Below are 57671 nucleotides of genomic sequence, written 5' to 3'. Positions count from 1 at the left end.
ACCTTGTCTGACGACTTTTCAGTATTCGTAAGATTCACCCCGAGCACCACAATATCATCCTGTTGATACTCCTTATAAAACTTCTCCATATGAGGCATCTCGGCCTTACAAGGAGGACACCAAGTGGCCCAAAAGTTCAACAGCACACGTTTACCCCGATAATCAGACAAGCTTACTTCTTTTCCATCAATCGTTGTCAAAGTAAAGTCCGCAGCCTTATTGCCAATTCGTATTCCCGTCTCTGTATTTACTTCGGTGCCTGCAGCAGATAAAGTAGCAGCTTCTTTGTAGACACTCTCGTATAGTACCCAACCCATCATACCAATTATTATAATTGCTGTAATAAGGTTGCCCCGTTTAGTCATCATCCGGCCGATCGACTCTATACTGCCAAGTGGTCGTCGACCCCGAAGTTGAAGATAATAAAAAACAATAGTCACGGGAACGAGGAGTAAGATCAACGGACCTTTATCCATAAAGACAAATAGAAGCAGTGAATACATGCCTGCACCTGCAATAAAAACAGTCGAAACCGCGTCAGGATATAACAAGACAGGAAATTTTTCTTTTATCGTACGATAACTGAGCACTGCAACCGAATAAAGAATAGCAAGAACAAGTCCCGTAGTTCCTCCTGAAAAGTAAAGAAGCGACATGGGGTTTTGTATAACGAATGTGGTGTCATAAATAATTGGACTGAATTTCCAAACTAGCAATCCAACTATAAAGGTATTGAACAGTTCATTCAGTATTGCTTTAGAATGGGTCAAACCGTCGAGAGCCTTTAGCCGATAGGATAGTGCAAAATATCCCGTGATGCCCGACAAAATCAAAAGAAGTAATTGCACAGGAATAATCAGTGAACCCCAGACGATAACATTATTCAAGTTAATTTCTCCCTTTACGGCTAATTGATAATGTGGATACGGTAAAAGTGGAATAAGAAGAAAGGGGACTGCTCAAAAGTTTATCACTTTTGAGCAGTCCCCTCAACTTAAGGATATGATGCTTGATTATCAGCTTTGATTGCGATTTATCCAAGCTGCATTGTTGATGCCTTCCGAAGCGAAAAGCTCCTGATCCTCGCCGTAAAACTCCCGATCCATCTGTTTATTCGCGAATTCAGCCTCAGTGTTTTTATCCATCTCATTTTGTTCGCTCATTTCATTTTGTTCGTTCTCGGTCATATTTGCACCTCCGTAGTGTCTTAACTCTTATTTTCATCATTGCCTATTTTCCTGATTCCCAATCGTATTTAGAGCCAAATCACTCGCGTCGGGATCGTTGGTACGGGTAGCATTTACTGCATTATTCGTACTTATTAAGTCTCCAGTAATAAATGATCCTGCTCCAGCAGATTGTTTAGATGAATTCAATGGAGAAAGTTGAATGGCGTCCCCATAATGTACTACCGACTCAATTTCCACTATTTTTACGTTTCTTATAATTGATGGCATTAAGTTTCACCCTTTGTATTTAGAGTCATTCTTTACTGGTTACGATATGCCCATATCTCCTGACTTGTTCCTATAAACCCTAGTAACGCAATATATGCAAATAAGACAAAATAAGCCCGCCAAATCGCGGACTTATTTTGTGCATATAAAAATTTAACGAAGAGGTGCAAACCCTTCGACTTGTTTCAATATCCGCTGGATTTCATCCAATACATCGGCACTTAATTCGACTTCGACGGCTTTAACGTTTTCCGCGATTTGAGACGGACGGCTCGCACCAATCAAAGCGGAGCTGACGCCTGGCTGACGCAGGATCCATGCAAGAGATAGCTGTGCCAATGAGATGCCAGACTCTTTCGCTAAACGGTCTAACTCTCCTACGCATTGGAGAACATCATCCCTCAGATAACTCTTGACTACCCCGTTGACCGCCCCGTTCGCCGCGCGGCTATCTTCGGGAAGCTCCATCCCCTGCTTGTATTTGCCCGTTAAGATGCCTTGCGCGAGAGGAGAGAATACGATTTGTCCAATACCCTCTCTCACGCTTACCGGGAGTACTTCCTCCTCGATATAGCGTTCGAACATATTATAAATGGGTTGATTTGAAACGAGCGGTCGAAGGTTTAGCCTTCTGGAGATGCCGACGGCGTCGGTAATCTGAGCGGCACTCCACTCGCTTACGGCTGAATATAGGATTTTCCCCTGCGCCGTAAGGTCGTCCAGCGCCCGAAGCGTCTCTTCAACCGGAGTATTACGGTCGTAACGGTGGCAGAAATAAATATCAATGTACTCAACGCCAAGCCGCTTCAGACTGGCATCGCATTGCTCCATAATATGCTTTCGGGAAAGTCCACCGTCGTTGGGGCCAGGCCCCATATTGAAAAACACTTTGGTTGACAGCACATAACTCGAACGGGTGTACGGCTTTAACGCAGCCCCCATCGCTTGTTCGCCGGCTCCTGTGTTGTAGGCGTTAGCGGTATCGAAGAAATTGATTCCGCTCTCGAAAGCTTGACGGATGCACGAGTCGGCCGCCTCCTGCTCGGATGCCGTTCCATAAGTAAGCCAACTGCCGAGACCTATCTCACTTACCTTTACTCCACTATTTCCTACACGTCTGTATTTCATCGTTACTATTCTCCTATTCTACATTGCAATTATAATTAATGACCTGTGTTGAATCATAACGGAAAGCAAGGAAAGTAAAAAGTACGCACTTTTTCTTCACTTAGTAACCTGAAGGTTATTAGCAAGGTCATAAGGTACACTCTCAAGCTGATCTTCATGCAGGAACGTTATCCCCTTTGCAAGGACCAGAGTTCCGATTTCTTTATCGTTCCTCTTCGGTAAGATACCTAGGGCAGCCTCTTAGCTATTGTTGCGACCTGTATTGGCTAGGCCTGACGCCTACGAAGCGTTTAAACTGGCGCATAAAGTGGGTGTCGTTATCATAACCGCACATCTTCGAAATGGCGGCTACGGGTAACGAGCTGTTCCCCAAAAGATACTTGGCATATTCCAACCTGCTGTTGATGATATCGGAAACCACAGAACACCCGAATAGTTCTTTGTAGAGATGCTGGAAATACGACTTGCTCATATTGACGCGAGCAGCAATCTTCTCTACCGGCTGGTGTGTTTGAGGCGAACTGTACAGCTCGCCCCGCAGCTCGGAAAACTGGCAGAAATATCGGCTCGATTTATCGGGCAGGTCGGCTCTCTCACGAAGATTGCTCAGCTTCATAAATAGAGTTCTGATATCGGAGTCCACAATCTGATCGCGCAGCGGGCCGCCTAGCCTGCTAATGCTGTGCAATTCCTGGATGCATCTTGTAATCAATAGTGGATCTACAGCCTTTATGAGCGTGTCCAATGGATGATTCAACTGCGCAAGGAATTCAGAGATATCGTTGCCGTCACAATGGAACCAGTCGTTGACGAACGGTTTCTCTACTTCCCGATAAAGATGGCTGGTTGCAGGGCCGAATATGATGTAGGAATTTTTTTCTGCTGCGAGCATCCTTCCGCCCAGAACAACCTCCGAATGGCTTCTAAAAAAAACAAAGGCATAATTCCCCGCCCCTGCTGGACGATCCATTGTGATCCCGTCCCTATGAATAAAATGAGCTCCGCAACTAATCAGTTGAATCATTTGTATCACCCCAAAAGCACGATAGGTCAGTTTTTAGCCATTATAAATGATTGTTTCCGAATGTACAAACGCTTAAAATTTAATATAGTAGAAAATGATATAAGGAGACGAAAAATCGATGAAAACACAAGCGACGTTAAGTATATTTACACAAGAGCGGGGCGCACAATTAGGCGACTTGTTTGGCATTTTTTTCGAGGACTTGAATCATGCAGCTGACGGTGGGCTTTATGCAGAGCTAATTCAAAACCGTTCCTTTGAATTTGATCCGATCGATCGTGCAGAGTACCATGCTTTAACAGCTTGGGAGAAGATCGAAAGAGGCAGCGGAAAAGCAGAAATCACCGTAGAAGACAGCCACCCTCTTAACTCTCGAAACCTTCACTATGTTGCCATTGACATCCTATCCGAGGGTGATGGCGTCGGGATTATGAACCTGGGCTTTAACAGCGGCATTCCTGTGAAGCAGGGAGAAAATTATCTGTTTTCGGTTTATGCCAGACGGGATACAAACTTTAGTGAGCCGGTTATAGTTACGATTGAAGGGTTGGACGGAACCGTTCATGGTGAAGCAACGATCACGGTGCATTCATCCGAATGGACTAAATACGAAATAACAATAACGGCAAATGCCACCGATTACAGCTCCCGTCTTGTCATTGTTGCGAAAGGAAAAGGAAAGCTTTATCTCGATATGGTATCCCTTTTTCCGGAACGGACATTTCGTAACCGGCCAAACGGCATGCGGGAAGATATTGCAGCTTTGCTCGCTGATCTCAAACCGAAGTTTATGCGTTTTCCGGGCGGCTGCCTGATCCATGACGGTTCTTTGAACCCCGATGACAGAAACTCCATGTACCGATGGAAAAATACTTTAGGCGATATCGCACAAAGGCCGGCCAGACGGAATAATTGGAGCTATAATCAGACGTTGGGGCTCGGTTATTATGAATACTTTCTATTGTGCGAGGATATTGGCGCCAAGCCGATTCCGATCTTGCCTGGCGGAGTTGACCCGCATCATAAACGAATGGTTCCGCTTGAGGAGCTGTCGCCCTGGATTGATGACGCGCTTGATTTAATTGAATTTGCTAATGGTGATCCTTCAACCAAATGGGGAGCAATACGGGCAGAACTGGGTCACCCGGAGCCATTCTGCCTTGAGTATATCGGCATCGGAAACGAAGAAGTCGGAGAGCCGTTTTTTGAACGTTATCCGTATTTCCACAAGGCAATCAAAGAGAAATATCCGGACATCAAGGTCATCAACTCGAGCGGTCCGTTCGCGGCTGGCAGTGAATATGAACGCGGCTGGAATTCGGCCAAAGAAAATCAATCGGATCTTGTGGACGAGCACTACTATCAGTCTCCGGAATGGTTTCTGGCAAATTATAACCGCTATGATGCTTTCAAGGCTGATGAACCGAAAGTATTTCTGGGCGAGTATGCTACATGGGGAAACACGTATTATAACGCTCTTGTAGAAGCTGCTTTTATGACCGGACTGGAGAAGAACGCTCATGCGGTGGAACTGGCCTGCTATGCGCCTATGCTTTGCAATGTCGATTATGTCAATTGGAAGCCGGACATGATTTGGTTCAACAATCATGAAGTATTCGGATCCGCTAACTATTATGTGCAGAAGCTGTTTATGCACCACCAGGGAGATCAACTGCTAAAAGTTGAAGCCAACGGATTGGGTGAAAAACAAGATCAAACCGTGAAGCCGATTATCGGAGCGTTTGCACTCGAAACAGACCATTGCTCCATCCGGTTTAGGGACTTTAAACTGGTGAACAACGATACCGGTGAAACGAAAGATTTTAACGGCTTGTCTACAGAGCTTACTCATACTAAGGAAGACCGACTGGCTGGAACATTAAAACAAACTCTGGATCTGGGAGAAACGGATTGGGAGAACTATACACTTAGTCTGAAAGCAACAAAAATCAGCGGACCCAAAGGCTTCAATATTTATTTTGGAAAACAGGGAGATACTAATCAGCTATTCTGGGATATTGGCGGTTGGCAGAATCAGGATTCCGCGCTGTGTTCCAGCGTGAATGGCAGAACCTCTTGTCTGACCCAAAGTATATATACTATGGAAACTGATATTGAACATGAGTTTACGTTAGAAGTGTCAGGAAGACAAATCCGTACCTATATTGACAAAGTACTATTCAATGAAACGGAAGACAAGCTGCCAGTGATCGAACCTCTGTATTATTCAGCTAGCTTCGAACATGCCACAGGGGATGTCATCATTAAGGTTGTAAATGTGCAGGAGAATAGCGTTCATGCGCAAGTCGTATTGGAGGATTTGCAAAAAACGTCTTTAACCGTTGATGTGTTCGAGATGTCAGGTCATGCGCTTGATGACGAGAATAGTTTTTCGTCGCCCGAGCGGGTGTTACCGAAACAGAAGAAATTTAGTACGGAAGGCCGCAGTTTTTCTTACGATTTCCCTAAGCATTCGATCACCATATTTAGAGTAAAATGATGCGGTTCCCGGTGGGCAGTTGATTTAGGTTCAGTTACTAAGACTTCATTTAAATAAGGGATAGTCTGACTGTCAGCAGCCGGACTATCCCTCTTTCAGCGATATTAGATTGTGTGAAGTAGAGTGTCACTCCATAATCATTAAGTGTACTGCCGTAATTTCTACTCGATAAATGATATGCCGTTCGCGTAATCGTTGATGTCGAAGTTCCCCTGCTCCGAATTCAAAATTAATTCCCCATTGATGCGAAGATTGATGAAGCGAACGCCTTCCACGATCCGCTCGGCATCAAAGCCGTGTATGCGGTTCGGGTTCGTATTCGCGCCGTTATACGTGATGTTTCGGAATGTAATGTTTTCGATCCGATTGCCTGCCACTGGATTATAATCTTTATTCCAAACTACGCGAATATCCAGCAGCTGGCCCAGTTCGAATTCCTCCACCTGGATGTTATCGTAGGTCACGTTCCGGATCGTGTTTTTGTCTCCTGCGTTAATCGACATGGCTCCCCAATAGTTAACCTGAGGCTCATGATGCTCCAGGATGTCGATGTTCTCGAACACGATATCTTCAATGACATCTCCGTCTCGATGATGGTCGCCGTGGATTCCCATATTCAAAGCATGCGCGACATCGGCCCATAACACCGAATTTCGTACGCGAACGTTCCGTGTATCGCCTTGATATTCGCCTCGTGTGCCATAAATCGCGATGCAGTCATCTGAGGTGCGGAGAAAGACATCGTCAATATCGATGTGCGAGCTGGCCATCATGTCGATGCCGTCGCACCACCCGCGCGTGCTGAACGACTTGAAATTACGAATGCGGATGTGCTCAGATTTACCGATGTAAATGCTATAATGCGGCGGGTCCAGAAGAATGATGCCTTCGACTGAAATGTTCTTGGAAAACCGGATCTGAACGCCGCGGAGATAGGTCGTTTTGAGAAAATCGGACATGTATAGGATCCCTCTGCCCCGAATGATGACATTCTCGACACTCTCGCATACGAGCGACCCAACAACGATGGCGCCGCCGGCGATATAAACCGTTGTATTGGACGGTATGCACAGTGTGTTCTCCTCCAAAACGTGCATCCCTGGCGCAAAGTAAATGATGTCCGGATCGTCAGGCTGCGGAGCATTCTCCTCCATAGGATTGGCGAATAGATGCAGGTTGCTGAATCGCTCGCCGTTGATTTCGATCGACAGCTTGCGCGGACGATCCAGCGTGAAGAGAATGACGTCACCGTGCCGTTCAAACGGAATGTTCGCCGATAACGGTCGGATGACCGCTTGTTCCACCGATCGGTTGCGGCTGACAATCATCACCTCGACCGTTCCCTCCATGTCGAAATAGACCATGGATGTTTGGCGTACTTGATGCATGTCTACCTTCGCTTCATACACGAATAGCTCTTCCCACGATCCTCCGAGCGTACGTACGCTAACCGAAAAGTCTTCCCGACCGATTGCGCCTATTGGTGCTTTGTATACGACTAAACGATTCATGATGTCCTCTGCCCCACCTTAATTTCGGATTTTCCGCCTCGTTTTACCTTCGCGGTTTATAGGAGAGGAAGGCTCTATATCTATTAATATAGAGCCTTCCTGCGCATCTTGTACTTTACCAGGCTTTACGTAGCGACTTCAGTAAAAGTCGCATCGGCGTTAAACGTCGATCCTGATCCAGCCTGAGCATACATCAGATAATTGTAGTGGCGCAGATATTTAGTTGAATCCGTCCACATTTGGTAGGACGATTTTTGGGCATCCGCTAATCCTGCTACGCGGCGGAAGGTTGCCTCATTTTTGAAAGTTGTCGTGCTATCGTTCTGATCCAGCCATACCTCTCCATTGGATCGGACACGCAGGTAGCGCCCGGGGAAGTTGACGGACTCGAACGAAACTCCGCTAGAATCGGCCAAACCGGCAACCATCTTGAACTGTGAGTCTTGAACCGGAGAAACATTGGCGTCGATCCGTGCACGATAGTCAAAGTGCCGTACGTAACGTTCCGGATTGTTATACGATTGCAAGCGAACGTTTACCGATATCGGTTCGAGCCTCCACTGCTGATTATTGCCAAGAACATATCGCCATTGCTGTAAAAGGGCTCCATCTGCGTTGGAGACACCTTCCACGTCAGCCGGTTTGTTACTGTGCACAGGGGTAATGCGGTGATAACCGCTGCCTACAGGGATAAAAGCAAATTTCTGATTGTCTCCGCCATTACTGCTCCACAACTGAAATTTGGCGCTATGATCTAAAGAGACACCTGCTATATCCAAAGACTTTCCGCTCCTAACATCCTTAACGCTATATTGGCCGCCGCCAAGATGAGTCACCGTCCATTGCTGATTCGTTCCCCCATTAGATGTCCATTGCTGTACACTTGAACCGTTGGATGTTCCGGCTGCATCCATCGCCTTGCCGCTATGGCGCACAATGAAACGATAAGTGCCGTCGGGAATATTTCCGCCAGGAAGAGTTGCAGTTCCACCGCTGCCGGCCGGCCGGGTATAGAGAAGCGTTCCGTATCCGGGCTGGTCGAATGCTGAACCATGATTCGTGTTAGAGTTCGGACCGCCTTCAGGCCTCAATAACTGGGCGCGTGCGGCAATATTGGGTACCGACAACCCCTTGCGGTTTGCGTAATGGTTGTAAATCATTTCCCAGACCGGACGTGGTTCATTGCGGCTCGCGCTGGAAATCTCCGTTTCTGTGTGAACGGCGCCGTTCGTGCCGGTGCCCCTTTCGTACGTCGCAAAAGGTACGTTATCGTCCCCGTTGTTATATTTGGCAACGTATTCGGCGGCGCGAAGGAAACGGTTATTGGCCCAGCCATACAAGTCGTCGCCTTGATTCCAGGCCATCTCAACCGTTGCGGCCATTAATCCGATGCCCATCTGCGTGTGCGCCTGGTCGCGCCCGGACTCCTCCCACTGTGCGAGCCCGTTCGGGTGCAGGAACGGAATCGCATTATAGATGGAACCGTTTCCGGCGCCGTGCTTGAAGTATTCGATTCCAATGTCGTAGATATCCCGGCGGTCGGTAAAAATGCCGATCGCAACCGTCGCCGCCATATTGCACAGATCCCAGTTCGCCCTGTAATTTTGGATATGTGCGTCATTGTGATCATCGCCGTATTCATTACCGATCAGGAAGCGCTCGTTAAGAGGCTTGTAAAATACATTAATTAACATGTCTTGCATTTGGGTCACATTGAAACCGGGATAGTCCCGCATAATCTCCGACACGTTGGCCAACTGATATCCGTATAATCCGGCAGCCAAATAGCGGTCGGCGTTACCGCTAATCTCCAGAAGTGTGGACGACCAGGCGTTCAGAATGTTGCGCGCCGTGTCGCCGTTTGCCGTGTTGCCGGTGATTTTCCATAATATGGCATTCTGGAAAGCGCGGGCAACATCGATGTACAACAAAGCTACATTGTCGCCATCGCCGCCGCGAATGATCGTATCCGTAGCGCGCGGGGTCCAACCGGATGCTGAAAGCGAGCTATTAGCCAGTTGATTAAACCCGTCCAGATACGGCTGTGTGCCCGCGTTAACCATCTGTGTCATGCGGTCGAAATCTGCCTGTGTGTGCAGAATGCCAGGATGTACAAAGGGGCCGGTTGTAGCTGCTTCCCCTTCATTAACATACACTGCCATGCTCATCAGAAGGCTTAAAATAATAGAAATCGTTAAAATCTTCTTCATGTCAAATCATCTCCTTTTTTATTGAATGTTCATACGACGGGTTTCACGTCGGCATTCACTCATTTAAAATTCATCATGTAATATTGATAGATTTGGGCTTTCACCTCCATTATATTTGGTTACAAAACGTCGTGATTATTTTCGCTTGCATCACCTCCTTTGTTGCACTTGTCAGGGGCTATGATATTGAAACTTCAAATAAGTGAAGGCCGACTAGTTTTCCACATCGTCGGCCTTCAATCATGCTGTTAATTTTTAGTTAGATCACGATTTGCGCCCAATCAATGTATCCGCTTTCAATTCTTATGTAAGATAATTTGAAATACGAGAGGGTTAGCTCCTTGACGGTCCCTCGAGACCCGTGAAATAAACGAGCAGCATGAATCGGCAAGCCGGCTCTCACCAAACGAATGTAAGAATGGAGCCGGATTGTCGATCGACATGTTGCTGTTCATTCGTCACTCTTTTACAGAACCGAGCAGCACGCCTTTAATAAAAAACTTTTGCGCAAACGGATATATAATAATCATCGGAATCGACGCTATGACCATAGCCGCCAGCTGAAGGGTTCGGGCAGTAACGATTCCCTGGCCTTGAGCCTTGGAGTAAAGTTCTGCAACAGCGGGATTGTTGACACCCACTATGCTAGCCATCTGTTCAATCGCATCAGTGGACTGAATCAGCTTTAAGATCAGATACTGAAGCGTCTGCAAATCCGTGGATTGTGTGAAATATAGCGTCGCTCCGTAATCGTTCCATATCCCAACAGCCGTGAAAACCGATAGAGCAGCCAAGACCGGCTTCGATAACGGGATGACAATGCGGAAGAATATCGTATACTCATTCGCTCCGTCCATTTTTGCCGATTCAAACAGAGCCTCGGGAATCGCCTTGAAATTCGCATTGAAAATAATGACGTTCCAAAATCCGAGAAAAAGACCGGGGATGATATAAACCCAATAGCTATCATACAACCCGAGCCAATTCAACAACATAAAGGAAGGAATCAGCCCACCGTAAAAATACATGCTCGTAAAGCCTATTGCCGCATACCACATCTTTCCTTTCAAATAAGGACGGGAAAAGGCGTAAGAAAACATCGCCGTATACAGAATCGAGACGACTGTTGCAAGCACAGTCCGCGACCCGCTTATCCAGGCAGCCTTAAGTATCCCGGGATCCAACAAAACCGTCTGCCAGCTCGCCCATGTAAATTCCCTTGGCCATACGAATATGGGCCCGCGCATAAGATTGTCGCCTGTATTCAAAGAGTTTACAACAGAAAACCAAAACGGATACACCGTCAAGATCATTATAATCAGCATGAAGACCACATTCGTCACAGTAAAACCGCGGTCTACCAAGCTCTTGCCTCCGACCATACCGGATGCCCCCTTAAAACAAACCTGATTTTGTCAGCTTCTTAGATAGATAGTTGGCTCCAAGCAGCAGCGCAAGCGCAAAGACCGATTTCATCAACCCGATCGCCGTTGCGGAAGCGAACTGGAACTGTTTCAGCCCTGTTTGATATACATAAGTATCAATAACCTGACTGGACGGGATGTTTAATGTGTTCTGCAAGACGTAAATCTGCGTAAAGTTATTGTTCAGCATGCCGCTCACCGCGAATATGATCAGAATCATCAAGGTAGGCACAATGCCGGGCAACGTGATATGCAGCATCCGTTTGAACCGGCCCGCGCCGTCAATAGCGGCAGCCTCATATAAAGACTGATCGATTCCTGCAATGGCAGCCAAATACAAAATGGCTCCCCAGCCTAGTTCTTTCAATAAATTTGTCCCGATTGCGATGCCCCAGAAATAATCGGGATCTCCCATAAATAAAATTGGTTTATCGATCAAGCCCAATTTCAAGAGCAGAAAATTCACAATACCGCCATCCGGATTGAGCAGCGTAATAAACAATCCGCCAAAGATAACCCAGGACAGAAAGTGCGGCAGGTACGTAACGGTCTGAACAATTGATCTGAACTTGGCATTCTTGATCTCATTTAACAGTAGGGCGAATAGGACGGTTAGCGGAATCCCGAAGAGCGACCCCAGCAGATTGATACCAAGTGTGTTTTTGACCATAGGCCAAAACTCAAAATGCCTGAATATCGTCATAAAGTTCTCGAAATTGTTCCATGGACTATTAAAAATGCCTTTGACGCCGGAGAGGGGGTCGTAGGCCTTAAATGCCATGAGCAGCCCGTACATTGGGGCAAAGTCGAATATAGCAATAAGAAGAATTGCAGGCCAAAGCATGGTCTTAAGCTCAAATTGGGTGCGAAAATCGTGCCCCAGCTTGTATGATTTTTTAATCTTCGCCATCATTGGTCCCTCCCTTGGCAAACAATGATAATGCCAAAGTGCAGCATGCTCAGGCACATGCACTTTGGCACTATTCATTGCTCAAATCGTACGATTATGAATTAACGCCTTTAACCGTTACACCTATTTCCTGTGTCCTCTTCTGAAGTTCCACATCTCTTGCTGCATCAAGCTCATCGACCTTCAATTTCTTCAGCTGAGCGACATACTCGTCGTAAAGCTTGTTGAAGTGTGCCTCGTCCTTCGCCAAAAGCATCTTGGAAACCTGAGCTTCCATGTATAGCTTTATTTGTTCTCTTAACGCTACATTTTTACCTCCAGGCGCATAGAAACTTCCTGGCAAATCCAGCACTGAAGAATCATATCTGACGATTTCCGGCGATCTCCCGTAAGCGGTCTTCGCTTCCATTTCGATCAATCCGCCGGCGCCTTCCCTTTTTGTTGGAGCAGGCTGCACATTTTCAAGGAATGCGATATTGGCGAATTGCCAGAAGATATCAAGTCCCGTTTTGATGCTGTCCTTCTGGTCTTGAATCCCTTTCTCCGTCCTTACTATGAGTCCTTTGTCGTCTTTCGTGTATTCAACGCCTTCAATGCCAAAATGATTGAGCGTCATCCCTTCAGGGCTGGTCATAAAGCTAAGCCATTTCGCCAATTTTTCCGGTTCCTTGGTCGACTTGGAAATAAACGTTTGCATCCAGCCTGAAGATGGTTGAGACCAGAAAGGGAAAACAGGTTTTGTGCCTTGGTTCGACAAGATCGCGCCGGGAGAAACCCAGAAATCAAGCTTGTCAAATTTGGCGCTGGCCAAATTCCCCATGAAAGCGAACACGCGTCCGGACAAGAGGGCTGCTTCCACCGCTGCATTATCCATTGTTAACTGGCCTGCATCGAAGGCTCCGCCATTAGCTGCTTTAAACAAAAATTCAATCGCATGCTTGTTTTCCGGAGCAAGCAGAATATCTCTGAATTTCCCGTCTTTATCAATTGGCATGGCGCCGAAAGTTCTCTGAAGGAATTGGAGCGTCTCGCCATGATAGGTTTTGCCGTTAACCTGAAGCGGAATGACGGGCTGGCCGTCAACAGCCAGCTTCATATCCTTTACCTTTGTGAAAGCCGCGAGCAAACCATCCTCGGTTTTCAGATCTTCAATCGAAAGGCCTGCCTGCTTCAGAATATTCGTGTTGATCACAATACCTTTGTTCTCTCCATATTTCGCCGTGTCTTCATAATAAGCGCTTGAAGGTGGGTATTGCTTCCTCAAGTCACCACTGACCATATGGCTCGGAATGGCGTACCAGTCGCCATCACGTTTGACCAGCTGATTCTTAATATCGGCAGGAAAATCCTTCAGGATATGGGACTCCGGATCGTATTGCTTAAGGAATTCTTCCAATTTCCAAACCTTACCCGAACTCGCGAGCTTCTGAGACATATCAGGACCTACAGTTGTAAGGACATCTGGGAAATTATCCGACGATGAAACCATCAACAGACTCAGTTTCGTGTCGCCGTCCTGTGCCGGAATGTTGTAGCTGAAGGTGAGCCCCGTCTTCTTCGTAATTTCGCCCGAAACAGTTCCAGACTCAGTCTTCCATTGCGGCGGGTTCCAGAAGCCTGCTGTCGCGAACCATGTTACATCGACCGGCTTAGTTTCAGCTGCAGGTGCGGATGCGGATGCAGATGCGGTTGCAGGTGCATTGCTTGACGACGCACTTGGCGAAGCCGTGTTTCCGTTCGAGCCGCAGGCGGTTAGTGCGAGAACTCCAGCAAGCATGAGTCCTGAGTAAAATCTTCTCTTCATAATGACACCCCTGTCGATCAATTTTTAGTACGTCTCTAGCATAACGGGAGCCGATCCCGCATCATATGTTTTCATTTTTATATTTTGGTGTTGATTTTCGATAGCGGTTACATTTTTCGGAATTTGCTTGGCGTTAGACCGAAATGCTTCTTAAAAAGCTTGTTGAAATGAAAATAATCCCGGTATCCTACACGCTCAACGATCTCGTGAATGGACAGCGAAGCATCAAGCAACAATTCTTTGGCCATATTCAACCTTTTGTTTATTACATAATCCGAATAGGTCGTTCCCGTTTCCTTCTTGATCAGGGAGCTTAAATATCCGAGGCTGATATTGAACTTCTTGGACAACGTACCTAGCATAATTTCTTCTGTAAAGCTGGAATCGATATCATCGATTATCTTCTTTACCGTCTCGTTGCTAATGTGCAGCTCCTCGCCGGACTGCTGCCGAAAGATGGCCTTGAGCCGTTCGAACAGCTGCTCGATTGAGCTGAATTGACGGAAAATTTGATAATAGTTCAAATATTCGATTTCTTGTAAGGCATCGCGGTTGCGGTAATATTTATAAAACAGAGAGACGACTTGATTGTAAAGCGCGGATACTTGGTCGATCTGCATTTGCCGCGCCTTGCATTCCTCGCACAGTTCATCCAGCCCCTTGTCCAATTGCTCCGTCTTTTGCTCTTTGATGGCCAGCTCGATTTGCAGAACCGCTCCTGCCAGCTCCGATGCATGATCGTCCGTTTTATATTCGATCATGCGGCTTTCAGGCCGGGTGAAGGAACTGAACAGAGCCACATCCGATTCCTGATAAAGCTTGGCTATGGACGCCGAGTAAACGTCGATTCCGCTTATTCCGATATACCGGGCATCGGACAATTGCAATGAAATGAAGTCCAATAATCCGACCGGGTTATTTAATTCGTCATAATTTACAAGGAATGAAAGCTTATTTTGTCCCGTACGAAAACGCAAATAACGGACCCCGGTCTGCGCCTCTACCCCCTCGTCGGTATCCGAAACCGATGAATGCTCGTACAGACAGCTGATGAAGCGGAAATGTGGATATTCCCACTTCATATCTCTGCTAGACAAAAAATTATGGATTTTTATTTTGTGATCGGGCTCGAATATATCGAACAAATCATCCAGCAGCAGGTCGAGTACCTTTTGCTTTTTTCGCTCATCCACCAACGTCTTTTTCAACCGCAGCAACGTATCCGTAAGCTTGTCCTTGTCGACCTGCTTCAACAAATAATCGAAGGCTCCCAGCCGGATCGCTTTTTGCGCATATTCGAACTCCGAATATCCGCTGATCAGGATCACCTTGCTTAGCAGTTCTTGCTGCCCAATGCGTTCCAGAAGCTCAATTCCGTCTAATCCTGGCATGCGGATATCCGAAATGACGACCTCCGGCTTCTTCTCCATAATGGCTTCCAGCGCCGACAGTCCGTTGTAGGCTTCACCGATTACGGTGTATCCTAAACTTTCCCAATTTACCAATTCCTTAATTCCGTATGCCACCCAAGGCTCATCGTCTACGATCAATACCGTATGCATCGTCAAATAACCTCCAATTGTTCTGTATAATCTTGTAGTGGGAAGGTGATCCTGACTGTCGTACCTAAGCCGGGTTTGCTCTCGATGAACATGTCGGCTTCGTCTCCGTATAACAGCTTGATTCTCCGGTAAATGTTGGATAAGCCGATTCCATGCTTCGCTTCTCTCGTCATCTGACCCTGGCTGTCAAATTGCCGGAGACGGTCGTTCAGCTCAGTGAGCTGCTTGTCTTCCATGCCGTATCCGTTATCAACTATGACGTATTGAACCTGGTTTTGCGGTGTCTTATGCACCTCAATCCTAACGGTGCCATTGTCGATTTTTTTCTCCAAGCCGTGAAAGACGGCATTTTCCACAATTGGCTGAAGCAGCATTTTTATCGTTCTTAACTCCAGCAAGTGTTCATCCGCCTCGACGATTACTTGGATCCTTCCCATGAACCGGAACTCGATGATTTTCGCGTACTCCTTGACGTGAGAAATTTCGTCCTGAATGGTGACAAAGTCGCTCCCTTTGACCGAGTACCTAAACATGTTGGAAAGGGAGGTCGAAATATCGGCAATATCCTGAACCTTGTAATAAAAGGCCATGGCGCGTATACATTCCAGAGTGTTGTACAAAAAATGGGGATTGATCTGATTGCGGTATGCCGAAATTTCCATCTGCTTTTTCGCGATTTCGATTTCGTACATTTGCTTTTGCGTCAGTTGAATCTCCTTGCTTAGATTGTCGATTTTGTCCAGCATCCTGTTCAAATTCAAGGCGAGAACGCCCATTTCATTATGGGTTACCACATGGATGCGGCTCTCTCCGCCCATTCTTGGATAGGATTTCATAAAATCCATCAGCGCTTTTACCGGCTTTAAAATGCGCGTGAAAAACAAAGCCAGGAATAAACTAAGCATAAAGAGCATGACAACATACGTTGCAATATTCAGTCTTTGCACGGTATTCAAATCCTGCAGGAGCTCGTTCCTCGGAATGGCGCTGATTAACTTCCACCCGGTGCGAGGCAGCATGATCGTCTGAACGATGAATCGCTTATCTTTCTGCCACTCTTCTACATTCAAAGTTTCGGTTTGGAGCGCATTTCCTTCGTCGGCCATTATTTTGTTGTTCTGATCGAGAAGCAATAGACGGGAATTTTCCGTAATCTTGGCGTTTTTCAATAAACTGCTGAAATTGTCCAGATCCATAGCAAAAACACTTGTTCCGTTGTAATCCCTTAAAATCGTGCTTTTCAAATTATAGATCGGAAAGGTGATGGAATAATACGTTCTCGTGTTACTCGGATTGTCGATCAACTCCGAATACTCGGCAGTTTGGACCGGATGCTTGGCCGGTTGGCCGGTTTCCGCTCCGATGCTGGCGGCCAACTGCCCTTTTTTATCGTAAAGCTGGATGCCTCTAATATTTTGTTTAAGCGTCATCGCATTGGAAGCAATCGATATGATTTCATTGTGCATCAGAACCTTCGATATAGCGTCTCCCGTGCTCAAGTAGGTTTGGACTGTAGGGCTGTACAGCAGAAAATTCGAGATTCCTTCCATGTCCGAATAATAAATGTCCATCTTTTCTTGAACTTGAAGCAATATTTTCCCAGCGGTATCCGTAACCTTCTTCTCGATAATACGTTTGGCAATCGTATTTGAAATCGTAAATGAAATCAGAAGGATAATCAGCATTATTAAAATCAAATATAGAACTTGTCTAATCAGACTTTGCTTTCGAAACCGCTCCATATTGATTATTTCCCCTTTTGTCGGACATTCTATTTCTTCGTCCTTTGATTTTATCAATAAATGTTGCAGTTTTCATAGATCATAATAATTAACAATTTGTACAAGCTTAGAATCGTATTTCCTAAGCATTCGATCACCATTTTAGAGTGAAATGATACATAGAGAGGCTATCCCAGACGCCAAAGCGCGGGATAGCCTCCTATCTTCCCTAATATCCTTTACTTAGAAAGTCGTTTGAGCCCACCTGATCAGGATATTCGCTTGATCACTTGTTAACGAATAGCCGACCTGATCCTTTACTTGAACTATATAAGACTCCATGATGTCCTTCACCGCAGCGGTATCGCCTCGATCAGCCGCAGCTTTTGCTTGATCCAGCTTATAGTTGAGCGATTTTACGACACCCTCCCATCCTTTGGCAGCGGTCGCCTGAAGGAAAACGGTTGTTATTGTCTTCAAACTGTCAAACGTTGCCGTCACCGTAAACGTATGGGTAACCGTCGTTTGAAGGCCCGCCATATCTTGCACGGTAACCGTCACCGAATTCTGACCGGAATTCAAGGTATAGGCCTTAACCTGAAGCACTGGTTGATCGCACGGTGAACCGTATACGCTTGAGGTGACATCGGACGCGCTGCATGTCAGGGTGACCATCTGGTCGATCGTATACGACGCTTCACCGACGATATTGACCAGTGGCGCCGTCAAATCGATTTTCACTTCAATCGATTTTGGCTCGCCGTTTTTAACGGGACGATACACAATCTTGTTCGCCCCTTCTTGGTTCAAGGTAACGGGGGCCTCGTAAACGATCCAGTTGGTCCCTTCGTCCAGGCTGTATTGAACTGCCCCGTAGGTCGACAACGTAACTGTGACAGGTGTCGTATACCATCCGTTTAAGCCGTTTGGTGCGGAAGGCTCTAGTGATGCTGTGATCTTAAATACTAATCCTTCAAGGGCTTCCTGCATCTTCGCAGCTGCCGCATCAATCTCTGCCTGTGTTGCATTGGCATTCGCGGATACGAGCTCCGCTTCCGATACCGCTGCCTGCAAGGCCGCGACGCTTTCCTCTGTATAATGGTCGGTGTTAATAGCCGAGGCTTCCGCCAGCAAGACAGGAAGCAGAGTGTTGTCTATCCACTTCTTCGCTGTATTGCTCATTGCAGCCTTGATCTCTTCCGCGCCCAAGACGTAATTGTAGACTCGGAATTCGTCGATCATGCCGTTATATAACGGGTCGGGCCACTGGCTTTTGCCGATGTAATTGACTTTTGGTTTGAAATCACTCGGCTTAATTGTGAAATTGCTCGCAGTCGCTTTCTGCTCACCGTTGACATACAGCTTCGCCGTACCGCTGCCCAGCGTTACCGCCACATGGACCCATTGATTAGCGGGCAGCTGCGAGGTTTGTATCAATTGTTCGCCACCGCCATTCTTGATCGCGAAACGCAGCGTATTGTTACCCGACCTCGGCGTAAGGAACAAGTATTGGTTTCTATCGTTGCCAAAGTCGAAGATTCGCTGCCATTGGTTTCCGCCCTTCCAGTTCACCCAAGTTGCCACAGTGATGGCATCGGATGTGGACAAAGCATGCGTCGAGGGCAGGGAGACGTATTCGTCTGTGCCGTTCAGATTAATCGCCTGGCCAATCTTTCCTTCGGTGTAAACAGGTGCCCCTTCGACGATTCCGTGAGACGCCCCAAATGAATTGTTCGCATTTCCTTCAAACGAATAGAGCGAAGAAGGAACATGGTCAAGCAGCATTTCAGCCTGGTCAAGTTCTGCAGCAAGCTGCGCCTTGTTGGCTTCCGGTTTTACGATTTCCGCTGCAATCCGCTTAACTTCCTTCATGTACAGGTAGTAGCTGCCTTTCGTGTAGTCTTCAGGCGAATGTATATAAAGATTCACCTTGAGGTCTACCTTTTGGCTGACTGCAAATCTTCCGTTGCTGACCGTAAAGGTTACGAGATGATTTCCGTAATCCGCTTGGCTCGGCATCCAACTGAATACACCTGCCGCTGCATCGAATAACGCTCCAGTCGGCAATTCACCAACACTATAAACAAGTTCTTCACCCGTCGGATCGGTTGCCGGCACCTGATAGGTGAACAGCTGCTTCGCCGTCAATTCCACCGTCGTATCAGGCTCAATAATTGGCTGGCCTTTGACGGTGATCTTAATCGTTTGGGAAGAAGCCAACTCACCGGATGTCGCGGTAAAGGTTACGGAATGTACGCCACCCTGTTCCTTAGCTGGCGTCCAGTTGAAGGTTTGAGTCTCCGCATTGAAGGAAGCTCCTGCAGGAAGACCTTCGACCCCATATACGACCTCGGCAGCTGCGTTCGTTGCTTGAACCGTGAAAGTTAGAGTACTTTCCGCAACGACCGTTTTATTCCCAATCGCAGCAAGCACCGGCATTCCCGGAACATATTCCAGTCCTTCCAACGCCGTGAGCAGATTGGCCGAAGCCGCATCGACTTCTTCCTGAGTTGCATTGACGTTGCCTTCTGCCGACGTTGCTGCAGGCACCGCCTGTTCAACAGGCTGCAAGCTCTCAGCCGTATAGATGCCAGATTCAATTGCGGCAGACGCTTCACCTAGCAGGTAGGTGACCAGCGTTTTGTCAATGCCCCGCTCAAGGAACTCTACCTCTGTAAAGTTAACGAAACCGTTATGATCGTCATAAATTCGGATGTAACGGTAGGGCGTCGTATCCGGATTGACGGCCGAATACCATTTAAATTCCGTCACACCTGTAATCTTGTGCAGATCCACCCAATTCACGCCGTCGTTGGAACCTTTAAAGACGGTATTGTTGGCACGATTCAGAAGCGTGGTGCTGCCCTCCCTCGGGAGATAGCGGAACGTATCAATCGCTTTTTCATTGCCTGCACCAAAGTCTACATCCACCCAGCTGATCGCCGACCTAGTGTGGGTAATGTTGGTCAGTATTCCGTCGAAAATAAACCATCCATTTTGCGCCTCAGAGATATTGTCGTTATTCCAGAATTTCTCGGAAGCTCTCACCATCGAAGGCTCGACCTGAACTTTCTGCAAATTCACTCTGAACGAGACAAGCAATTCATAGGCAGCGTAGATTTCATTAATCAGCGCTTCCTCGTCAGCTTCAGGCTGTGCCATTGCTTCATTGATGCGATCCAGTTCCTTATGGAATAGGTAAAAACTGGCCTTTGTATAGTCTGCAACCGGCAAGCTTTGTGCACGCTGCATAACAATCGCGAACGAATCCGCAGTGATAGAAGTTACTGCAGAGAACGGTTGAACGGACCCGTCTCCGTGAATAGGCAGAAGCTTGTAGTATACACTGCCATACCTTATATTCGTTTCCCTATACGAAGTCGCTCTCGTCTCCGCAAGAACCAGCGTCCAGGGAGAACCGTCAACAAGCTCCCTTGTTCCCGGTTTGAATTCTGGATCGGTTAAGCTTGCCGCTTCGTCCGTGGTACGATACACATTGAACCAGGAAGCTTGTTTCGGTTTATTCCAGTAAAGCGTCGCTTGGTCATTTACTTTCACCACGAACGGACTCAGCGCGCCTTGCGGCGTTTCCGTTACCGTGACGTCGCCGAACTGCCCTTCATCGGATGCAACGACGCCGGTATAATAGGCAAAAGGCAGCAGGGTAAGCAGCTTCGTCACATACGTCCAAGCCGTTCCGTCCTTGGATACGAAAGCGTACACCGTCTGCGAATCATGATCGCGCATTAGTTTGACGTACGGATACTCCAGAGCGGTGTAGCCTTTAATCTTTACTATTTTCGGACTTGCCGCCTCACCCGACCATTGAACGAAGGAGACTCGCGTACGGGTTTGCAGCACGAGATTGCCGTTTTCATCCGCGCCGAAATAAATATAACGGGCTTTGTCTGCAGTGAGCCGGTCGCGCATCATGATGCCGCTTACTTCTCCGGACGCGCCTACAATCTTCGCACTGATCGTGCTGCTGCCAGCAGCCACCCGGTTCACGAAATGCAGCGAATCGTTAATATCCCGGTTATAGATATAATAATCATCGCCTTGGCCTAGGCCTGTTCCATTGACGCCGCTGATGACGACGGATGAACCGTCGATTGCCGCGCTGCCCGTCGTCCCTGCTAGAGCGTCGTTGCGCCACTGCGCGACATCGGATGCCGATGCAGACAGGTCGGCCTTCGCGCGCCAGGAATCCCAGCCTGAGCCGTTCTCATTGACGGCGGCGACTTTGTAATAGTAGACCTTGCCGTTCTGTACCGTTGTATCTTTGTAATAATTGCCTGTAACTCCGCTAGCGATAATTTCGTAAGCTCCATCTTCCGTTTCGGAACGTTTGACCGTATAGGTTTGTCCGCCGGAAGTCGTCTTCCAGGAGACGCCCGCGTAGCCGTTGCCCGCAAGCGCTTGAACAAAATCCACGTGCAGCGGCTTCTGAGCCAATTCGAAATCCGAATTCAACTTAAGAACCATCGCTGTTTTCGGCGCAACGGTCACTTTGCCGTTCACAACCGGAATATTCGTCCCCGATACAAGGTCGAGTACCGAACTTCCCGAGAAGTCGGTAGGTAATTCCACCTCAAATGTCTGTTTATTCCCATATTCATCGCGAGTCGTGTTGAAAACCATGAAATATTTGCCGTACCTTGAAGTCTGCAATTCCGGATAACCGGAATACGGATTGTCCACTTCCATGTTGTCGCGGTTAACGGTTCCGACACCGGGCTGATAAGAAGCAGGGACAACTTCGCCGGTCAGCCCCTGCGGTACCCCGGTCCAATTGCCGGACCTGTCTGACTGAAAATCCCAGTCGATGGTGTCCGGACGGATATAGTAATCCTCGTAACGGAATCTGTTGTTGGTGGCGATCTGAACCATACGATCGTAATTGTCGCTCAGCACATGGAGACGCCCGTTGCTTGCCGTACCTCGATTGCGGTAATACAGCGCACCGAACATCCTGAAATCGCCGTCTTTTACCGATACGTACAAATTATCGATGTCCGCCCACGCAAACCTCTCGTAGTCGTCCGGATTGACGCCCAGGGCAGCGATTTCTTCGGGCTTGTAAGAATCGAAATCTGTTTGCGGTAGGACAGCCCCTGCCATGACCTTGCCGCCAAACCGGCTGTAATTGGCCCGATCGGCCGTGACATATTTGTAGGTTTCCGACAGCAGGTAATTCGGTGAACTGTTTGTTCCTCTGCTCCCGAAGTCGTCAACATGAAGGAACTGGCGATCCGCAAGCTGCTGCTGCACAAAACCGACCGCTTCCTTCGCATATTGCCAGTACTTGTCCCACTCCGGACCGCTGTATCTTTGCTCGTTTTGGGACATCTCCATTTCCAGGGATGCATACTGCATCCCCATTCCAAGGCCCACTCTCGCGCCATAAGCAGGGAAGCCGGTGAGACCCGAGTTTCGCTCATCCGTGACTTGTTCTGCTCTCATCACTCGTTTTCCGTCGCCATCCAAAGACGAATAACGGACAAATCCGCGGGCATGGATGCTTTTCAGCGCCGCTTTCAGGATTTCGTCATTGATTTCCTCGTCTCCGGCGTGGTTCAAGGTTTTATAGTAATAATTCAGCACATAGTTTGCCGCCTCGCCATAATTGGCGACATAGCCGTTTTCCCTTGTAAGCCCTGCCTCCGTTAAACCGGTGTAGTGCTTGCCGTATGGCAGCCGTCTGACCACATTGCCTTCCGCGTCCAGCTTGCTCTTGGCAAGCCCTTTGCCGACAATATGGACGAAATCGTCCGTAAACTGCGCCTGCGCGTCATGATAGAACAGGGAATGATACAGATCCAGCTCTTCGCCGCTAGGACCGACCAACACTTCTTCACCGAGGAATGGCCTAATCCCCAATGATTCAAGCAAAATTTGATGACTTCGCTCTTTGCCTTCAAAGAACGGTGAACCGATCAAACGCAACCCTTCGTGAGCTTCCCATGCGCCTTCGTACGTATAGAGCACCTGGTTATAAATATAGGAAAGCCGTGTGCGGGCAAAGTCGAAATTGGCTTTCAGAACCCGCTCCCATGCTTCACGGCGCGTCAGCTCGCCGCCGTTCCAGTCCACGCCAGCCAGGGAAAACTCCCCAGCGATGCTTCCGGTGACGAACGGCTGATCCAGGAACGCGCCCCACGCTGCTTCCCCATTGATGGAATCGTCTTTAATCAGGTTCTCTACGATGTACATCGCTTCCCCGAGCGCGCCGTAGTAGCCGCCCCAGTCGCCCTGGTGTCCGCCACGCAGCACGAGTCTCGTATTGCCGTAATAATCCTTGACATGGTTGTCGATCGTTTTGAAAATGCGCTGAAGCGCCGCCTTTTTCTCTTCCGGCGTCTTCGCCGGAGACCAGCTGTATTTCAAAGCGCTCGCATAAAATTTCAATTCATCCTGATAACGGATGATCGACATTTTGCCGCCCGCACCGGCGTCAACTTTCGCGGACAAATTGTTAAACAGGTTAATATTACCCTGCGTGTAACCGTCGATTTTCGCTTGTTTCTCCGCATCCGTCAAATCCGGCGGAAGCATCGTATCCGGATTCTGATCGGCCTTAAATTTATAGCCCTGCTTTTCCCCATCTACGTTGATATCGGCTTGCGTGTGGGTGTAGGCATTGTAATAGCCTCTTGAGGCGGAGCTGCTGTTCCCCCACGTTTTGATCGTAATCTCGATGATTTCTTTCCCTGCCGTCGACTCAAGCGGCAGCATGATCGTATTGTAGTAGAAGCGGTTCGGCAGCATCCAACCTTTGTTAATGGCTTCATAATCTCCGTACGCAAAAAAACCGACCTGCTCGCCGTTAATGTTGACCATGCTGGTATAGCCCGAGTTGCTTTCTTCTCCCGAGAACTTCACGGTCAGATAGTTGCGGAGTGACGGATCGACCTTCATCGTAAACGTCAAGTCTCCGCCTTGCCCTGCAGCCGGAATCCTCGGATTCGAGACCCGGGCAGGCTCGCCTAAGAAACCGGTTATAACGCTCGTAAAATCGCCTTTATAATTATGTGCGCTTTCAGAAGCAGCATCGCCAAATACAAGTTTATCCAAATAACCATTCTCATTCGCAACTGCAGTTGCTGCTGGAATCACTTCAGATTGTTCCGCAAACGCCGGAACAGGTGCCGCGATCTGTAAAATCAAAGCGGATAGAAGACTGACAGCCAAAACTCTATTAACAGTCTTGGTGATATTCTTTAATGGCATGAATACATTTTTTCTCATTATGATCCTCCTTTAATCTAATCATCTGCTTCTATTGAAGCGTTTACATCTTCAAATAAAATGAATTTCGTTTACCTCCTTCTGTTTGATTAAACTCCTTAACCATAGCCTGCTTTGCGATTTCGACATATGGTTGAGTTTTTTTATTTTGGTGTATATTTCACATTATCTAAGTCAGATCACTCCCCTTTTCGCCCGACATTATGTAAGCGCATTTAAATAAGAACGGTTTAATCCTAACATAAAAGATACATTATTGAAGTGATGCTTTTTTAAGAATTATCTGCAGCTTTTTTAAGGTATTGAAACAAAATTACTCTCTATTGATATTAGAAGTCTTTGATATTAAATGTAAATAATAGATTATTAATATTTATATAACAATATTACTAAATCTGATCGGAGTGTTATTATAATGTACCGCCATGCAAACAAACGCCCATCTTCTTTATATCCTGGAAGAGTGGGCGGACAAAGTGAAACTGTTGAGTTTCGAAAAATGCATATCAAATGAAAAACCGCCACGAAATTGGTTATAGCTTCGTAAGAATGTAATCGGCCGTACGTATGGCAAGGGATATCGTCGTTAAAGTCGGATTAGAGGCTCCGATGGGAGGGAGAATGCTATTGTCGGCAACGAACAACCCGTTCACGCCGAATACCTCGCCATAGCGGTTTGTTCCGCTATTGGAGCTGTCGATACCCATTCGGCAAGTTCCCGACACATGATTATCCAGTCCCGGAGGCATCAGACAGAGATCGGACTTGCCGTCCTTGATAATCAAAGGCGCTTTTATGACTACGGCTGCCTGCTCAATCGCACGCGCTACTTGATAAATGATTTCTTTATCCTTCTCGCTATAAGAGAAGTTGATCTGGATTTTCGGCACTCCGTATTCGTTCCGTCTATTCGGGTCCAAATACACTTGGTTTTCAAACCTCGATTCAACGATTCCAAAACCTTCAAAACGAACGTCCCATTCCCTCCTCAATGGCTGCTCCTCGTAACTGTACCAAAAATAGTCTCCGGGTCCATAGAGTTGAATTTGAAAAGGCTGTTCGTTCGTCTGAGGAATCAATATGCCTAGAGTCCCTAACAGCTCCGGAAAATCCCCCCTGTTCACAACTCCATGTGCCATAACAAAAGAATGATTGGTGAGATAATGACCGATGGCTCTTCCTTGAATCCCCGAATAAAGCAACAACTGCGGGGTTTCAAGTGCCCCTGCCGATATGACCACGTTCTTCGATTTGAGAAAAAACGATTTCTTCTGCGGATTCATCACTTGGACGCCGGACACTTTCCCTTTTTCGTGAAGGACCTTTACGGCGCGTGCATTAACGGTCAAATCGAAAGAGCTGAGATTTAAGGAATAAGCGAATAAATTCATGGAGCTGTAAAAGACATTCGAATGGATTTGTCCGTATTTGGTCGGTTCCAGATCAACTGCCATCGGTAAACCCGCCGCTTCGGGAAAGCCGCCGTACCGAAGCCGATCCACAAGGACTTCCGTGATCGAAGAGCCCTTGGTGTAATCCCGGGTAACGTTCATCACCTCTTCGGCGACTTTATAGTAATAACTCATCTCTTTTATAGTAACCGGCCACTTTCTTAGCACGGACTCATGCATTCGAGGTGAAACGCCGGACCAAAACAATGTTCTTCCTCCAAGCGCATGAAGAAGGGTTGCTGCAGGAAAATCGGGAATCCTCTTGCCTATCGGTATCGAAATTTTCGGATTTGTGAATAATTGTCTGGCTCTATCCATATCCAACGTAGGAATGTTCTGCGAATGCATGGGTAATAATAGATCGCCGGCTTCAATGATTCCAATCCGTTTACCGCTCGCTCTGAGCCGTTCGCATAACCTCCAGAGTACGGCGCTGCCTCCCGCCCCGGTGCCAACTATCAGTACATCGAAGTCAATATTCTCCATCTGCTCGATCGGGGTAAGGGGTATCCATTGATCCAAATAACCTGTCGGGAGACCAGGCGGACAAGCAGCGGGAATGTCTGGTACGGCTAACGATGGCAGTCTCACCTGTTCGCCGCCAATATTCCGGTCAGGGTCCCCGAAGTTGGGATTCAGTGATAGAAGTTCCGCTACTTCGATCTGTTGTTGATTCGCAATTTTCCTGAGCGTATACCCGTCATTAGCGATGTATATTCGCATGACTTCACTTCCTTCCGAACTCCGGCTGGGCTGCATGTTCGCCATAATTGGAATGCTCCGCTCAAACGTACAAATACATGTATATGGTTCTTAAAGGGAACTCAGAATAGCGAAACCGAAAGTTGGAAAACATAAAAATGAGAATAAAGGAATGGAGAATGGTAATGAGTAAGAAAGAATCAGTGGCTAACCAAAATCTTTCCACATTGCTCCGCGTCTTCCTCATTTTTGCCCTGTTTTTTAGCTTGGCACCAATAGGAATAGCCAAGGAGAAGCCCTTATTCAAGGTGCTTACTTTTACGAAAACGGCCGCTTTTTACCACGACGCCATTCCGCAGGCGGCTGCGGCTATTCGCAAGTTGGGTGACGAGAACCGTTTCGCCGTTGACGTTACGAACGATTCCGAGGCTTTTATCGATTCGAATTTAGCTAAGTACGATGCTGTCGTCTTTCTCCTGACCACCGGAGATGTGCTTAATGATACTCAGCAGGCGGCATTCGAACGTTACATTAGCGCAGGGCACGGTTATGTCGGTATCCATTCGGCAAGCGATACCGAGCATGAATGGCCTTGGTACGGACAACTGGTAGGTGCGTATTTCAAAAATCATCCTCTGGATCCCCAATTCCAAAAAGCCGAAATTCATGTAGAAGATCCCTCACATCCATCCACTTCCTTTCTGCCGAAAGTATGGGAACGGACGGACGAGTGGTACAACTTCAAGTCCAATCCGCGTGACAATGCGCATGTTTTGCTGACGTTGGACGAGAGTACGTATCAAGGAGGAGAAATGGGCACCGATCACCCCATTGCCTGGTGCAAACCCTTTTCTGACGGACGATCTTGGTATACGGGCATCGGCCATACCAAAGAAAGCTACTCCGAGCCTTTAGTATTGCAGCATATTCTGGGCGGCATCCAATGGGCAGCCGGTATAAAGCCTGGAGCGTGCGAAGTAACGCGAAAGTAATTGACTGAAATCGATGATACTGAAAAGTGGTGGGCAGGTTCCTGCACCACCACTTTTGTTGATCGGTTGTCCGTACGATGTTTAGTTATCTATTCCATCTTAGCTGCTGCTATCAAAATCATTTATTAAAGTCGTTATTAAATATTGTATTTATAATAGTAAATAGTCGCATGTAATTCGCCGCTTGCAGATTTCGCATAGTTAGGAATTCGTCCAGCCTCAATAAAGCCTATTGATGTATACAGGAAATTGGATGGGTCCCCTTCTCTTGTATCAAGAACTAATAACGACCTCCCCTCCTGCTTCGCTCTCTCTTCAGCCTTTTGCATGAGTGATCGGCCTATGCCATTACGTCGGTAATTAGGGTGTGTCATCAATTTTGCGATTTCGGCTCTATGACCACCGTTCTCCTTAGTACATAAATGCAACTGTACGCTTCCGACTATTTGATTGTTTATTTTAGCGACAAATAGAATCACTTCAGGATTTATTACGTTCTCCCAATATCTTATAGTCTCTGAAAAATTCAATGGTGGTAAAAAACCAATCGACGCACCATCTTCTACTACCTGTATCAGAAGTTCCGAAAGCTCATCAATATGTTCCTGAATTGAATTTAACTGTTCGATTTTCACTACACTATCCAATAGGAGTCACCTCAAATTTCCTCGATTTGGTTTTTCTTTCTGTTTATTCATTATTACAAGATTCTTTAATCCATTCTCTTCGAATTCGATTTCATATTGTTCTTCTATTTCATACATTCTATCTCGATGTTCTTCTTTCAATTGTCTGACAGGGCCAATTTCTCTCAACAAATCTCTTTTAGCAAGTTTATTTGAAATTTGTTCCCAGAATGTGTAATCATCATATTCTTCAACTATTGGCATTAAAGGTTCTTCAAAATTCATAGTTGTATAAAATTCATTTCCTTCTTTTTTAACAATATCTTCAGCATGAAAATGCTTGGCCTGTGAAAGTATGTAATCTTGTACTTTTTCGTACTTCTCTATTCTCTCGTCACCGTCAGCTCCGGTCCTTGAAGCATTGGCTATCCAATCCCCCAAAAATAACAACTCTATTAAATCTCTATATTGTTTATCAGTAAGTTCAATTTTCATTCTGCAACACTCCTCATATTTATTATTTTATAAATCTTTCCCCATACAAACACTATCACTACTATTTACATAGGGTTCAAACTTTTCGATTTCTTCGTAACCAATTTTTTTGTATAAAGATATGGCTTCAGGTTGATTTATCCCGGTTTCTAATATAGCCCGTTCTTTCCCTCCTTCCAATGCCCATTCTTCAAGTGCAATTAGAATAGCCTTTGCGATTCCTTTTCCCCTTGATTCTTCTATTACATACATTCTCTTTATCTCAATTACGTTACTATCTTCAGTCTCTCTAAAACAGCCACAACCAACAGCATTGCCATCATAATATGCAACAATTACTTTGGCATCTAATTTAACCACATTAAACGCACTAAAGTTTTGCTGTGTCTCCGGATATCGAACCCATAGATCTTTATCTAATAATTCTACTAGACGTAAAAAATCAGGATCGTTTGATGAAGTTCGTCTTATCATAAATAGTCCTCCATTTGTTTAGGCCATAACATTCGGGCTAGGTCAAATCTCTAGCTCTTTAACAAAAACAGCATTTCCTGCAACATTTGTTTAAATTGTTACTGATCTAGAGGTATTTAAAAGTCCTCTACTCTTCAGACAATACAAAGCTGCCATCGTAGCATGACCACATAGATTAATTTCATGTCCAGGCTCCTTAAATTCATTAGCTAATGTCTCCTCATATTAATTCCATGTGTAACTTCATTTTCCTTGCATTTACAATTGTTTTTTCCATATTTCAACATAAAAAGTCGCAGTATATGCGACTGAAGTAGTAAATTTGATCTTATAAAGGATGTAATCTAATGGATTGCGATTGTACCTAATTCAACAAGGGTTCGTAGAACATGCTCAATTAAATCGGGAATGTCTCCCATTTGGTCCTCGGTGATTTTACGATTGAATCTTATCTCCACAGTGTTCGAATAAACGGCTCGGTCTTGTCCGTAAACAAAACTTAATGTTTGAGTGGGAGTCTCTTCTGGATTCCAAATACTTTGTAATATTTCGTTGACCCGTTCGCATTGTTTGGAAATGTCCTCGATTTGAAGGTATAAACGCAATATCAGGCTGCAGCCTGGCGTTTCACCCGGTATCTCCAAAATCTCTGCTGCTAATTCCTTCAAAGAAGCTGCCAACCGAATCTCTGCGGTAACGTTATTTTGATCAACCAATTTAAATTGCAGGGCGAACTCCCTCGACATGATCGACATTTCTATACGATCAATCCGATTGGTTATCCGGATTCGGCCGGCCAAATTATCCAAATCGTATATCTGATTTTCAAAGGCGACTTTTATATTTTCAAAAACCGTAGGATCAAACATGTTTCATACCTCGCTCTAAATCCATTTTATCTAAGTTTATCCTTCAATCTCTAATCCATCCATCCTCTATTTCTAGTTCGCGAATTACCTTTGCAGGACTTCCTCCAGCCAATACATTGTTAGGAACATTCTTATTCACGGTACTCTTAGCCGCGATAACGGAATTGTCTCCTATTGTGACGCCCGGAAGAATTGTACAATCCGCCCCAATCCAAACGTTATTACCGATTGTTATTCTTTTACTGAGTTCACCTTTATCGGCAGAATCCATTCGATGGTAATTGCTATCAAAAATACTCGTTCTTGGACCAATCTTGACGTTATCTCCAATGACGATTTCTTTATTAGCTGCGATTCCCACTCCTGAATTAACGTATACATTATCCCCAATTAATAAGTTGGCACCCTTGGTACTGGTAATTTGAACAGCCCACGGATGTCCGACTATGGAAAGATTTTTTCCAACTTGGATTGCTCCAAATTTATTAACGAACACTTTTCCACGTAGCTTTGGAGCTGTTTTCCCGAATTTGTAGAACCCTTTAAGTTTGTAAAGTACATTTTTAAACCCCATATAAAAACCTCCCACTCCTAATTAATACGCTTATTGAATAGTATATCAGAGAAAAGTACCAGTTATCGATATTAATTATTCGAAATGAATAATAAACATCTCGTTTCCCTTGACCTATTTTTATCCAAAACGCGACGAAGGAATTAAAAAAAAGCGACTGCCGCAGCAACCGCTTTTCCATTATCGTTCTCTGTTAGCTGACAATTAATTTGTTTGATAAGGCCGGGCGAATTTGGCGATGAACCGATTCGGATATTCGGAAGGAAGCGCGCTGACATCATCCAGCCGATTCCATATTTCATTTGGTATCGTCCATCCTACAGCACCCATATTATCGGCAAACTGCTCAAGAGTGCTGGCTCCGAAAATCGGTGATGTGACTCCATTTCTTTGCAGCAGCCAGGCGAGAGAGATTTGTGCTGGTGTTTTGTCCAGTTCCTGAGCAGCTGCTTGAACAGCATCCAAAATGGCAAAATTACGTTCCGTTCCTCGCAAACCCCACGAACTCTCACCGACCTTTGATGTTAAGCGCCCCGATGTCGGCTCTTCCTTGGTATAACGACCTGTGAGAAACCCGCCACCAAGCGGAGCCCAAGGTATAACCCCAACATTCTCTTCTAGGCACAACGACATCATTTCCCTATCCATTTCACGGCTTACAAGGCTATACTGCGGTTGAATGGAAATAAACCGAACATAGCGGTTGGCATCACTGCAGCCAAGGGATTTCATCAGCTGCCAGGCAAAAAAGTTGGAACATCCAATATAACGAACTTTACCAGAAGTGACCAGATCGTCAAGAGCGCGAAGTGTCTCTTCAATAGGAGTCAGATGATCCCACACATGGACTTGATACAAATCGATATAATCCGTTTGCAGGCGCCGCAGGCTCTCTTCGACGCTTTGCATAATATGCTTACGTGAGACGCCCGCCCCGTTGGGATGATCGGCCGTATTCATCCGTACCTTTGTGGCCAGGACAACCTCTGAACGAAAGTCCTTGATCGCTTCGCCTACAATCTCTTCCGAACGGCCGGATGCATATACATTCGCCGTATCCAGAAAATTACCGCCCTGCTCCATAAACTGATGTACCATCCGAATCGAATCACTCTCACTGGTTGTATTTCCAAAACTCATCGTTCCCAGACAAAGCTCCGATACGGCAAGCCCACTACGTCCAAGCAGCTTGATTTTCATCGTTATAACCCCTCCCGACTTATGGTGTGTATGTACTTTTTTAATCAGTTTAGTCTTCCAATCGATTTCTGACAACTCACATTAGAATTTATTTGTAACCAATCGAACCCAAAGCAATATCCTATATAGTCAAATGACTATATATTAAGTGGAGGTTATCTAATGGATCGTGGATTTTTTCCAGGTGGTGGTTTTGGTGGAGGATTCGGCCGCCCCTTCTTTCGTCCGTTTCCCCATCCTTTCTTCCCACATCGTTTCTTGTTTCCGTTCTTCTTCTTTTCCCCGTTCTTCTTTCCCTTCTTCAGAGATGGAAAATCGGACGACATGTTATTCACACAGCACCAAGTTCAACCTGGTGACACGTTGGCTGCCGTAGGCTACAAATATAACATCCCTCATCCCATTCTGGAGGAAGCCAACCCGCACCTCACCAACCCGCACCATTTGAATCCCGGGGAAATCGTATACGTACCTCGTATTTCGAACATGATGTGCCAAAAGACCTATTCGGAAATGCCGACTGCCATTCAACAAGATCAGCCGATGATGTACCAGGGAAAACAACCATAAACGAAGGCGGACTAGAATCCACATTAAATTAAATGAACGAGTGGGTTGATAAAAAAGTGATAAGAGCACCCAAACCTCAGTCTTGAGTTCGGGGGCTCTTATCATTTCCTTAGTTTGAGCATAATGAAGTTCACTCTTGGGGTATCCTTTCTGGAAAATGGGTACTTTAATTGACGTTAGAATTTTCAGAAGGTGGATTGAATACATAATGGAAAAATTGTTCTTAGAAAGAATTACGAGGCAACCTCAACGCTGCCAAGGTTGTTTATGGGGAAGTTGGAACGGGAATAAGCAGTTTTGTTCAAAGATCAAATGTATAAAAAGATAATGTTTGTAAAATACGAAGGCTGCCGGAGCAGCCTTTTGGTTTGTTGTGCTAATGTTTTTATAAGTTGTATTTATCCGTTGTTAAAACTCCTTGATTACTTAAAAGTACTTACGTCACTTCAAAGTGCGTACTTCCCAGATGTGGGTCGTTGCTGCATGCTATTAGTGAACAAAGCACAATAAAGGAGGAGTTGAAGCTAATGAATACTGAATCTCCAATTACAAGCAAAGTAGCCTTAGTTGTAGGCGCAAATGGTGTAATTGGCCGCAACCTCATCGAATACCTCATTACTCTCCCTGATTGGGACGTGATCGGCATATCGCGTCGAGGCGGCGAGTCTAACGGCCGTGTCCGGTATATTGCTGCGGATCTACTCAATGTAGACGACATCCGCAAGAACTTATACGGTTTAACTGGGGTAACACATATCTTCTATGCTGCCTATCAGGACCGTCCGACTTGGGCCGAGCTTGTTTCACCAAACCTCGCCATGCTTGTGAACATCGTAGAAGCGATCGAACCTATTGCATCGGGCTTGAAACATGTCAGTTTGATGCAAGGATACAAGGTATATGGCGCGCATCTCGGTCCCTTCAAGACGCCGGCACGCGAGACAGACGCAAACCATATGCCGCCCGAGTTCAATATTGATCAGCAAGATTTCTTAGAGCAAAGGCAAAAAGGGAAGGATTGGACTTGGTCGGCACTCCGTCCTTCTGTAGTCTGCGGTTTCTCGCTTGGTAATCCGATGAACCTCGCTATGGTTATTGCGATCTACGCCTCAATTTCGAAGGAGCTTGGACTTCCTCTGCGGTTTCCGGGTAAGACCGGGGCTTACGATAGCCTCTTGGAGATGACAGATGCCGGGCTTCTCGCAAAGGCAACAGTATGGGCAGCAACTGATGAGCGTTGTGCCAATCAGGCATTCAACATTACGAACGGCGATTTATTCCGCTGGAATGAATTATGGCCGAAGATCGCTCATTACTTCGGCTTGGAGACGGCTCCTTCACTGAATATGTCATTGGACGTTGTTATGGCGGACAAGGAGCAGCTTTGGAACAAAATGGTCGAGAAGCATGGGCTTTCTCGGCATTCCTATAAAGATGTATCATCCTGGAAATTCGGCGATTTCGTGTTCTCTTGGGATTACGATTTCTTCGCCGACGGAACTAAGGCCCGTCGCTTGGGCTTTCATGAATACGTCGATACTGAAGCGATGTTTATGAACATCTTCGACGACTTCCGCCGACGCAAAGTCATCCCATAAACGATCTATCATAAAGAAAAGCCGGCCTTGTATATGAGGTCGGCTTTTAACTGTTATTTGCGGCTTCAAGCTTTGGGTTGGCCAGAACGGCCGCCCTTCCCTCGTACTTCCTCTCTATATGCGAGTCCCCCCACCTGCACATCAAATGCAGGATCTGCTTTAGACTCCAGCCGTATTCTGTCAACTCATACTCCACTTTTGGCGGTACCTGATTGTAAGGAATTCGTAAGATAACGCCTTCCTCTTCAAGCTCCCGAAGTTGCTGCGTTAACATTTTTTGAGTAATTGCGGGTATCAAGCTTCTAAATTCATTGTTACGCTTCTTGTCAAATGTTAGATGAAAGAGAATGACGGTTTTCCATTTTCCTCCAATCACCTCTAAGGTTGCCTCTACCGCAGTATTGTAAATTTTCTCAGGTTCTTTCACAGATCTTGCCTCCTTTGTTCGGCTATATCGACACAGATCATTAGTAATCGACGATAATATAGAGCCATTTAATGTCTATCATTAATCATTATAACTGCAACCGAAACATTACGATATCCTGGCCGTATAGCACAGAAGGCTTCCGAAAATTACATTCGGTAGCCTTCTACTGTTATTATGCAGTATTGAGTACTGTCATTTAAATATAAGTCAAGCTGTCCAAAATTTCCTGAAGGCTTAGTTCTGCACAAGCCATCGACGTATCCGCTGCTCCGTAATACATTTTCACCGTATCCCCTTCGACGAGCGCGCCGCAAGAGAATACGACATCTCCGAAAAAGCCGTTTTTCTCGTAATCCGCCTCTGGCTCCAAGATCGGCATATCCGAACGCGCAATCACTTTCGTCGGATCGTTAAGGTCCATGAGAGCTGCTCCCATGCAGTACCGGTGTTCCAACGAAGCTCCATGATACAGCTCCAGCCACCCTTTGTCCGTACGGATAGGGACGGCACCGCCGCCGATCCTGCCGCAATCCCACGCGGCTTCCCGAAGACCGATAAGGTGCTTATGGTTTCCCCAGTGAACGAGATTTTCCGATTCCGCGATCCAGATTTCCGGGGAACCGATGCTTTTCACCGTCGGACGGTGAAGGGCATAGTATTTGCCGTTCACCTTCTCGGGGAAAATCAGCACATCCTTGTTGTCGGGGCAGAAAATCATCCCATGGGGCGTAACCTCCACGAAATCCTTCGTAGAAACCATCGACTCCCCGATTCCAACCGGTGATACGGCGGAGTAATAAATGTAATACGTATCGCCGATTTGCGTCACGCGCGGATCTTCGATCCCCAACGTTTCCAGACAGCCGGAAGGATAGACGAACGGTTTGTCGTCGATTGTGAACCGGCGACCGTCCTTACTTCTGGCTATCCGAATATAGGATATCGAGGTTAAGTATGCAAAACCCGTGCTCTGGGTTATGTCCCTGACAACTCGAGGATCGGTGAAGTCGTACTGCGAGTCGTCCTTCCTCAGTTCGATTAAATCGATTGTCTCTGTTTCCAGATTGTAAACCGGCGCCTTGACGATCTTGGGATCATCGCTGATCGGGCGTTCTGCAACGCGAAGCAGCATCAGCACTTCATCATTAAATTTGGCGATGCCGGCATTAAACGCTCCGATCACCTCAAATCCGTCATGGAATGGTATTACATCAGCCGGGGTTAATAGCGGATTCTCTTCGTAGCGATAGATTTTCATCTCAAAGCTCCTCTGCAGTTCGATCCATAAAGCGGATTTGTCATCAGATTTCTTTACGCGCTGACATCTTTGACGGCTTGATAATGTTGCTCATATTCGTCGAACGGGTCTGGAATCACGATCCGATGCGCTTCGGCATCGCTGACACCGGCATAGAGTACGGCCAAGCCGTCTCCTAATCTTTGCAAACCCCCGCTGAAGATCACATCTGCCAGGTCGTTCTTCTTGCTCGGTCCTTCCGGAAAAAGATCGCGAGTCGCGATGATTTTGATCGGGGTTTTAATCCCCGTGTACGGATCGTAGGCAAAGGTCATGGAGTGATAATGACGATTTCTTTGTTCGTCGTAATAGGCGATATGACCGAGAACGCCGACAAGGCCGTTACTAAGCAGATGTACCTCGTTCGCCCCTCCCCATTCGGAGGGTAGAAACTGATCGAGAAATAAATCCGCTCCCAGAAGAGCTTCTTCATTCAAATGGTCCAGCGACTGGATTTGGGTATACCCGATAACGGCAGTTGCTCCCGCCACGCCGAAAGGTCTTGTAAATACACCGATCCTGCCGTTAGGAAGTTCGATCAAGCGGATATCCTTCATATTCATTGGACCGGCTGCGAACAGCTTCAAATCGTTGATTCGCCCGCCCCTGTAGAAAAGGGTTCTCCATGACACGATATGCTGTGAATCATAAGGATCGAAGAACACCTCCACACCACCCAGCACGAGCTCTCCCTTAATCTTCGTGAAAAAGGGATCCTGCAGAGACAGACGCGGCGCTCCCTCCCTTGGCACCCATACCCCGTCTCTTCGGATGAAAAAATGGATTTCCGACCGCTCAGTATCTCTTGATTCCACCCTCCCAGCAATTACCCGTTCTCCGTCATCCGTGAATGGCGCTGTTATATTGTAAACATCGCGATCGCCAATACCGGAAAAAGTCAGCTTCTCGCCAAGTAAAGCAACCCGGCTTTCTTTGAATTTATGAAACAGCTCCATGCAGGATTGTGCCTGCTGATGCACTTTCGGCATATCTTCTTGCCCTCTCTTTCGTCGATGGATTGTGATCGCAATTATTTAACAGAAATCCAGGTTGTACCTTCTCCCGTAACGGTTTTGGCCGTCACTCGGTGATGCCCAAGCGCTAAGGTTGACGGCAAAGCCAGTAACACGGTAAAAACACCCTTTTCCGTGGTTTTGCCCTTTGCGGATACATTGCCTACCGTAACCGTCACCGTCTTGCCCGATACGGCTGTTCCTGCAGCGTTTGTTACTTTTCCGCTTAATATCACGTTTTGTCCCCCGTGAACGCCGTTAATCGGCGTATTGATGGAGATCCGATCGCGTGCGGCCGCATCTGCGGGCGTTCCCACGAACAAGGTCCCGCTGACGCTGTCCCTAACCACATGAGTTTTTACGCCGTCCGAAGTCGAAATGACAACACTAGACTCAATAGGATACAGGATGATTGCGTCAATATTGGCCTTGAACGTCTGGCTGGGATTTTGCAAATGCAGCTCATGTTTCCCCGCCGTTAAGGTTACATTATCGATCTGTTTCAAACTGACATGTCCTGAGGGAGCGTTTTGCAACGGAACGTCTTTCCCTGCTTGATCGTCAAATCCGATAAACACATTCCGCGCAGCTCCATCTACCCCTGCCGCAACCGAGCTTAACACGATATCGTATATGCCGGCTTTCGGGACTTCGATATCAAATGTTTTTTGTTGTCCAGCCGGCATTTCGACATAGGCGCCGCCGGAAGAGTCCGGACTTGCGTACCGCACTTCTGGAACCGTCATCTTGTAAATCTTCACGTCTGCGATCGAGGCATAGCCTTCATGCGGTTTCGGATTGTCCGCGTCAGTGATAAAACGTACAATCAACTCCACTGTGCCTGCCGGGATCGCAGCCCTTGGCGTCGTACTTACCGCGCTTTCGCCAGAATACCACGTACGGGGGTGATAGCTCATGTCGTTGGCGTCGGCGACAAGCATCTCTTCTCCTGCGGCGTTAACCGCAGCCACTTCCGCCCGAAGCCTGGTATCGAACTCTGTCCGTCCGTTAAACTGCAGCCTGACGTAATCGCCAGCTTGAAAGCTGCCTTGCTTTCCATCAACGGGAATTCGGGTCTGGATCAATCCGTCATCGAACATACGGATATTGTTATGCCCGCTTGCGGCAACGAAAATCGTTTTCTGCCCCTTCCAGTTGGGGTAGATCATCGTATCGGCACCCACAAGCATGGCATCATCATACACTTTCGCCTCGTCAGAACCGGAATCGGCATCTTGCTTCGCTACTGCTTTCTCCGGAACGTTTAACTCCCCTCCCGGAAGCGTCATCTCGATATCGGCCGGGGCGGAGCCCTTATACAGATTTTCGATTTCGATAGTTTGGGACTTATGGGAGCTTGTCGTTACACCAAGCAAATACGATTGCGCGATCGAATTATTCTGAATCCGCAGCAATGCGCGAAGCGCTTCATCGAGCGACTCTCCCCCGCTGTTGATGTTGACCCGCGTCTCATGTAGGCCGTCGTAGGCATACCCGTTTTTCTGATCGAACATCGGAAAGCTCTGCGTGTTGTTGCCTGTCCACCAAGTGCCGGCTAATCCGGCCATCGCGGCATATTTCTTCTTGCCTGTTACTGCGTACAGCGCCAGATAATTATCGACGTAACTGGCCGTTCCATAATTGATAAGAGGATACGGTTTTTTGTTAGGATGAAGATTTTCCGCCCGGCCGGAGATGAGCAAATCGCTCAAGAAAGCATCCGCTGCCTGCTCCGCCGCTTCGATCCATTGGGTCTGGCCGGTAATTTGCCCCGCGAATGCAAGCGCTCGTACCTGAATGCTTCCCCACTCATCCCACCGCTCGGGATTCGTCATCTCGCTGTTGTGTTGCATTATGCCACCATAAGGAAAGTCGCGGAAGGACGTTCCTCTCCTTGCCATATAAATTCCTTCTCCAAGCTTGCGCAGCGATTCTCTAGTGGATTTTTTAACTGACGCATCGTTTGTTGCATGGTAATGCTCTCTTAAGGCATTAACCGCAATCGACGATACCCATACATCTCCCATCAGCAGCCACTTCGCCACTTTGACATCGCCCATGGTATCATATTGTCCGTAATTCGGATCCGTTTTCTCCTTCAAGCGCTTCAAACTAAGATTCAGTCTCGCAGTTACGCGGGCTCTAAGCTCTTGATCCGCTTTTTTTAATTGCGGCAGAGACCTTCCCATCGCCTCATATGCCCGTACAGCCCACCAACTGAAGCTTTTTTGCGAGGAATGGCTATCCTTCTTATGAATGGTGCCATCTGCGTCCTTTACGACAAAATTGTCAAAGTCGCCGTCGTCGTGCTGCATCCACATCAGAAATTCGAGTCCGCGCTTGATCATGTCATAGCTGTACATGTCGTTATACGTTTTATAATGCTCGACATACGCGATAACCGCCCGGGACACATCGTCAACGGCCGCAAGGCCTTCCTGCGGATCCCCTACCCATTCGTACCCTTTGGACAAGTCGTTGCGGTCGATCGGCTCGGAGTACAAGTGCATAATGAACATCGGGATGCCGTCAATCGTTATTTTCTCATTCATGAAATTGAAATGCTTAAGGTTTAAATAGACTTCATCGGCTCGTTTCAGCCCGTATTTGCGGAAAAAGGATAGATCCTTTCCCGTAAGCTGCCCGTCATCGTCATAATCGTATTTCAAATTCGGCTTTCCGTTCTTCAACATGATAATCAGCGCTTTTTCGTCCTTGGCATCGATGACATTATCACCGTTGACATCATATTTGGACATCGATTGTTCCCTCTCGGCCGATACTCCGATATTTCGGATCCTTACAGGTTTGTCCGTTTCATTGTGCAGCTCGATCCAAATTTCCACAGCGTCGTCATGAAGGATGCCGCCGTTGGTCATAACGGGATCCTGCACCGTGAACCAGGTGCCGCGAGGCGTATTTTCAATATTTTTAAGATCGGCCTGAGTGCCCTTGGTATCATGAACCCGAACAAATACGCCGTCTGTCCGATTAACGCCTTCGTCTATGAACAAGTCGGTTTTCACCTTTATTTTGTCGCCTGCATGCGGCTCGTCGTTGCCATCTCCATAAGGAATGTTACGCCATGCCGCCGCGCCGGGCTGCATGAGAAGAGAGCCTGTGAGAGAAGATTTGTCCGCGCCGTTGTTGTCCCAGCCTGCCATGCCTGCGGAGAAATCGTAAGCCGCATAGTTTTTGACAACGCCATTCGCTTCGCCCCAGACTTCGATTTTAGAAATCTCAATCGTTCCGGGAGTATCGTTATGGATTTCGATCCACAAGTCGTTTTGGCCAGTCGGAATGATACCGTTATTGTCGATAAACTTGGTAGTCAAATCTATTTCTTTCCCGCGCGCAAGCCCGCTTAGATTGTTGATTTCCGCCAAAGTGCTGCCGGCGTTCATCCGGATCAACACATTGTCGTCTTTCGTTACGTCGCTGTTCAATATGACCGTCGCTTTTGCATGGACGGAATCCCCTGCCGCAGGGGCGTTATCCTTACCCGTAATCGGAATTGCCCGCCATAACGCAGCGCCCTGTTTCAAAGTCAGATGCTTCCGGGCGTTGAATTTGGACGCGTCGCCTGTTTCCCAATTCGTTAATCCGTTACTTAGATCACCGTTGTTTATCGTGTAATGCACGATACTCGTTTCCGCCGCATTACTCGATGGAACAACTGTGTTTGAAAGAACCAGGATAATTATCAATAAAGATGTAATCAGCTTCTTGATCATCTTCTCACCCTCCATAAGTGACTATCCCATAAGATCGGAAATGTTCTGTCCTTAGGGACAACTCCCTCGTATATTAGTGTCCGTATAAAAAATAACATGTTCATCCGTTTATGCCCGCTTCTACTAATTTTCAGACAAACTCCAAAAAGTGCAGGTGTTTTTCGCTAGTGTTGCGTTTTTAGCCGTTGACCTGCAAAAAGTGCAGTTATTTTTGCTTAGTTTGAGTGAATTTTGGTGATTTGGAATTAATGCCTGTAGAAAATGCAGGTTGATTAACGTATAGCCGGTTTTCAGGCAAAATTGACTGTAGTAAATACAGTTGGTTCTTCTTTTAGCAACCAAAGAGGCTGCCCCTTAAGTGAGTCACTTATGGGGCAGCTCTATCCCTTGTTTTAACGATTCAAAAAGTATAAAATCCGAATAATTCAATTATTTCAATGTTGCCTTATAGGCATCCAATTGCTTTTGATATTCTGCTATCACTTTATCAATGCCGGCCGCTTTCAATTTGTCTTGTGCAGCTTTAATGTTCTTGTCGAAATCCACCACACCGCGGTAAATCGGCGTGACATCGGATGTGAACACCGCTTGCACGTTGCCCATCTCCGCTTTGACCGGAGCTGGGTCGAAGAAGAAATCGGCCGCGAAGAAGTTTTTCGCTTCGGGATCAGCTATGAACAGCTGCTTGTTGGCGGTCAACAAGTTTTCATCAACGCGAATAAAACTCAGATTCCCGATCATCCAATCGTCTTGGATATACAGAGGCGTATTCGTTTTCGGATCAATAACCGTCTCCACGCCTTTATCCCCGACTTTCTTGTATGTTATCCCTTCAAGTCCATACATGAACAGATCATAATTGTCCTGGTTGTCGTACAGCCAATTCAGGAATTTGACTGCTTCAGCGGGATGCTTACTGTTCGCCGCGACGACGTTGACGTTCTTTGCGTTAACCATCCGATAACGGGGCTTTTCGGGATTCAGGCGAATCAATTCAATATCTTCGTCTTTGATATCCGGATACGTTTTTTGAACGTCCACCAGCTTATTCGGCGTGCCGAACATGAACACGTATTGACCCGATTTGATTTGCTGTTCGACTTGCTCCTGCTTAATGGTAAGCACATCGGAATGCTCCAACTTTTTCTTGTATGCTTGAGCGAACCATGCTGCATCCTGCTTGAACTCCTCCGTTTCCGCCCAGTTCTTAACGATTCCATCTTCCGCGATATACGCGATGTTATCCCTGACTGTGAACGGATATGAATCGTAGGTTCTTTGGAAGATGTCAGCCGGACCTGCAGTGCCTCCGCGGATCGGAATCGTCAGCTTCATGTTCAGCTTCATGTTGACTTGTTCCATGGCGTCCAGCATTTCCTGGCGGTTGTTAAAGGAGGATGCGGCACCTGCTTTATTAAGCAAATACTTATTGATCGTTATCGAACCATCAACTGCAGATTCATACCAGTAGGCTGGAATGCCAAAGATTTTACCTTCTTTCGTCACGCCGCTCCATACGGATTCAGGTATGACCTTCTTCAAATTCGGGCCGTATTGCTCGACCTCTGCGGTTATATCCTTCAAAGCGCCTCTGCCGGCGTAGTTGGCAAGGCCGACCCAGTCATTCATGACATGAAACATATCGAAATCTTCGTTCGTGGACAGCTTTAGGTTGATTTTTTGTTCCCATGCTCCCCAATCGATATACTCTTTCTCAATTTGGACATTCACGCCGTCTGCGAGAAGCTTCTTGTTCACGGCTTCTTTAACCGCAGACCACTCCTTCGGCTCCGTTCCCGGAATGACATATTTGATCGTTACGGCTTCCGCTTTAGGTTCGTCCGTCCCCGCGCTGCTTCCCGCAGTTTCTGTAGCTGACGAATCCGGCGTACTGGAAGTTTTGTTTGGTTCTTTTTTGCCATTGCAGCCCGCGATTAGCAACACAAGCAACATGCAAGATAATATAATCATAGATGCATTCTTCAAATTGACCCTCTCCTTAAAAAAAATTTATTTATACACCTCTAATGAGGAATATATCAGCCTTTCACGGAGCCGATAACCAGACCCTTGACAAAATACCGCTGAAGATAGGGATAGAGGAATACAATAGGTCCAATCGTCAGAATGACGGTCGCCATTTTGGCAGACTCAGCCGGCAGCGTGTACCCCGAATTCGCTCCCGTTGGAAGCATCTCCAGCATCTGAATATTGGAACGAAGCTGAAATAGAATATACTGCAGGGGGTACAAGCCTTTATTGTCTATCAGCATGATGGCGTTAAACCAATCGTTCCAATAATTGAGCGCGTAGAAAAGAGAAACGGTTGCCAACACGGGTACGCATAAGGGCATATAAATTTGAAATGCTATCCTCAAATCGTTGGCGCCGTCTATATATGCTGATTCGCGCAACGCTCCAGGCAGGCTCTCCATAAAATTTCTTATCAGAAACATATTAAAAGCGTTAAACATCAGCATAGGTACAATCAGCGCGAAAATATTGTCGGTGAGACCCAATTTGTAATTCATCAAGTACCAGGGAACTAATCCGATCTGAAATATGATCGTAATAAAGAAATACAATGCCAGGAAATTTCGGTATTTCACATTTGGGTTTGACATCGGGTAAGCCGCCATTGCCGTAACGATCAATGCCAAAACGGAACCAACCACTGTAACGATGATGGAAATCGCATAACCTTTAAAGATGAGCGCCGAATTGACAAACACCGTTCGATACCCGTCCAAAGAAAACTTTTCGGGAAACAGACTGTACCCGTTATTAATGATGCTATCCTCAGCCGTGATGGAAACGATAAGCGTCAATAGCATAGGAAGCAAGCAGGCGATGGAGAAAAGAGCGATTGCCGCGTAAATGGCGGCAGTACCGGGACGGAAGCGTTTTCTCGAACTCATTTAATACAGCGCCCCTTCCTTGAATAATCTGCGTGTGAGCCAGTTCGCACCGAATACGAGCAGCAATCCGACAGCCGATTGGAACAGGCCAACCGCAGCGGCGTTCGAAGGATCTCCGACCTGGCGCAAGGCACGGAATACATAGGTATCGATTACGTCGGTTGTCGGATACAGCACGCCGTTATCCCCGATAATGGCGTAGATCATGCCGAAATCGCCGTAAAATATTTTACCCAGATTGAGCAGGGTCAGAATAGCGATGGTAGGTGCGATCAGCGGCAGCGTAATTCTAGTCATCTTCTGCCGCCTCGAGGCTCCGTCGATATCGGCCGACTCATAAAGCGATTGGTCGATTCCCGAAATCGCCGCGAGATAAATAATGGAAGCCATGCCTGCATCCTTCCATACTTTCATGCTTACCAGAATCGTTGGCCATGCATCGGCTTTCGAATACCAGTTCACAGGATCCCCGCCGAACGCTTTAATCACTTGGTTAATGATTCCGTAATCCGTGGTGAACATGCTGTACATCATGTAGCTGACAATAATCCAGGAAAGAAAGCTTGGAAATATCATGGTCGTTTGTGCAAATTTGATAAAAAAGCGATTCCGAATTTCATTGAATAGCAAGGCCAATGCTACAGCTGAGAACGTGATGAAAACAAGAAACAGGACGTTCAGTTTGATCGTGTTTAATGTAACGGTTACCGCATCGTTGGAGTTGAAAAAAAATCTAAAGTTTTCTAATCCGATCCATTCGCTGTTCCACAGACCTTTCTGATAATTGAACCTTTGAAAGGCGATTAACAAATAAGGATAGGTAGCGTAAGAAAATAGAAAAACATAAAGGACGGCCGGCAGTACCAGAACATACGAATACCGATTCTTGGTGATTTCGCGTATGAAACCCATGTCAACCCTCCTTGCTCTGATTCGATGATTGAATCATACGGTTGCAGCCAGCGCATTGTAAATTTCGACTATCGGGGTTCCTTTCACAAATAGGGAATCCAGCTTTCAAAATGAAGCACCCGCTATTAAAAAAGCGATCAAGAAGCGGAAATCCGCTCGCTTGATCGCCAGTTTTTTCGTTTTCATCCTCTTGGAGCTTGTTCCCTGTATTGGGAAGGGGTGATGCCGTACGTTTTTTTGAACAGCGTCGTAAAATACGGAACGTTGTATACGCCCACCCGTTCGCCGACTTGCGCGACGGTATCGTTCGACGCAGCCAAAAAAATCTTCGCCTGCTCCATCCGGATATGCGTCACATAATCGTTGAACGTGGTGCCGGTCATATTCTTAAACAGCTTTCCGATGTAGCCGGAGGAAAACCCGACTTTATCCGCCGCCGCCTCCAACGAGAGACCGTGCTCGGCGTATTGTTCTCTTACGAATTGTTGAATCTCTTCTATGATTTTCGCATTCTTGATCATGGCCGTGTTCTTCTTGTTTTGTTCGAGAATATCCACAATTCTCGAACAAAGCCCCGCTATCTTCTGTTCGATGTCATCCAAAGTTTCGATATCGCGGAATTCATCCGCGGTCCGGTATAGCTGCTCGGAATCGACGCCCCGCCATTCCGTAATATATTCGAATTCCTTGGTAATCCCAAGAATCAAGAAGTTCGTATATTGCATCGCTCCCGAATACGTGCACTCCGACAGAAACTTTCGAAACTCCGTGATTTCCGTTCGTATCGTCGCGGGATGGCACAGCTTGATCGCGTCGATCAAACGCTTTTCGATAGATGCGGGATAATGGGGTTTGTATTCCGGTGTCCTCCGGTTAACCGCAGCTTGATCGATCAAGCAACCTCGGCCCAAGAACAGGCGGGAGGTCACGTTTTCCTGCGCGGATTTGTAGGAATCGCGAAGCTTGTTTACTGATTCGCACGGATCTCCGACGCTGACCGATAAGCTGATTTGATAATAGCTCCGAATCGTATCCTGTATTTCGCCAAGAATCAGGTACAGGGGGTCTTCCGTCGGTTCAATATCCGATTGGAGGATCAGGGCAATCTCGTCGTCCTCCATGTTCGCAACATCGTCTCTGTAGAAATTGCCCAAGAGCTCATGCGCTATGTTGCCGATGGCAAACCGGATAAGTCCCCGGTCAACCAAGTTGTACCGTTCTCTAAAGGCGCGGTAACCGTCGATCTTGAACAAAATAACCGTAAGGAAGGGCCCGTTCAGCAAGCCCTCCCACTCGCGTTTCATTTCGGCTGAAACCGCGATTTTATTGGCGTTTCCTTTCAACAAGTGAGTGATGTAGTTGTCTTTCAACACCCGTGAAGAACGATTTAAGGTTGATTCCATCGTCTTGGCCGTTTCGATCTTCTCGGTAAAGGCATCCGTCAGCAGCGCATATTCGTCGTATCGCAACACAGCCGTACTGCCCGCCCCGTCCGTGGCATTCACTTTATCTAATAGAGATTTGATCGGATTATAAATGTTTCCCGAAAGCAGCAGCGAAATGGCTGCTCCCGCGATAATCAGCAGGATAACGATCAGTATCGTCCAATTCCGAAGCTCGTAAATATTGGAGATGAGCTCCGCATACGGTCTGACTGAAATAAAATACCAATCCAGATTCGCCGATTTAACATAGGTGACAAGGTGCTTTTGACGATCGATTTTTTGCACAAAACTGCCTTGACTATTCGTATCGGCCAATATTTTTTTCACATAATTGTTATGGGAGAAGTCCTCCATGAAATATTCGGGACTGGAATGCGATAGAACCTTACCCGACGCGTCCATTACGAACGTAAGCGAGTCCCGGGAGGAGGCGCTAATATTACGCATCGTATTACGTATATACGTTTCGTCCAAATCGACCACGATAGCCGATTTAGGCACTTCCGTGAAGGAACGTTCCGGAATGATTTTAAACGTCCAAAGCCTGTAGGAAGATTTGCCTGTGACGGATTGGGCTTTCCTGGGGAAAAACCCGATATCGCCCGTCTCGTCTTTGATTGCCATTCCCGGGTTGGAAGCCAGCCCAGGCGAATCGATATAGGCGCCGGTCGTGAAGTTATAAATGCTTATGTTTTTAATAAACGGGTATACGCCTTGAATTCTGTTCAAAAACAAGTTAGCTGTATAATCAACCGTCTTGCTGTCTTCCTTGGCATACAAGAACGACATGATCTCGTTATCGCTCAGCATTTGACCCGTGACATCCTGTATTTGTCCGTATACGACGTTTGCTGCATAGCTGACTTGCGTCAGCATTTGCTTGGAGGAGCGGTCGATTTCTTGAACCGCCCTTGCGGAGAACATCGAATACAGAATTATAGAAAGCAGGGTAATGGTAACAACCAACAGCAGCAAATAGGACAGAACCAACCTTCGGTAAACCCGATATTGCCGGATCCGTCTGAGAAACATCATGATGCAGCACCCCTTCTCTATGCAGCTTCTATCTTCCGCTTAATCTATACGTGGCTTTTCCTTTACCCAAGTTATCATTCTGCGTCACAACTTAAATACCCTCCTCCCACAAACTCATGTTATCACTTTCTATGATAATTGATTTGATTCTACTTGTTTTTGTTATGCAAAATAAATAATCTACCCGATCATACGGAAATGCGGAAACCTGCTTTTCATTTTTCCGGAGCTCATGGACAAGAATGCAAGCAGCATCGAGAATACGGCATACTTTATAGCATATATTCATAGAAAGAGGGCGTTTGATAATGTGGAATAAAGAGGAAATACTTATTATTGCGTCGCCTAACATAGGAGGATTGTCGAAAATTGTGGACGGCACAGTTGAGGTATTTGATAGGATAGACACCACTGGCATCAGTGCCAACGATAACCTTTTCGTGCGGGCTCTCCAGCATGAGAGTCATGCGGTGTTTCACTTGCAGCATCGGGATGGAAGCCGAAAAAAACTGGTATACAATGACATTTGGGACATTCATGACGTTTTTTTGGTGAAAGACCATTTTTATGCCGTGTCGACCGGCAGCAATGAGGTTGTTCTAATTTCCATAAAAGAGGGCGACATTGTTCATAGGTGGGCGTCCCCCGGAGAAAACGATTCCTGGCATCTGAATTGTTTGGACCAATGGAACGGGCGGATGGTAGTGTCAGCTTTCGGTCATTTTAATACGCACCGCGAGTATATAGGTAATTCCCACCAAAAAGGGTTCATCAAGAATCTCGAATCATCCGACATTTTTTGGGGGCAGTTGACGCAGCCGCATTCACACAAACGCGTGGACTCCCGCACCTATGTATGTGATTCGGGAACCGGACGTCTCCTCGTGTTGGATGAAAAAAATGTAATTCATGCGGTCTCTCTTAACGGATATCCACGCGGACTTGCTGTTACAAGTGAATACATTGCGGTCGGTATCAGTACTCAACGCAATTTAGAGAATAATGTATACGGCTCTATCAAGCTGCTGGATAAAAACTCCTTTATACAGGAGAAGGAATTCTTTCTCCCTTTTCGGGAGATCTATAGCATTCAGATTGTGAACTCCCAATTGAGCGATCTCCTGAAGGTTGCTCGATTTTCCTAATCACGACCGAAGTAATTATAGCAGCATTAAAATGACCAGAAAGACAAGCAACACTCCGATAATTCCAAGTGATATAGATACAAACCAAATTAATAGAATCGGGGATCTAAAACGTCCCTCGTTTATTCCTCTTTGTTTTAAAAAGTAATCTTTTGTTGCCAATACTAACACGGAACTGCCCATTGCGACCGATGCAATACCGCCAGTCAAAGTAATCGTATGCCAGGTTCGCGTCAGCTCAGTTGACTGGAAGATCAACCCTGCTGTTAAGAAGCCAAGGCCAATAATGGCTATACTGGTTCGGACCCAAGCTAAGTACGTTCTTTCATTGGCAAGGTGCTGTTGAATATATTTAGAATCATCGTTAGCAGGCAATTAAATTCTCCTTTCTAATAAGGCCACGATATGTTGTGTATCCTGCCGGAAGCCGATTGCTCATAGGCAATATCGGCGCGCTCAGCTTGAAAAGTCGACAAAACGAGCCGGCTGCATTAGCGCCGGCTCGTCGATGACTGTTGATCCGCAAAACTTTAATATGTTTTCGAAAAACTTAACTTTTGTCACCTTCATTACGTCGTCTTTTCATAACGTTATTCACCAAGTTTTGCGTAGCATCCTGAGTTGACTCAGCTGCATTTTCAATAGCGTTTTGTACATAATTTGTTGCCGATTGCATTCCGTTTTTGAAGATTTCCGTTTTGTTCCGCACAACATTGTTCTGGTCTTCATTACTTTCTATAATCGTTGATCCCTCCCAAGTTTAGATATTCACATATTTTGTGACCGATCTTGGAGAAATATACATATAGAATTTTATCTCAATTCTATTTACTTATATTAGAAGTAAGTTCTACATGCTGCTCGCCCCATGCACACATTGAATCAAGTATGGGTCTGAGTGACCAGCCATATTCAGTCAGGGAGTACACAACCTTAGGCGGTACCTGTTCATAAATATCTCTTTTCAAAACTCCGTCTTGTTCAAGTTCGCGTAATTGTTGTGTCAGCATCTTCTGTGTAATGCCAGACATCAGCCTTTTTAATTCACTTGTTCGTTTATCACCTTTAATTAAATGGCACATGATGACAACCTTCCACTTTCCACCAATAACATCAAGCGTAGCCTCAACAGGAATATTATATGCCAATATTGCCCCTCCTTTTTGAGTTATAGGGTACTTTTTAGTACCTATATACCTTTAAAGTGCGTACTTATCATGAATATCTTTATGGCTATATAATAACACTCATGAACCGAAAGTAAAGATTCCTTCCGTTCAAATTTAATTTTTCTAGGAGGTTTAACATGAGTCAGTCTATTGCACAATCAGTATCTCAACAGAAAGTGACAAAAAAATCAGGAACATGGGCACTTCTTGCCCTTGCTATTAGCGCTTTCGGTATCGGAACAACAGAGTTTGTTCCAGTAGGTCTGCTTGCATCCATCGCGGGTGACTTAAATATCGGCATTACTCTCGCTGGCCTGCTAATTTCAGGTTATGCGATCGGTGTCGCAGTCGGAGCGCCTATCCTTACCGCGCTGACCAATCGAATAAGCCGCAAGTCCTTACTCATGTCGTTGATGGTTGTTTTCATAATCGGGAACGCTGTCGCTGCACTTTCACCGTCATTTGAACTATTGCTTATTGCGCGTTTCATCACAGCATTTTCACATGGTGTCTTTTTCTCTATCGGAGCAACCATTGCTGTTCAACTAGTATCTCCAGAAAAAAAGGGCAGTGCCATCGCCCTTATGTTCACCGGCCTTACCATCGCTATTGTTACGGGTGTTCCGTTGGGTACATTTATCGGTCAAGCATTCGGCTGGAGAGCTACTTTTTGGGGCGTTGCCCTGTTGGGTGTAATTGCGATCATTTCCAGCGCTGTGCTCATCCCTAAAAATCTTAAACAATCTCCTCCTGCGAAATTTTCGGATATGTTCCGACTGCTCACGAATGGCCGCTTGCTTCTAGGCTTTCTTATAACGGCATTCGGTTATGGCGGGACATTTGTTGCTTTCACTTATTTAACTCCACTCCTGCACGATGTAACCGGACTAAGCCATGGCGTTATAAACATCCTCTTGATCGCCTACGGTGTTGCTGTAGCATTTGGCAACTCCGTTGGAGGTAAGTTGGTCAATAAAAACCCTTTACGTGCACTATTTTGGATGTTTATTGTTCAAGCAGCCGTTCTAGTCCTATTGACGTTCCTTGTGCCATTTAAGGTAGCGGGCATTGTTGGTGTCATATTAATGGGCTTGCTTGGTTTCATGAATGTCCCTGGTCTTCAGTTGTATGTCGTTCAACTTGCTGAAAAGTACGTGCCATCGGCGGTTGACGTTGCTTCAGCAATTAATATTGCGGCGTTTAACATTGGTATTGCTGTTGGCTCAATAGTTGGGGGGATTGTTATCGACTCCATGGGCCTTGTGCATACACCATGGATCGGAGCATTAATGGTTCTTGTTGCAATCATACTCACAGCCATTTCTGCCAAGCTTGAACGGAAATAATGTATAGAGGAGAATGTTGAATTCGCATGTTTGAACATCATCAGACGTATCAACGAATGTACAAAGAAGGCGAATTAACGCTTGGTTTCCATATTCCATTAGAAAACTATCGAATGAATACACCGACTATGGCTCACCAAGTTGAACTCGCCCGCACTGCTGAAACTTACGGATTTACAACGCTATGGCTCAGAGACGTTATATTGGAAGATCCCCAATTCGGGGATCCGGCTGTCGGTCAAATGTTAGATATTCTTATTTTCGCTACACACTTGCTTAGTCAGACAAAGGAAATCGCAATTGGAACATCTGCGCTGGTACTTCCTCTTCGCCATCCGCTTAGGTTGGCGAAAGAAGTTGCTACCATCGAAGCGCTCTTTCCCGAAAGACTCATTATGGGTATCTCTTCCGGAGACAGGCGAGCTGACTTCAATGGACTTGGAATCGATCATCCGAGCCGCGGCACTCAGTTCCGTGAAGCGTTATCCTATCTCGAGAAGGTACTTTATGAGCATTATCCTGTGATCGACTCCCTTTATGGTCAGATCCAACAAGCGACACTCGTTCCGAAACTGAAGAAAAAAATTCCTACAATGGTAACCGGCTTTGCACAACAAGATCTCGATTGGATAGGACTGAATGGTGACGGCTGGATGTATTATCCACAAGCGCCGGTACGACAGTTAGAAGCCATAAAAGCATGGCGGGAGTCGGCAGCTCGTCAAAACCATTCTGCGTTTCGTCCTTTCTCCATGCCCATGCACCTCGATCTAGCAGAAGATCCTGATGAGGATGCTACGGCGATTCGTCTTGGTTTTCGAGTCGGACGAAATAAATTATTAGAATTACTTGAAACATACAGGAAGATCGGGGTTAATCATCTTTTCTTTGCTCTCTTTGACAGCCAGCGTCCAGCTGACGAGGTCATACATGAGCTTGGAGAGTACGTGTTGCCGCACTTCCCAGCGAATAAAAATTAGGGAGATAATTTCAATGATAAATAATTTACAGGATACAACAACTTTGCACAATGGTGTAAAAATGCCTCGGTTCGGTTTGGGCGTATATTTAGTGGAGGAAGGTCCTGAACTAGAGAATGCGGTTAAAACAGCTATCAAGCATGGATATCGCAGCATTGACACGGCTGCTATTTATGGAAATGAGGAAGGAGTCGGACGAGGGATTAGCGCAGGGCTGAAAGAAGCAGGTATTACCAGAGAAGAACTATTTGTAACCTCAAAATTATGGAATGCCGATTTAGGATATGAGTCTGCCCTAGCTGCCTATGAAACGAGCTTAAAAAAACTGAATTTGGATTACCTGGATTTATATCTTATTCATTGGCCAGTTAAAGGTAAATTTAAAGAAGCTTGGAGAGCATTAGAGAGTATTTACAAAGATGGACGAGTTAAAGCTATTGGAGTAAGCAATTTCCAAATTCATCATATTGACGAATTAGACTCAGTAATTAAGCCCATGGTGAACCAGGTGGAATACCATCCTATGTTGACCCAAAAGGAACTGCACCATTATTGCAAAGAACAAGGCATTCAATTGGAAGCTTGGGCTCCGTTAATGCAAGGTCAGTTACTGGATCATCCGGTAATAAAAGAAATTGCAGATCGATATAACAAATCAATTGCTCAGGTTATTATCCGCTGGGATTTGCAAAACGGCGTGGTGACAATTCCTAAATCAACAAAAGAATCAAGAATTGTTGAAAATGCAGCCGTTTTTAATTTTGAGCTGACGCAAGAAGACATGAATCTCATAGATAGCTTGAATGAGAATCGACGTGTTGGTCCAGATCCGGATAATTTTGACTTTTAACAAATAAGGATCGCTCATTAATCTTTAAACACAAATCTAGGAGGGTTTAGATGATTCATGAGAGAGAATCGGCCAACTTCTATCATTCAAAGGCTTATTCGACCAGAAGAAATTGCAAATCTTGTCACCTTCTTAAGTAGTCCTCTCTCCTCTACCATTAATGGTTCTGCTTTGCGAATAGATGGAGGATTAGTACGCAGCGCGTTTTAATCATAGTATCATCCGTTCTAAGTTTTGTAAGGTACGAAGCTATCCTTTTTTATAAAACCTCCCGCACTGCCGTTTTTTACAATCGGCAGTACGGGAGTTTTGGTTAAATTTGCGATTTAACGATAAGCCCTCTCATATTGCTTTGGAACATGGGTATGTTCGCTTTTCATTGCAATGGCAGCATTAGTAGCCCAATAAGGATCCCGAAGCATGCCACGGGCGATTGCCACCAAATCTGCGTCTTCATTGCCGATAACTGACTCAGCAAGTGTCGGCTCTTCCAGCATACCTACAGCGATAACAGGTACGCGAAGAGATTCTCGGATTTCCCTTGCGAACGGCACTTGATAGCCTGGATAGTTGCCAGGCTTTCTTTCCCCTGCCAGTCCTTCCCCGCCAGAACTAACATGAAATGCATCTACACCTGCTGATTGGTAAGCTTTGCACAGCTTAATGGCGTGTTCAATATCATAACCGCCATCAGAATACTCGACTGCGGAGATCCGGAAGACTAACGGCATATTTGCAGGCATTTCTTTTTTGACGGCTTTAATCACTTCCTCACCAAATTTAGCTAAATCTTGTCCGTACGCGTCTTGGCGTTGATTTGTAAGGGACGACTGAAACTGGTGAATTAAATAACCATGGGCTCCATGAAGTTCAATCATATCTACACCTGCCTGCACGGCACGGCGAGTTGCATCGCCAAAGAGTTGTATTATATCTATTACCTCATTCGTTAAAAGGGCTCGAGGCGTTTTATATTTGGATCCTGGAAACTTTATTGCAGATGGAGCCACCGGCTCTACTGCATCTTCAGCTTTTCGACCCGCATGAGCGATTTGGATGCCGATTTTTGCACCGTTAGCATGCACTCCTTCGATGATTCTAGAAAATGCCGGAATGTGCTCATCAGACCATAACCCTAAATCAAAATCCGTTATTCGACCATCCGGGTCTACGTCAGTCATTTCCATGATGATTAGGCCTGTCCCGCCTATCGCGCGGCTAAGGTAGTGAACATAATGCCAATCGTTTGGCTTACCATCTTTAGCGGTCACGGAATATTGACACATGGGTGCCATTTTAATTTATTTGGGTTAAAAAATGTAAAGAACTTCCCTTGTTTGAAACAGAAACAAAGGGAAGTGAACTTCTGTATTTATATTAAAACTAGTTCCGTATTTTTCTACAAAATACTTTGAATAATCCCGCCCTCTACTTTTTGAGCTGCACCGTTGATGGCTGATGCCTTATCGGATGCAATGAAAACAATGGTATCAGCTACTTCCTCAACGGTAGCGAAACGTTGAATGAGAGAAGTCGGTTGGTCATTTTTAAAGTATTCTTTAATAAATGTATCTACGTCTTTCCCGTTCTCTTTAGCAAGGTCTGTAATGAATGTACTGAACCCTTCAGTCCATGTAGGTCCTGGAAGAACTGAATTGACTGTTACATTTGTTCCTTTTGCCACTTCTGCTAAACCTCTTGATAATGTAATAAGAGCCGTTTTAGATACACCATAAGGAACGAGTTCCGGATAGGGTTTTATTCCGGCTTCACTCGCAAGGTTAATGATTCGTCCTGCATTGCGTTCCATCATTTTGGGTAGGAATGCTCTAGATAACCGAACGGCGCTCATTACATTGATTTGATAATACTCGAGCCATTCCTCATCCGTAACATCAGCAAAAGGCTTTACGGTAAAAACACCGGTATTATTAATCAATACATCCAAATCTCCGATTTCGTTCACTTTGTTAATTAAAGAATCACAATCTGCTTTAACAGCAACGTCTGCATTTATTCCATAAACGGTTCCTAATACAGAAAGTTCTTTAACCGTTGCTTTTACATTTTCTTCAGAGCGGCCGTTAATAATAACTTTAGCTCCTTCATTCAAAAAACTAATGGCTGTCGCTTTACCAATCCCAGAGGTAGACCCTGTAATAAGAACTAATTTATTTTTTAAGTTAAATTCCATTTCAAACATCTCACTTTCAGTTATTTCAGTTTGGAAATCACTTCTCTAGTTACGCTAATTGTTGATTGAGGATTTTGACCTGTTATTAAATTACCGTCGACTTCATAATGGTCACTCCAATCTGCTGCGGCAACAAAGTTCGGACGGGCTTCACGAAGCTTGGACTCCAATAAGAAAGGCATATATTGATCCATTCCTGCAGCCTTTTCTTCCGAATCCGTAAAGGCTGTAATTCGTTTGTCTTTTATTAAATATTGACCATCAGACAACTTAACATTGACTAAACCTGCAGGTCCATGGCATACCGCAGCTACGATTTTACCGGACTCAAAAAATTCTTTAAGTAATAATTGAAGCTTATCATTATCTGGCAAGTCATACATCGTACCGTGGCCGCCCGGCAAGAAAATAACGTCAAAATCTGCACCCTTTACCTCATCAAGCTTGACCGTATTTGCAAGAAATTTCTCAGTATCCAATATTTCTTGATGCAAATCAGCACTCAAGCTGTTTTTATCAATAGGGGTTTTACCGCCCAATGGACTTGCTACTGTGATATCGAAACCTTGTTTTGAAAACTCGATATATGCCTCAGCAAACTCCGAAAGCCACAGTCCTGTAGCCTTTTCACTGTTTATTCGATTAGCTGAGGTGACGACGATTAATATATTTCTTTTCATTTTTGATTCCTCTCCTCTGTTTGTGATTTGTTGTTGCAGTCATATTGTATCTTTAGATATCCTATAATTCAAATTAGATAATAGTGATCTTCATATAAAATAATTTATACATATAGATAGATCAAAATGCCTGCCGGAATAACCAGAATCCGGTAATTCACATTGAATTATTTTCTTTAAGAGCTTCTATTATCATGTTTAATTTGGGCACGTTTCGGTTTTTAATTTTATAAGCGAGATATAAATCATTAGTGACTTTATAAGATTTGCAAATTATTTTTATTTTGTTTGTATGTAAAGAGTTTGCCAGCATGTAAGTAGGCAATAAACTAATTCCAGCCCCGCATTCGATAGCAGACAAAATAATATGCAAATCGGGTAATACATGCTCGGGGTTTATCTGAGGACGTTTATGAAAGGTCTCCCTCCAAAATCTTCTGATAATAGGTAAATCAAGACCATAACTAAGCCATTTTTGTGAACATAACCAAGTTTCCAGTTGATTTGCATTATTGAAAATAGGTTCATCTAAATTATAAGGTGCTGCTACAACAAACTCTTCCTCTAAAAAATGAATATATTCTACACCAGTCGCTGTATACTTTTGCGATGTCACGATTATGTCGACCTTATCTTCAGTCAATAATTCTAAAATATACGAAGCAAACCCGTAATGGGCGTTCAGACGCACGTTAAGCTTTGTAAGGTATGGAGCTATCCTTTCTCTAAAAAACTCTGGTGCACTGCCGATTTTTACAATTGGCAGTGCGGGAGTTGAGACTGTTCTGAAACTTAAAGTTGTCTCTTCAAGTGACTCAATCAGAGGGACCAATTGCGAATATAGTTCTTTTCCTCGCTCAGTCGGAATCATCTTCCTCGCTGTTCTAATAAACAAAGGTTCCCCAACCTCTGCTTCTAATGCAGCTAAATGTTGACTCATTGCAGGCTGCGTCATAATCCGCGTTTTGGCTGCTTCCGATACAGAGCTGTATTTATAAATACTGATAAAACTTCGATACCATTCAAAATTCGCCATAGGCCCTCTTGTATTGCTGTGGAATATTGGTTTGTTCGATATAAGGAGATAAGAGTTGATTCCTCAAACAAAACACCTCTTTCATTGTTATAAATAAAATAATAACAGGACAACAGTTGAATGTCGTCCTGTTATTATGCGATTTTAAGTGGAATTCATGTTATTTCAATTATTCATTGAATACGCTTATCGTTTCATGTCAAAAATATTCAGTAAGTATCTTTATTGGGGAGGATTCCTAATGAAAAAAGTTATTCTCTTTAACCTATTACTGGCGACATGCTTTTTAATCCCGCTAAGCCAAAGTGTTGTAGCTAACGAATCACCTCCTAAAATTCAAGCAACACTTCAACAGTTAAAGAAAAACAGCGGCGGCACTCTGGAAATCAATTGGAACAACGTAACAAACACTCCATTCAAGCTTACTGGAAAATTAACACTTCCATCGAAACATTCACCAGAATGGATTGCTTACGAATTCCTGTATAAATGGAGAACATTATACGGGCTCCAAAACCCGAAACGTGATATGAAAGTAATAGAAGTTGAACGCCGCCATGACATCATTAACGTTCGTCTTCAGCATTTGCTGTTCCGGACACCGGTTTGGGAGGATTGGTTAGTTATTGAGATTAGAAATGATGGTGTAATTCAACAAATAGAGGGAACCATTCATCCCTATCTGGAAAAGCAGTTGTTTAATCGGCCTATGCATCCAGCAATTTCGAAGAAGCAGGCTATAGGGATTGCTAGAGCTAATGTTCAAGGGGAACTCGCGAACGCTCCGGAAGTGGAGACCTACTACTTATCCGCACGTTCAGGGACACCGCTTATCTATGCTGTAACGCTTCAGCACTTCAGACCGGATAGAAGAACAACTATTTTGATTCACTCCGTCACCGGACGGATAATTGAACATAATAACTAATCACGAAAAAAAGCCTTGCAATAGGCTTTTTTCGCTGTTTCTATATTAAATACCTAAAGTAAACGTAAAAAGTCGCTAATACAACGGATAACAGCATAAGCGGGAAACCGTATTTAAAGAACTGTATAAATTTTATCGGATGCCCTTCCTTGCCCGACATTCCCGCGACGATAAGGTTGGCGCTTGCACCAATTAAAGAACCGTTACCGCCTAAACATGCACCTAACGCAAGGCTCCACCAGAGCGGTTCCAAATTACTGACACCCATATTGCCCATTTCTTGAATCATGGGGATCATGGTCGCGACAAAAGGGATATTGTCCAAAAACGCTGATGCAATAGCGCTGAGCCATAAAATAAGCAAGGAGGTTGCTACGGGGTCGCCGTTAGTCAGTTCAATCGCTTGTGCCGCTAATTTGGCGATTACACCCGTTTCAATAAGTCCTGATACCAGAACGAACAAACCCACGAAGAAGAATATCGTCGTCCATTCGACTTTAGTAAATGCC

General features: G+C 45.7%; 44 protein-coding genes and 2 pseudogenes (1 of these 46 running past the window's edge). 10 read left to right on the top strand and 36 right to left on the bottom strand.

Annotation, left to right across the window (positions count from 1 at the left end; genetic code table 11):
* From ACESLK_RS07620 to ACESLK_RS07600, 5 genes are all read right to left on the bottom strand, one after another.
* A protein-coding gene (locus ACESLK_RS07620) for a TlpA disulfide reductase family protein (RefSeq protein ID WP_373228600.1) crosses the window boundary here: on the bottom strand, nt 1-887 show its 5' portion. Its footprint begins 187 nt before the window's first position; the window shows 887 of its 1074 coding nt (coding positions 1-887); its start codon is at nt 885-887; its stop codon lies beyond the left edge, outside the window.
* A 129-nt stretch (nt 888-1016) separates the two neighbouring features.
* Nucleotides 1017-1187, bottom strand: a complete 171-nt coding sequence (locus ACESLK_RS07615; protein WP_373228599.1) for a hypothetical protein — start codon at nt 1185-1187, stop codon at nt 1017-1019.
* A 36-nt stretch (nt 1188-1223) separates the two neighbouring features.
* Complete coding sequence (locus tag ACESLK_RS07610) at nt 1224-1457, bottom strand: spore germination protein (protein ID WP_373228598.1); 234 nt, start codon at nt 1455-1457, stop codon at nt 1224-1226.
* Nucleotides 1458-1610: 153 nt separating this feature from the next.
* Nucleotides 1611-2585 (bottom strand): aldo/keto reductase family protein, encoded by a 975-nt coding sequence (locus ACESLK_RS07605; RefSeq protein ID WP_373228597.1) that lies wholly within the window; start codon nt 2583-2585, stop codon nt 1611-1613.
* A 244-nt stretch (nt 2586-2829) separates the two neighbouring features.
* Nucleotides 2830-3609: a helix-turn-helix domain-containing protein gene (locus tag ACESLK_RS07600; RefSeq protein ID WP_373228596.1), complete on the bottom strand. Its 780-nt coding sequence runs from the start codon at nt 3607-3609 to the stop codon at nt 2830-2832.
* A gap of 118 nt (nt 3610-3727) precedes the next feature.
* On the opposite strand from ACESLK_RS07600, the gene ACESLK_RS07595 reads away from it, so the two are divergent.
* The gene (locus ACESLK_RS07595) at nt 3728-6109 is read left to right on the top strand and encodes an alpha-L-arabinofuranosidase C-terminal domain-containing protein (RefSeq protein ID WP_373228595.1); all 2382 of its coding nucleotides are present in this window, start codon (nt 3728-3730) and stop codon (nt 6107-6109) included.
* 161 nt (nt 6110-6270) lie between these two features.
* On the opposite strand, the gene ACESLK_RS07590 is transcribed toward ACESLK_RS07595, so the two are convergent.
* The 9 genes from ACESLK_RS07590 to ACESLK_RS07550 form a co-directional block, all read right to left on the bottom strand.
* Nucleotides 6271-7620, bottom strand: a complete 1350-nt coding sequence (locus ACESLK_RS07590) for a glycosyl hydrolase family 28 protein (RefSeq protein WP_373228594.1) — start codon at nt 7618-7620, stop codon at nt 6271-6273.
* A 125-nt stretch (nt 7621-7745) separates the two neighbouring features.
* Nucleotides 7746-9830, bottom strand: a complete 2085-nt coding sequence (locus ACESLK_RS07585) for an AbfB domain-containing protein (protein WP_373228593.1) — start codon at nt 9828-9830, stop codon at nt 7746-7748.
* Nucleotides 9831-10288: 458 nt separating this feature from the next.
* Nucleotides 10289-11212, bottom strand: coding sequence for a carbohydrate ABC transporter permease (locus ACESLK_RS07580; protein WP_373228592.1), 924 nt, complete (start codon nt 11210-11212; stop codon nt 10289-10291).
* A gap of 13 nt (nt 11213-11225) precedes the next feature.
* On the bottom strand, nt 11226-12164 hold the full coding sequence (locus ACESLK_RS07575) for an ABC transporter permease (protein WP_373228591.1): 939 nt from the start codon (nt 12162-12164) through the stop codon (nt 11226-11228).
* 94 nt (nt 12165-12258) lie between these two features.
* Nucleotides 12259-13968, bottom strand: coding sequence for an extracellular solute-binding protein (locus ACESLK_RS07570; RefSeq protein WP_373228590.1), 1710 nt, complete (start codon nt 13966-13968; stop codon nt 12259-12261).
* A gap of 107 nt (nt 13969-14075) precedes the next feature.
* Nucleotides 14076-15530, bottom strand: a complete 1455-nt coding sequence (locus tag ACESLK_RS07565) for a response regulator transcription factor (protein WP_373228589.1) — start codon at nt 15528-15530, stop codon at nt 14076-14078.
* 2 nt (nt 15531-15532) lie between these two features.
* Complete coding sequence (locus ACESLK_RS07560) at nt 15533-17272, bottom strand: sensor histidine kinase (protein ID WP_373228588.1); 1740 nt, start codon at nt 17270-17272, stop codon at nt 15533-15535.
* A 222-nt stretch (nt 17273-17494) separates the two neighbouring features.
* Nucleotides 17495-24499: a LamG-like jellyroll fold domain-containing protein gene (locus ACESLK_RS07555; protein ID WP_373228587.1), complete on the bottom strand. Its 7005-nt coding sequence runs from the start codon at nt 24497-24499 to the stop codon at nt 17495-17497.
* 533 nt (nt 24500-25032) lie between these two features.
* Complete coding sequence (locus ACESLK_RS07550; protein ID WP_373228586.1) at nt 25033-26718, bottom strand: GMC oxidoreductase; 1686 nt, start codon at nt 26716-26718, stop codon at nt 25033-25035.
* Nucleotides 26719-26837: 119 nt separating this feature from the next.
* Between ACESLK_RS07550 and ACESLK_RS07545 the strand changes: the two genes are divergently transcribed.
* Complete coding sequence (locus ACESLK_RS07545) at nt 26838-27644, top strand: ThuA domain-containing protein (RefSeq protein WP_373228585.1); 807 nt, start codon at nt 26838-26840, stop codon at nt 27642-27644.
* A 137-nt stretch (nt 27645-27781) separates the two neighbouring features.
* Here ACESLK_RS07545 and ACESLK_RS07540 read toward each other — a convergent pair whose 3' ends face one another.
* From ACESLK_RS07540 to ACESLK_RS07510, 7 genes and pseudogenes are all read right to left on the bottom strand, one after another.
* Complete coding sequence (locus tag ACESLK_RS07540; protein ID WP_373228584.1) at nt 27782-28291, bottom strand: GNAT family N-acetyltransferase; 510 nt, start codon at nt 28289-28291, stop codon at nt 27782-27784.
* A gap of 6 nt (nt 28292-28297) precedes the next feature.
* Nucleotides 28298-28765: a hypothetical protein gene (locus ACESLK_RS07535; protein WP_373228583.1), complete on the bottom strand. Its 468-nt coding sequence runs from the start codon at nt 28763-28765 to the stop codon at nt 28298-28300.
* A 27-nt stretch (nt 28766-28792) separates the two neighbouring features.
* Nucleotides 28793-29239 (bottom strand): GNAT family N-acetyltransferase, encoded by a 447-nt coding sequence (locus ACESLK_RS07530; protein ID WP_373228582.1) that lies wholly within the window; start codon nt 29237-29239, stop codon nt 28793-28795.
* Nucleotides 29240-29332: 93 nt separating this feature from the next.
* Nucleotides 29333-29431: pseudogene (locus tag ACESLK_RS07525) on the bottom strand (isomerase); the annotation flags it as partial.
* A gap of 152 nt (nt 29432-29583) precedes the next feature.
* Nucleotides 29584-30108 carry a hypothetical protein gene (locus ACESLK_RS07520; protein ID WP_373228581.1) on the bottom strand — a complete coding sequence of 175 codons (525 nt, stop codon included), beginning with the start codon at nt 30106-30108 and terminating at the stop codon, nt 29584-29586.
* Nucleotides 30109-30151: 43 nt separating this feature from the next.
* Entirely contained in the window at nt 30152-30682 is a 531-nt protein-coding gene (locus ACESLK_RS07515) for an acyltransferase (RefSeq protein ID WP_373228580.1), read from the bottom strand.
* Nucleotides 30683-30886: 204 nt separating this feature from the next.
* The gene (locus tag ACESLK_RS07510) at nt 30887-31882 is read right to left on the bottom strand and encodes an aldo/keto reductase (protein ID WP_373228578.1); all 996 of its coding nucleotides are present in this window, start codon (nt 31880-31882) and stop codon (nt 30887-30889) included.
* A gap of 162 nt (nt 31883-32044) precedes the next feature.
* Between ACESLK_RS07510 and ACESLK_RS07505 the strand changes: the two genes are divergently transcribed.
* Both ACESLK_RS07505 and ACESLK_RS07500 read left to right on the top strand, forming a co-directional pair.
* A complete protein-coding gene (locus tag ACESLK_RS07505; RefSeq protein WP_373228577.1) occupies nt 32045-32452 on the top strand; it encodes a LysM peptidoglycan-binding domain-containing protein in 408 nt (135 codons plus the stop codon).
* Between the two features lie 527 nt (nt 32453-32979).
* Entirely contained in the window at nt 32980-34050 is a 1071-nt protein-coding gene (locus ACESLK_RS07500) for an SDR family oxidoreductase (RefSeq protein ID WP_373228576.1), read from the top strand.
* A 46-nt stretch (nt 34051-34096) separates the two neighbouring features.
* Here ACESLK_RS07500 and ACESLK_RS07495 read toward each other — a convergent pair whose 3' ends face one another.
* From ACESLK_RS07495 to ACESLK_RS07460, 8 genes are all read right to left on the bottom strand, one after another.
* A complete protein-coding gene (locus tag ACESLK_RS07495) occupies nt 34097-34477 on the bottom strand; it encodes a winged helix-turn-helix transcriptional regulator (protein WP_373228575.1) in 381 nt (126 codons plus the stop codon).
* 199 nt (nt 34478-34676) lie between these two features.
* Nucleotides 34677-35738 (bottom strand): BtaManbiosPhlase, encoded by a 1062-nt coding sequence (locus ACESLK_RS07490; RefSeq protein ID WP_373228573.1) that lies wholly within the window; start codon nt 35736-35738, stop codon nt 34677-34679.
* Between the two features lie 53 nt (nt 35739-35791).
* Nucleotides 35792-36766: a DUF1861 family protein gene (locus ACESLK_RS07485; RefSeq protein ID WP_373228572.1), complete on the bottom strand. Its 975-nt coding sequence runs from the start codon at nt 36764-36766 to the stop codon at nt 35792-35794.
* A 41-nt stretch (nt 36767-36807) separates the two neighbouring features.
* Nucleotides 36808-40524 carry a hypothetical protein gene (locus tag ACESLK_RS07480; RefSeq protein ID WP_373228571.1) on the bottom strand — a complete coding sequence of 1239 codons (3717 nt, stop codon included), beginning with the start codon at nt 40522-40524 and terminating at the stop codon, nt 36808-36810.
* Between the two features lie 429 nt (nt 40525-40953).
* Nucleotides 40954-42510, bottom strand: a complete 1557-nt coding sequence (locus ACESLK_RS07475; protein WP_373228570.1) for an extracellular solute-binding protein — start codon at nt 42508-42510, stop codon at nt 40954-40956.
* Between the two features lie 53 nt (nt 42511-42563).
* Nucleotides 42564-43442: a carbohydrate ABC transporter permease gene (locus ACESLK_RS07470; protein WP_373228568.1), complete on the bottom strand. Its 879-nt coding sequence runs from the start codon at nt 43440-43442 to the stop codon at nt 42564-42566.
* The gene (locus ACESLK_RS07465; protein ID WP_373228567.1) at nt 43443-44354 is read right to left on the bottom strand and encodes an ABC transporter permease; all 912 of its coding nucleotides are present in this window, start codon (nt 44352-44354) and stop codon (nt 43443-43445) included.
* A 182-nt stretch (nt 44355-44536) separates the two neighbouring features.
* Nucleotides 44537-46834 carry a helix-turn-helix domain-containing protein gene (locus ACESLK_RS07460; protein ID WP_373228565.1) on the bottom strand — a complete coding sequence of 766 codons (2298 nt, stop codon included), beginning with the start codon at nt 46832-46834 and terminating at the stop codon, nt 44537-44539.
* Between the two features lie 308 nt (nt 46835-47142).
* Between ACESLK_RS07460 and ACESLK_RS07455 the strand changes: the two genes are divergently transcribed.
* A complete protein-coding gene (locus ACESLK_RS07455; RefSeq protein ID WP_373228564.1) occupies nt 47143-47979 on the top strand; it encodes a DUF4915 domain-containing protein in 837 nt (278 codons plus the stop codon).
* 15 nt (nt 47980-47994) lie between these two features.
* Here ACESLK_RS07455 and ACESLK_RS07450 read toward each other — a convergent pair whose 3' ends face one another.
* Nucleotides 47995-48354, bottom strand: coding sequence for a YidH family protein (locus ACESLK_RS07450; protein ID WP_373228563.1), 360 nt, complete (start codon nt 48352-48354; stop codon nt 47995-47997).
* Nucleotides 48355-48803: 449 nt separating this feature from the next.
* Complete coding sequence (locus ACESLK_RS07445; protein ID WP_373228753.1) at nt 48804-49130, bottom strand: winged helix-turn-helix transcriptional regulator; 327 nt, start codon at nt 49128-49130, stop codon at nt 48804-48806.
* 155 nt (nt 49131-49285) lie between these two features.
* On the opposite strand from ACESLK_RS07445, the gene ACESLK_RS07440 reads away from it, so the two are divergent.
* From ACESLK_RS07440 to ACESLK_RS07425, 4 genes and pseudogenes are all read left to right on the top strand, one after another.
* Nucleotides 49286-50494 carry an MFS transporter gene (locus tag ACESLK_RS07440; protein WP_373228561.1) on the top strand — a complete coding sequence of 403 codons (1209 nt, stop codon included), beginning with the start codon at nt 49286-49288 and terminating at the stop codon, nt 50492-50494.
* 20 nt (nt 50495-50514) lie between these two features.
* On the top strand, nt 50515-51474 hold the full coding sequence (locus tag ACESLK_RS07435) for a TIGR03571 family LLM class oxidoreductase (RefSeq protein ID WP_373228751.1): 960 nt from the start codon (nt 50515-50517) through the stop codon (nt 51472-51474).
* A 13-nt stretch (nt 51475-51487) separates the two neighbouring features.
* On the top strand, nt 51488-52324 hold the full coding sequence (locus tag ACESLK_RS07430) for an aldo/keto reductase (protein ID WP_373228560.1): 837 nt from the start codon (nt 51488-51490) through the stop codon (nt 52322-52324).
* 54 nt (nt 52325-52378) lie between these two features.
* Nucleotides 52379-52534, top strand: a pseudogene (locus ACESLK_RS07425) (SDR family oxidoreductase); the annotation flags it as partial.
* Between the two features lie 116 nt (nt 52535-52650).
* Here the strand turns inward: ACESLK_RS07425 and ACESLK_RS07420 are convergent.
* From ACESLK_RS07420 to ACESLK_RS07405, 4 genes are all read right to left on the bottom strand, one after another.
* The gene (locus ACESLK_RS07420; RefSeq protein WP_373228558.1) at nt 52651-53619 is read right to left on the bottom strand and encodes an NADH:flavin oxidoreductase/NADH oxidase; all 969 of its coding nucleotides are present in this window, start codon (nt 53617-53619) and stop codon (nt 52651-52653) included.
* Nucleotides 53620-53723: 104 nt separating this feature from the next.
* Nucleotides 53724-54518: an SDR family NAD(P)-dependent oxidoreductase gene (locus ACESLK_RS07415; RefSeq protein ID WP_373228749.1), complete on the bottom strand. Its 795-nt coding sequence runs from the start codon at nt 54516-54518 to the stop codon at nt 53724-53726.
* A 20-nt stretch (nt 54519-54538) separates the two neighbouring features.
* Nucleotides 54539-55198 carry a type 1 glutamine amidotransferase domain-containing protein gene (locus ACESLK_RS07410; protein WP_373228557.1) on the bottom strand — a complete coding sequence of 220 codons (660 nt, stop codon included), beginning with the start codon at nt 55196-55198 and terminating at the stop codon, nt 54539-54541.
* A 157-nt stretch (nt 55199-55355) separates the two neighbouring features.
* Entirely contained in the window at nt 55356-56234 is an 879-nt protein-coding gene (locus ACESLK_RS07405; protein ID WP_373228555.1) for a LysR family transcriptional regulator, read from the bottom strand.
* A gap of 241 nt (nt 56235-56475) precedes the next feature.
* Here ACESLK_RS07405 and ACESLK_RS07400 point away from each other — a divergent pair, with 241 nt between their 5' ends.
* Nucleotides 56476-57162, top strand: a complete 687-nt coding sequence (locus ACESLK_RS07400) for a hypothetical protein (RefSeq protein WP_373228554.1) — start codon at nt 56476-56478, stop codon at nt 57160-57162.
* Between the two features lie 40 nt (nt 57163-57202).
* Here the strand turns inward: ACESLK_RS07400 and ACESLK_RS07395 are convergent.
* On the bottom strand, nt 57203-57671 hold a 469-nt coding region (locus ACESLK_RS07395), incomplete at its 5' end, for a sodium:proton antiporter (protein WP_373228553.1).

Source organism: Cohnella sp., from assembly GCF_041640265.1.
GTDB lineage: Bacteria > Bacillota > Bacilli > Paenibacillales > Paenibacillaceae > Cohnella.
The sequence above is the reverse complement of the archived record's forward strand: the minus strand, read 5'-3'. Positions and strand labels throughout refer to the sequence as shown.

Excerpts from the sequence above, each read along its gene's own strand:
- ACESLK_RS07400 (WP_373228554.1), top strand. The coding sequence starts at position 56,476 with ATGAAAAAAGTTATTCTCTTTAACCTATTACTGGCGACATGCTTTTTA.
- ACESLK_RS07545 (WP_373228585.1), top strand. The coding sequence starts at position 26,838 with ATGAGTAAGAAAGAATCAGTGGCTAACCAAAATCTTTCCACATTGCTC.
- ACESLK_RS07465 (WP_373228567.1), bottom strand. The coding sequence starts at position 44,354 with ATGGGTTTCATACGCGAAATCACCAAGAATCGGTATTCGTATGTTCTG.
- ACESLK_RS07605 (WP_373228597.1), bottom strand. The coding sequence starts at position 2,585 with ATGAAATACAGACGTGTAGGAAATAGTGGAGTAAAGGTAAGTGAGATA.
- ACESLK_RS07530 (WP_373228582.1), bottom strand. The coding sequence starts at position 29,239 with ATGATAAGACGAACTTCATCAAACGATCCTGATTTTTTACGTCTAGTA.
- ACESLK_RS07570 (WP_373228590.1), bottom strand. The coding sequence starts at position 13,968 with ATGAAGAGAAGATTTTACTCAGGACTCATGCTTGCTGGAGTTCTCGCA.
- ACESLK_RS07500 (WP_373228576.1), top strand. The coding sequence starts at position 32,980 with ATGAATACTGAATCTCCAATTACAAGCAAAGTAGCCTTAGTTGTAGGC.
- ACESLK_RS07565 (WP_373228589.1), bottom strand. The coding sequence starts at position 15,530 with ATGCATACGGTATTGATCGTAGACGATGAGCCTTGGGTGGCATACGGA.
- ACESLK_RS07580 (WP_373228592.1), bottom strand. The coding sequence starts at position 11,212 with ATGGTCGGAGGCAAGAGCTTGGTAGACCGCGGTTTTACTGTGACGAAT.
- ACESLK_RS07550 (WP_373228586.1), bottom strand. The coding sequence starts at position 26,718 with ATGGCGAACATGCAGCCCAGCCGGAGTTCGGAAGGAAGTGAAGTCATG.
- ACESLK_RS07555 (WP_373228587.1), bottom strand. The coding sequence starts at position 24,499 with ATGAGAAAAAATGTATTCATGCCATTAAAGAATATCACCAAGACTGTT.
- ACESLK_RS07480 (WP_373228571.1), bottom strand. The coding sequence starts at position 40,524 with ATGATCAAGAAGCTGATTACATCTTTATTGATAATTATCCTGGTTCTT.
- ACESLK_RS07420 (WP_373228558.1), bottom strand. The coding sequence starts at position 53,619 with ATGGCACCCATGTGTCAATATTCCGTGACCGCTAAAGATGGTAAGCCA.
- ACESLK_RS07410 (WP_373228557.1), bottom strand. The coding sequence starts at position 55,198 with ATGAAAAGAAATATATTAATCGTCGTCACCTCAGCTAATCGAATAAAC.
- ACESLK_RS07505 (WP_373228577.1), top strand. The coding sequence starts at position 32,045 with ATGGATCGTGGATTTTTTCCAGGTGGTGGTTTTGGTGGAGGATTCGGC.
- ACESLK_RS07415 (WP_373228749.1), bottom strand. The coding sequence starts at position 54,518 with ATGGAATTTAACTTAAAAAATAAATTAGTTCTTATTACAGGGTCTACC.
- ACESLK_RS07615 (WP_373228599.1), bottom strand. The coding sequence starts at position 1,187 with ATGACCGAGAACGAACAAAATGAAATGAGCGAACAAAATGAGATGGAT.
- ACESLK_RS07520 (WP_373228581.1), bottom strand. The coding sequence starts at position 30,108 with ATGTTTGATCCTACGGTTTTTGAAAATATAAAAGTCGCCTTTGAAAAT.
- ACESLK_RS07535 (WP_373228583.1), bottom strand. The coding sequence starts at position 28,765 with ATGAAAATTGAACTTACTGATAAACAATATAGAGATTTAATAGAGTTG.
- ACESLK_RS07455 (WP_373228564.1), top strand. The coding sequence starts at position 47,143 with ATGTGGAATAAAGAGGAAATACTTATTATTGCGTCGCCTAACATAGGA.
- ACESLK_RS07610 (WP_373228598.1), bottom strand. The coding sequence starts at position 1,457 with ATGCCATCAATTATAAGAAACGTAAAAATAGTGGAAATTGAGTCGGTA.
- ACESLK_RS07590 (WP_373228594.1), bottom strand. The coding sequence starts at position 7,620 with ATGAATCGTTTAGTCGTATACAAAGCACCAATAGGCGCAATCGGTCGG.
- ACESLK_RS07430 (WP_373228560.1), top strand. The coding sequence starts at position 51,488 with ATGATAAATAATTTACAGGATACAACAACTTTGCACAATGGTGTAAAA.
- ACESLK_RS07595 (WP_373228595.1), top strand. The coding sequence starts at position 3,728 with ATGAAAACACAAGCGACGTTAAGTATATTTACACAAGAGCGGGGCGCA.
- ACESLK_RS07560 (WP_373228588.1), bottom strand. The coding sequence starts at position 17,272 with ATGGAGCGGTTTCGAAAGCAAAGTCTGATTAGACAAGTTCTATATTTG.
- ACESLK_RS07405 (WP_373228555.1), bottom strand. The coding sequence starts at position 56,234 with ATGGCGAATTTTGAATGGTATCGAAGTTTTATCAGTATTTATAAATAC.
- ACESLK_RS07485 (WP_373228572.1), bottom strand. The coding sequence starts at position 36,766 with ATGCCGAAAGTGCATCAGCAGGCACAATCCTGCATGGAGCTGTTTCAT.
- ACESLK_RS07585 (WP_373228593.1), bottom strand. The coding sequence starts at position 9,830 with ATGAAGAAGATTTTAACGATTTCTATTATTTTAAGCCTTCTGATGAGC.
- ACESLK_RS07515 (WP_373228580.1), bottom strand. The coding sequence starts at position 30,682 with ATGGGGTTTAAAAATGTACTTTACAAACTTAAAGGGTTCTACAAATTC.
- ACESLK_RS07470 (WP_373228568.1), bottom strand. The coding sequence starts at position 43,442 with ATGAGTTCGAGAAAACGCTTCCGTCCCGGTACTGCCGCCATTTACGCG.
- ACESLK_RS07460 (WP_373228565.1), bottom strand. The coding sequence starts at position 46,834 with ATGATGTTTCTCAGACGGATCCGGCAATATCGGGTTTACCGAAGGTTG.
- ACESLK_RS07600 (WP_373228596.1), bottom strand. The coding sequence starts at position 3,609 with ATGATTCAACTGATTAGTTGCGGAGCTCATTTTATTCATAGGGACGGG.
- ACESLK_RS07575 (WP_373228591.1), bottom strand. The coding sequence starts at position 12,164 with ATGGCGAAGATTAAAAAATCATACAAGCTGGGGCACGATTTTCGCACC.
- ACESLK_RS07440 (WP_373228561.1), top strand. The coding sequence starts at position 49,286 with ATGAGTCAGTCTATTGCACAATCAGTATCTCAACAGAAAGTGACAAAA.
- ACESLK_RS07510 (WP_373228578.1), bottom strand. The coding sequence starts at position 31,882 with ATGAAAATCAAGCTGCTTGGACGTAGTGGGCTTGCCGTATCGGAGCTT.
- ACESLK_RS07490 (WP_373228573.1), bottom strand. The coding sequence starts at position 35,738 with ATGAAAATCTATCGCTACGAAGAGAATCCGCTATTAACCCCGGCTGAT.